The organism is Erwinia aphidicola (genome assembly GCF_014773485.1).
GTDB classification, from domain to species: Bacteria; Pseudomonadota; Gammaproteobacteria; order Enterobacterales; family Enterobacteriaceae; genus Erwinia; species Erwinia aphidicola.
Window position 1 is genome coordinate 570,496 of the sequence record NZ_JACXBP010000001.1, and the last position, 56,988, is coordinate 627,483.

Annotated in this window: 52 protein-coding genes, 2 tRNA genes, 2 other RNA genes, 3 pseudogenes and 1 other annotated feature (1 of these 60 only partly in view); of the genes and pseudogenes, 28 read left to right on the plus strand and 31 right to left on the minus strand. The window is 54.9% G+C overall.

Features of this window, described 5'->3' with window-relative positions; translation table 11 throughout:
- Both ID864_RS02700 and yeaG read right to left on the minus strand, forming a co-directional pair.
- On the minus strand, positions 1 to 362 hold the 5' end (the start) of the coding sequence (locus ID864_RS02700) for a YeaH/YhbH family protein (protein ID WP_048915902.1). The gene continues 919 nt to the left of window position 1, outside the view; the window shows 362 of its 1,281 coding nt (coding positions 1-362); the start codon lies at positions 360 to 362; its stop codon lies beyond the left edge, outside the window.
- A 69-nt stretch (positions 363 to 431) separates the two neighbouring features.
- Positions 432 to 2,366: a protein kinase YeaG gene (gene yeaG / locus ID864_RS02705; protein WP_048915903.1), complete on the minus strand. Its 1,935-nt coding sequence runs from the start codon at positions 2,364 to 2,366 to the stop codon at positions 432 to 434.
- A gap of 421 nt (positions 2,367 to 2,787) precedes the next feature.
- Between yeaG and ID864_RS02710 the strand changes: the two genes are divergently transcribed.
- Both ID864_RS02710 and ID864_RS02715 read left to right on the plus strand, forming a co-directional pair.
- A complete protein-coding gene (locus ID864_RS02710) occupies positions 2,788 to 3,537 on the plus strand; it encodes a MipA/OmpV family protein (RefSeq protein WP_048915904.1) in 750 nt (249 codons plus the stop codon).
- Positions 3,538 to 3,619: 82 nt separating this feature from the next.
- Positions 3,620 to 4,471 carry an aldo/keto reductase gene (locus tag ID864_RS02715; RefSeq protein WP_191149365.1) on the plus strand — a complete coding sequence of 284 codons (852 nt, stop codon included), beginning with the start codon at positions 3,620 to 3,622 and terminating at the stop codon, positions 4,469 to 4,471.
- Between the two features lie 27 nt (positions 4,472 to 4,498).
- On the opposite strand, the gene ID864_RS02720 is transcribed toward ID864_RS02715, so the two are convergent.
- Together ID864_RS02720 and gapA are read right to left on the minus strand one after the other, a co-directional pair.
- Positions 4,499 to 5,377, minus strand: coding sequence for a D-hexose-6-phosphate mutarotase (locus ID864_RS02720; RefSeq protein ID WP_048915906.1), 879 nt, complete (start codon positions 5,375 to 5,377; stop codon positions 4,499 to 4,501).
- A gap of 70 nt (positions 5,378 to 5,447) precedes the next feature.
- Positions 5,448 to 6,443 (minus strand): glyceraldehyde-3-phosphate dehydrogenase, encoded by a 996-nt coding sequence (gene gapA / locus ID864_RS02725; RefSeq protein ID WP_048915907.1) that lies wholly within the window; start codon positions 6,441 to 6,443, stop codon positions 5,448 to 5,450.
- A 341-nt stretch (positions 6,444 to 6,784) separates the two neighbouring features.
- Here gapA and msrB point away from each other — a divergent pair, with 341 nt between their 5' ends.
- Both msrB and ID864_RS02735 read left to right on the plus strand, forming a co-directional pair.
- A complete protein-coding gene (gene msrB / locus ID864_RS02730) occupies positions 6,785 to 7,195 on the plus strand; it encodes a peptide-methionine (R)-S-oxide reductase MsrB (protein ID WP_048915908.1) in 411 nt (136 codons plus the stop codon).
- Between the two features lie 6 nt (positions 7,196 to 7,201).
- A complete protein-coding gene (locus ID864_RS02735; protein ID WP_048915909.1) occupies positions 7,202 to 7,480 on the plus strand; it encodes a YeaC family protein in 279 nt (92 codons plus the stop codon).
- A 74-nt stretch (positions 7,481 to 7,554) separates the two neighbouring features.
- On the opposite strand, the gene pncA is transcribed toward ID864_RS02735, so the two are convergent.
- From pncA to sppA, 3 genes are all read right to left on the minus strand, one after another.
- Positions 7,555 to 8,169 carry a bifunctional nicotinamidase/pyrazinamidase gene (gene pncA / locus ID864_RS02740; RefSeq protein ID WP_048915910.1) on the minus strand — a complete coding sequence of 205 codons (615 nt, stop codon included), beginning with the start codon at positions 8,167 to 8,169 and terminating at the stop codon, positions 7,555 to 7,557.
- Between the two features lie 15 nt (positions 8,170 to 8,184).
- On the minus strand, positions 8,185 to 9,198 hold the full coding sequence (gene ansA / locus ID864_RS02745) for an asparaginase (RefSeq protein WP_048915911.1): 1,014 nt from the start codon (positions 9,196 to 9,198) through the stop codon (positions 8,185 to 8,187).
- A 99-nt stretch (positions 9,199 to 9,297) separates the two neighbouring features.
- On the minus strand, positions 9,298 to 11,154 hold the full coding sequence (sppA, locus tag ID864_RS02750; RefSeq protein ID WP_099753645.1) for a signal peptide peptidase SppA: 1,857 nt from the start codon (positions 11,152 to 11,154) through the stop codon (positions 9,298 to 9,300).
- Between the two features lie 170 nt (positions 11,155 to 11,324).
- On the opposite strand from sppA, the gene ID864_RS02755 reads away from it, so the two are divergent.
- The 5 genes and pseudogenes from ID864_RS02755 to ID864_RS23985 all read left to right on the plus strand — a co-directional run.
- Complete coding sequence (locus ID864_RS02755) at positions 11,325 to 11,876, plus strand: NAD(P)H nitroreductase (RefSeq protein WP_048915913.1); 552 nt, start codon at positions 11,325 to 11,327, stop codon at positions 11,874 to 11,876.
- A 155-nt stretch (positions 11,877 to 12,031) separates the two neighbouring features.
- On the plus strand, positions 12,032 to 13,078 hold the full coding sequence (gene selD, locus ID864_RS02760) for a selenide, water dikinase SelD (RefSeq protein WP_048915917.1): 1,047 nt from the start codon (positions 12,032 to 12,034) through the stop codon (positions 13,076 to 13,078).
- An 18-nt stretch (positions 13,079 to 13,096) separates the two neighbouring features.
- Entirely contained in the window at positions 13,097 to 15,019 is a 1,923-nt protein-coding gene (locus tag ID864_RS02765; RefSeq protein WP_048915914.1) for a DNA topoisomerase III, read from the plus strand.
- Complete coding sequence (locus ID864_RS02770) at positions 15,019 to 15,345, plus strand: YnjH family protein (RefSeq protein ID WP_099753646.1); 327 nt, start codon at positions 15,019 to 15,021, stop codon at positions 15,343 to 15,345. The genes ID864_RS02765 and ID864_RS02770 overlap by 1 nt, the downstream gene beginning before the upstream one ends.
- Positions 15,346 to 15,507: 162 nt before the next feature.
- Positions 15,508 to 15,576, plus strand: a pseudogene (locus ID864_RS23985) (hypothetical protein); the annotation flags it as partial.
- On the opposite strand, the pseudogene xthA reads toward ID864_RS23985, so the two are convergent.
- The 7 genes and pseudogenes from xthA to ID864_RS02805 form a co-directional block, all read right to left on the minus strand.
- Positions 15,544 to 16,296: pseudogene (xthA, locus tag ID864_RS02775) on the minus strand (exodeoxyribonuclease III); the annotation flags it as partial. The pseudogenes ID864_RS23985 and xthA sit on opposite strands and share 33 nt — an antisense overlap.
- A gap of 143 nt (positions 16,297 to 16,439) precedes the next feature.
- A non-coding RNA gene (locus ID864_RS02780) (RtT sRNA) lies at positions 16,440 to 16,569 on the minus strand.
- A 38-nt stretch (positions 16,570 to 16,607) separates the two neighbouring features.
- Positions 16,608 to 16,737: non-coding RNA, RtT sRNA (locus tag ID864_RS02785), on the minus strand.
- Between the two features lie 38 nt (positions 16,738 to 16,775).
- A tRNA-Tyr gene (locus ID864_RS02790) sits at positions 16,776 to 16,860 on the minus strand.
- A 77-nt stretch (positions 16,861 to 16,937) separates the two neighbouring features.
- Positions 16,938 to 17,022: transfer RNA gene (locus tag ID864_RS02795), tRNA-Tyr, on the minus strand.
- Positions 17,023 to 17,166: 144 nt separating this feature from the next.
- Entirely contained in the window at positions 17,167 to 18,015 is an 849-nt protein-coding gene (purU, locus tag ID864_RS02800; RefSeq protein WP_048915918.1) for a formyltetrahydrofolate deformylase, read from the minus strand.
- 40 nt (positions 18,016 to 18,055) lie between these two features.
- Positions 18,056 to 18,517, minus strand: coding sequence for a YchJ family protein (locus ID864_RS02805; protein ID WP_191149366.1), 462 nt, complete (start codon positions 18,515 to 18,517; stop codon positions 18,056 to 18,058).
- 105 nt (positions 18,518 to 18,622) lie between these two features.
- Between ID864_RS02805 and rssA the strand changes: the two genes are divergently transcribed.
- The 5 genes from rssA (at position 18,623) to ID864_RS02830 (ending at position 24,132) form a co-directional block, all read left to right on the plus strand.
- Positions 18,623 to 19,534, plus strand: a complete 912-nt coding sequence (gene rssA / locus ID864_RS02810; RefSeq protein WP_048915920.1) for a patatin-like phospholipase RssA — start codon at positions 18,623 to 18,625, stop codon at positions 19,532 to 19,534.
- A gap of 93 nt (positions 19,535 to 19,627) precedes the next feature.
- Positions 19,628 to 20,641: a two-component system response regulator RssB gene (rssB, locus tag ID864_RS02815; protein ID WP_048915921.1), complete on the plus strand. Its 1,014-nt coding sequence runs from the start codon at positions 19,628 to 19,630 to the stop codon at positions 20,639 to 20,641.
- A 193-nt stretch (positions 20,642 to 20,834) separates the two neighbouring features.
- Positions 20,835 to 21,743, plus strand: coding sequence for a UTP--glucose-1-phosphate uridylyltransferase GalU (gene galU, locus ID864_RS02820; protein ID WP_048915922.1), 909 nt, complete (start codon positions 20,835 to 20,837; stop codon positions 21,741 to 21,743).
- A 26-nt stretch (positions 21,744 to 21,769) separates the two neighbouring features.
- On the plus strand, positions 21,770 to 23,110 hold the full coding sequence (locus ID864_RS02825; protein WP_048915923.1) for a UDP-glucose dehydrogenase family protein: 1,341 nt from the start codon (positions 21,770 to 21,772) through the stop codon (positions 23,108 to 23,110).
- Positions 23,111 to 23,124: 14 nt separating this feature from the next.
- On the plus strand, positions 23,125 to 24,132 hold the full coding sequence (locus ID864_RS02830; protein WP_048915924.1) for an NAD-dependent epimerase: 1,008 nt from the start codon (positions 23,125 to 23,127) through the stop codon (positions 24,130 to 24,132).
- A 125-nt stretch (positions 24,133 to 24,257) separates the two neighbouring features.
- Here the strand turns inward: ID864_RS02830 and hns are convergent, their stop codons facing one another.
- Positions 24,258 to 24,665, minus strand: coding sequence for a histone-like nucleoid-structuring protein H-NS (hns, locus tag ID864_RS02835; RefSeq protein WP_099753648.1), 408 nt, complete (start codon positions 24,663 to 24,665; stop codon positions 24,258 to 24,260).
- A 358-nt stretch (positions 24,666 to 25,023) separates the two neighbouring features.
- On the opposite strand from hns, the gene tdk reads away from it, so the two are divergent.
- Positions 25,024 to 25,641, plus strand: a complete 618-nt coding sequence (gene tdk, locus ID864_RS02840) for a thymidine kinase (RefSeq protein WP_048915926.1) — start codon at positions 25,024 to 25,026, stop codon at positions 25,639 to 25,641.
- Between the two features lie 128 nt (positions 25,642 to 25,769).
- Here the strand turns inward: tdk and adhE are convergent, their stop codons facing one another.
- The gene (adhE, locus tag ID864_RS02845) at positions 25,770 to 28,454 is read right to left on the minus strand and encodes a bifunctional acetaldehyde-CoA/alcohol dehydrogenase (protein WP_048915927.1); all 2,685 of its coding nucleotides are present in this window, start codon (positions 28,452 to 28,454) and stop codon (positions 25,770 to 25,772) included.
- A 475-nt stretch (positions 28,455 to 28,929) separates the two neighbouring features.
- Between adhE and ID864_RS02850 the strand changes: the two genes are divergently transcribed.
- The 7 genes from ID864_RS02850 (at position 28,930) to oppF (ending at position 37,594) form a co-directional block, all read left to right on the plus strand.
- Positions 28,930 to 29,577, plus strand: coding sequence for a YchE family NAAT transporter (locus tag ID864_RS02850; protein WP_048915928.1), 648 nt, complete (start codon positions 28,930 to 28,932; stop codon positions 29,575 to 29,577).
- Between the two features lie 626 nt (positions 29,578 to 30,203).
- Positions 30,204 to 31,838: an ABC transporter substrate-binding protein gene (locus ID864_RS02855; RefSeq protein ID WP_191149367.1), complete on the plus strand. Its 1,635-nt coding sequence runs from the start codon at positions 30,204 to 30,206 to the stop codon at positions 31,836 to 31,838.
- A 172-nt stretch (positions 31,839 to 32,010) separates the two neighbouring features.
- Positions 32,011 to 33,642: an oligopeptide ABC transporter substrate-binding protein OppA gene (gene oppA, locus ID864_RS02860; RefSeq protein ID WP_048915930.1), complete on the plus strand. Its 1,632-nt coding sequence runs from the start codon at positions 32,011 to 32,013 to the stop codon at positions 33,640 to 33,642.
- 83 nt (positions 33,643 to 33,725) lie between these two features.
- Positions 33,726 to 34,646: an oligopeptide ABC transporter permease OppB gene (gene oppB / locus ID864_RS02865; protein WP_048915931.1), complete on the plus strand. Its 921-nt coding sequence runs from the start codon at positions 33,726 to 33,728 to the stop codon at positions 34,644 to 34,646.
- Positions 34,647 to 34,660: 14 nt separating this feature from the next.
- Positions 34,661 to 35,569, plus strand: coding sequence for an oligopeptide ABC transporter permease OppC (gene oppC, locus ID864_RS02870; protein ID WP_048915932.1), 909 nt, complete (start codon positions 34,661 to 34,663; stop codon positions 35,567 to 35,569).
- A 10-nt stretch (positions 35,570 to 35,579) separates the two neighbouring features.
- The gene (gene oppD / locus ID864_RS02875; RefSeq protein WP_048915933.1) at positions 35,580 to 36,596 is read left to right on the plus strand and encodes an ABC transporter ATP-binding protein; all 1,017 of its coding nucleotides are present in this window, start codon (positions 35,580 to 35,582) and stop codon (positions 36,594 to 36,596) included.
- Positions 36,593 to 37,594: a murein tripeptide/oligopeptide ABC transporter ATP binding protein OppF gene (oppF, locus tag ID864_RS02880; RefSeq protein WP_048915934.1), complete on the plus strand. Its 1,002-nt coding sequence runs from the start codon at positions 36,593 to 36,595 to the stop codon at positions 37,592 to 37,594. Before oppD ends, oppF begins: the two co-directional genes overlap by 4 nt.
- 262 nt (positions 37,595 to 37,856) lie before the next feature.
- Here the strand turns inward: oppF and ID864_RS02885 are convergent, their stop codons facing one another.
- A complete protein-coding gene (locus tag ID864_RS02885; protein WP_208864915.1) occupies positions 37,857 to 38,186 on the minus strand; it encodes an HI1450 family dsDNA-mimic protein in 330 nt (109 codons plus the stop codon).
- Positions 38,187 to 38,226: 40 nt separating this feature from the next.
- Positions 38,227 to 39,687 (minus strand): cardiolipin synthase, encoded by a 1,461-nt coding sequence (gene cls / locus ID864_RS02890; protein WP_048915936.1) that lies wholly within the window; start codon positions 39,685 to 39,687, stop codon positions 38,227 to 38,229.
- Between the two features lie 165 nt (positions 39,688 to 39,852).
- Between cls and ID864_RS02895 the strand changes: the two genes are divergently transcribed.
- The gene (locus ID864_RS02895) at positions 39,853 to 40,026 is read left to right on the plus strand and encodes a YciY family protein (RefSeq protein ID WP_099753651.1); all 174 of its coding nucleotides are present in this window, start codon (positions 39,853 to 39,855) and stop codon (positions 40,024 to 40,026) included.
- 45 nt (positions 40,027 to 40,071) lie between these two features.
- Here the strand turns inward: ID864_RS02895 and ID864_RS02900 are convergent, their stop codons facing one another.
- Complete coding sequence (locus tag ID864_RS02900; protein ID WP_191149368.1) at positions 40,072 to 40,368, minus strand: YciI family protein; 297 nt, start codon at positions 40,366 to 40,368, stop codon at positions 40,072 to 40,074.
- Positions 40,369 to 40,571: 203 nt separating this feature from the next.
- On the opposite strand from ID864_RS02900, the gene tonB reads away from it, so the two are divergent.
- A complete protein-coding gene (tonB, locus tag ID864_RS02905; protein WP_191149369.1) occupies positions 40,572 to 41,294 on the plus strand; it encodes a TonB system transport protein TonB in 723 nt (240 codons plus the stop codon).
- Positions 41,295 to 41,318: 24 nt separating this feature from the next.
- Here the strand turns inward: tonB and yciA are convergent, their stop codons facing one another.
- From yciA to ID864_RS02920, 3 genes are all read right to left on the minus strand, one after another.
- Complete coding sequence (gene yciA / locus ID864_RS02910) at positions 41,319 to 41,747, minus strand: acyl-CoA thioester hydrolase YciA (RefSeq protein ID WP_048915939.1); 429 nt, start codon at positions 41,745 to 41,747, stop codon at positions 41,319 to 41,321.
- A gap of 69 nt (positions 41,748 to 41,816) precedes the next feature.
- Positions 41,817 to 42,356 carry a septation protein A gene (locus tag ID864_RS02915; RefSeq protein ID WP_048915940.1) on the minus strand — a complete coding sequence of 180 codons (540 nt, stop codon included), beginning with the start codon at positions 42,354 to 42,356 and terminating at the stop codon, positions 41,817 to 41,819.
- 76 nt (positions 42,357 to 42,432) lie between these two features.
- Positions 42,433 to 43,170, minus strand: a complete 738-nt coding sequence (locus ID864_RS02920) for a YciC family protein (RefSeq protein WP_048915941.1) — start codon at positions 43,168 to 43,170, stop codon at positions 42,433 to 42,435.
- A 343-nt stretch (positions 43,171 to 43,513) separates the two neighbouring features.
- Between ID864_RS02920 and ompW the strand changes: the two genes are divergently transcribed.
- Positions 43,514 to 44,149 carry an outer membrane protein OmpW gene (ompW, locus tag ID864_RS02925; RefSeq protein ID WP_048915942.1) on the plus strand — a complete coding sequence of 212 codons (636 nt, stop codon included), beginning with the start codon at positions 43,514 to 43,516 and terminating at the stop codon, positions 44,147 to 44,149.
- A gap of 55 nt (positions 44,150 to 44,204) precedes the next feature.
- On the opposite strand, the gene ID864_RS02930 is transcribed toward ompW, so the two are convergent.
- From ID864_RS02930 to ID864_RS02960, 6 genes and pseudogenes are all read right to left on the minus strand, one after another.
- On the minus strand, positions 44,205 to 44,519 hold the full coding sequence (locus ID864_RS02930) for a BON domain-containing protein (RefSeq protein WP_048915943.1): 315 nt from the start codon (positions 44,517 to 44,519) through the stop codon (positions 44,205 to 44,207).
- A 154-nt stretch (positions 44,520 to 44,673) separates the two neighbouring features.
- Positions 44,674 to 45,477, minus strand: a complete 804-nt coding sequence (gene trpA, locus ID864_RS02935) for a tryptophan synthase subunit alpha (RefSeq protein ID WP_191149370.1) — start codon at positions 45,475 to 45,477, stop codon at positions 44,674 to 44,676.
- On the minus strand, positions 45,477 to 46,670 hold the full coding sequence (gene trpB, locus ID864_RS02940) for a tryptophan synthase subunit beta (protein WP_099754611.1): 1,194 nt from the start codon (positions 46,668 to 46,670) through the stop codon (positions 45,477 to 45,479). The genes trpA and trpB overlap by 1 nt, the downstream gene beginning before the upstream one ends.
- Positions 46,671 to 46,683: 13 nt before the next feature.
- Positions 46,684 to 48,045: a bifunctional indole-3-glycerol-phosphate synthase TrpC/phosphoribosylanthranilate isomerase TrpF gene (trpCF, locus tag ID864_RS02945; RefSeq protein ID WP_099754612.1), complete on the minus strand. Its 1,362-nt coding sequence runs from the start codon at positions 48,043 to 48,045 to the stop codon at positions 46,684 to 46,686.
- A 2-nt stretch (positions 48,046 to 48,047) separates the two neighbouring features.
- Positions 48,048 to 49,642 (minus strand): annotated as a pseudogene (gene trpD / locus ID864_RS23675) (bifunctional anthranilate synthase glutamate amidotransferase component TrpG/anthranilate phosphoribosyltransferase TrpD).
- Complete coding sequence (locus ID864_RS02960; protein ID WP_099754613.1) at positions 49,642 to 51,204, minus strand: anthranilate synthase component 1; 1,563 nt, start codon at positions 51,202 to 51,204, stop codon at positions 49,642 to 49,644. Before ID864_RS02960 ends, trpD begins: the two are co-directional and overlap by 1 nt.
- A 23-nt stretch (positions 51,205 to 51,227) precedes the next feature.
- Positions 51,228 to 51,326 (minus strand) — a sequence feature (Trp leader region).
- 157 nt (positions 51,327 to 51,483) lie between these two features.
- Here ID864_RS02960 and rnm point away from each other — a divergent pair.
- Together rnm and ID864_RS02970 are read left to right on the plus strand one after the other, a co-directional pair.
- Entirely contained in the window at positions 51,484 to 52,359 is an 876-nt protein-coding gene (gene rnm, locus ID864_RS02965) for an RNase RNM (protein WP_191149371.1), read from the plus strand.
- A 33-nt stretch (positions 52,360 to 52,392) separates the two neighbouring features.
- The gene (locus ID864_RS02970) at positions 52,393 to 53,013 is read left to right on the plus strand and encodes an L-threonylcarbamoyladenylate synthase (RefSeq protein WP_048915951.1); all 621 of its coding nucleotides are present in this window, start codon (positions 52,393 to 52,395) and stop codon (positions 53,011 to 53,013) included.
- A 55-nt stretch (positions 53,014 to 53,068) separates the two neighbouring features.
- Here the strand turns inward: ID864_RS02970 and ID864_RS02975 are convergent, their stop codons facing one another.
- A complete protein-coding gene (locus tag ID864_RS02975; protein ID WP_396018873.1) occupies positions 53,069 to 53,695 on the minus strand; it encodes a serine protease family protein in 627 nt (208 codons plus the stop codon).
- Between the two features lie 974 nt (positions 53,696 to 54,669).
- Between ID864_RS02975 and rluB the strand changes: the two genes are divergently transcribed.
- Positions 54,670 to 55,581: a 23S rRNA pseudouridine(2605) synthase RluB gene (gene rluB, locus ID864_RS02980; protein ID WP_048915952.1), complete on the plus strand. Its 912-nt coding sequence runs from the start codon at positions 54,670 to 54,672 to the stop codon at positions 55,579 to 55,581.
- A gap of 44 nt (positions 55,582 to 55,625) precedes the next feature.
- Here rluB and cobO read toward each other — a convergent pair whose 3' ends face one another.
- Complete coding sequence (gene cobO / locus ID864_RS02985) at positions 55,626 to 56,216, minus strand: cob(I)yrinic acid a,c-diamide adenosyltransferase (RefSeq protein ID WP_099754614.1); 591 nt, start codon at positions 56,214 to 56,216, stop codon at positions 55,626 to 55,628.
- Positions 56,216 to 56,977 carry a YciK family oxidoreductase gene (locus ID864_RS02990; protein WP_191149372.1) on the minus strand — a complete coding sequence of 254 codons (762 nt, stop codon included), beginning with the start codon at positions 56,975 to 56,977 and terminating at the stop codon, positions 56,216 to 56,218. The genes cobO and ID864_RS02990 overlap by 1 nt, the downstream gene beginning before the upstream one ends.
- Positions 56,978 to 56,988: the final 11 nt, after the last annotated feature.

Here is a 56,988-nt window from a genome sequence, read left to right on the forward strand (position 1 = left end):
TTCGAGATGTTGAAGACAAATTCATCCTGTCCCTCACCATCCTGTCCAGCATTTCCCTGACCGCTACCGCTGCCACCGCCGCCGCCCTGCGGGCGCTCAACGCGGTCGTTTTGTACAAAGTGGTCATTACCTGGATGAACGCGATGACGCTGGCCGCCGCGTCCCTGGTGGAAACTCGGTTCATTGATATCTTCAACAGGAATAGAGACGGATTCGCCGCTTTCAACGTCGGTAACCGAACGCTTATTAATGGCCTCGGAGATCGACTGTTTGATTTGCGACTTATAGCGGCGCAAGAAGCGCTGGCGGTTCACCGCGCTCTTGTTTTTGCCGTTAAGACGCCGATCGATAAAATAGGCCATAGCTCCCCCAAACAACGTTGCAATCCGGGACAGGGACCGGCCCTGACCCGATTGGATGCGACTTTCTGGTTACGACGATTTTCTCACGCGCAGATACCATTCGCACAGCAGACGTACCTGTTTGCGGGTGTACCCTTTTTCCATCATACGGTCGACGAAATCGTCGTGTTTCTTCTGTTCGTCGGTCGACGTTTTGGCGTTAAATGAAATGACCGGCAGCAGCTCCTCAGTATTCGAGAACATTTTCTTCTCGATTACGGTGCGCAGCTTCTCGTAGCTGGTCCAGTTCGGATTACGACCATTGTTATGCGCCCGGGCGCGCAGCACGAAGTTGACGATCTCATTACGGAAGTCTTTCGGGTTACTGATCCCGGCCGGCTTCTCAATTTTCTCCAGTTCGGCATTCAGGGATTCACGGTCAAACAGCTGGCCGGTGTCCGGATCGCGGTACTCCTGATCCTGAATCCAGAAGTCAGCGTAGGTGACATAGCGGTCAAAAATGTTCTGGCCATATTCGGAGTAGGACTCCAGATACGCAGTCTGGATCTCTTTGCCAATAAACTCGGCGTATTTCGGGATCAGATAGCCTTTCAGGTGCTCGAGATATTTCTCTGCCTGCTCCTGTGGGAACTGCTCACGGTCAATCTGCTGTTCCAGCACGTAAAACAGATGCACCGGGTTAGCTGCCACTTCGACATGGTCAAAGTTAAACACGCGCGACAAAATTTTGAAGGCAAAGCGGGTAGATAACCCGTTCATTCCCTCATCGACGCCAGCGTAATCACGATACTCCTGGTAAGACTTCGACTTAGGGTCGGTGTCTTTCAGGCTTTCACCGTCGTACACGCGCATTTTAGAGTAAGTGCTGGAGTTTTCCGGCTCTTTCAGGCGCGACAGGATAGAGAAGCGTGCCAGGGTTTCCAGCGTGCCGGGCGCGCAAGGTGCATGGGTCAGCTCACTGTTGACCAGCAGTTTCTCGTAGATTTTTATCTCTTCAGAAACGCGCAGGCAGTAAGGCACTTTGACGATGTAGACACGGTCTAAGAACGCTTCGTTGTTCTTGTTATTACGGAACGTTACCCACTCAGATTCGTTCGAGTGCGCAAGGATAATCCCGTTAAACGGCAGGGCGGAGATACCTTCCGTCCCGTTATAGTTACCTTCCTGGGTGGCGGTCAGCAGCGGATGCAGCACTTTAATCGGTGCTTTAAACATCTCGACGAATTCCATAATCCCCTGGTTAGCACGGCATAACGCGCCAGAATAACCGTAAGCATCCGGATCGTTCTGGGCGTGGTTCTCCAGTTTACGGATGTCGACTTTACCCACCAGTGCGGAGATATCCTGGTTGTTTTCATCGCCCGGTTCAGTTTTGGCAATCGCCACCTGTTCCAGAATTGACGGCCAGACTTTCACCACTTTGAAGCGGGTGATGTCACCGCCAAATTCATGCAGGCGTTTAGCCGCCCACGGCGACATGATGGTGCCAAGATAACGGCGCGGGACGCCATACTCTTTATCAAGAATATTGGCATCTTCCTGCGGGTTAAACAGGCACAGCGGATGGTCATTAACCGGGCTGCGCTCACCGTCGGCGGTCAGCACGTAAATGGGTACGCGCTGCATTAAAGATTTCAGCCGTTCAGCCAGTGAGGATTTACCGCCACCGACCGGGCCGAGCAGATAGAGAATTTGTTTCTTCTCTTCCAGCCCCTGCGCCGCGTGCTTCAGGTAGGAGACGATCTGTTCAATCGCATCCTCCATACCATAAAACTCTTCGAACGCCGGGTAGCGTGCGACCACACGGTTAGAGAACAGTCGGGAAAGGCGTGGCTCCAGGGCGGTGTCCACCATTACTGGCTCACCGATAGCCATTAACAGTCGTTCCGCCGCGTTGGCGTATGCACTGCGATCCTGCCGGCAAACCGCAAGGAACTCCTGCAGTGTGAACTCTTCGTCCTTGGCAGCTTCATAACGCTGACGATAGTGATCGAATATATTCATGGCGATGCCCGTCCTTTCGTTTTTAGCACAGGTACCAGGAGCCTAATTGGGGCAGCCCCTGAAGGAACTTGTTAATGAGTACAGCAACCCTTATGCCAACCTGACTGTTTTAGCGGAAAACACAATTTTTTTTGGTTACTCTGCTCGTCAAAATTTAGCGTCTTACAATTAAGCGTAGATCGCATTTAGGAAATTTCCTGAACCGCTCGACATTTTCAATGAAATTTCAATAACAAAGTCATTTTGTCACTAAGCGCTGGCCTTAACTGATGCGGGCTGAGGCGGTTTTTGTCAGAACAATGGTCAATTTTTAACAGTTCAATTGATTCTAAGTGCTACCAGTTGTGTAAATATCTGACTAACAATCCACTTACTGTTTAAACTATTACGCTGATTGTTATATTTATGGAACGGATAAATTGTGAACCATTTCAAAGTTACCGCGCTTGCTGCCTTTTTACCTCTCTGTTTTGCGGCACCCTTCGCACAGGCGAACCCACTGACGCTGGGTGCTTCACTGCTTTATAGCCAGAGCCCATATAAGAGCGGCCAGGACCGTTATTACCCTGTTCCCATCGTCAATTATGAGGGCGACAGTTTCTACATTCGCAGCCTGCAGGCGGGTTATTACCTGTGGAAAGACAGCCAGGATCAGCTGTCATTAACCGTGCTGGGTTCCCCGCAGAACTTCGACCCGGATGATGTGGATGATGGTGATATGAAGTCGCTGAATAAGCGTCATATGACTCTGATGGGCGGTGTGGCTTATCGTCATAGTGCCGACTGGGGTATCGTGCGTACCACGCTGGTTGGCGATATGCTCGATAACAGTAACGGAATAATCTGGGATCTGACCTATCTGTACCGCTTCGAATTTGGCCGTTTCAGCCTGACGCCGGGCATCGGTGCGCTGTGGAACAGCTCGAATCAGAACGACTACTATTACGGGATTTCCTCTGCTGAATCTCGCCGCAGCGGGCTGGATAGTTACGATCCTGACAGCAGCTGGAGCCCCTATCTGGAAGTGACCGCCGGCTGGAAAATTGCCGACAGCTGGAATGCCACGCTTTCAGGCCGCTACACCCGTCTGGGCAGTGATATCAAAGATAGCCCGATGGTGGACCAGGACTCTCAGGTTCTGCTCTGGACCGGGGTCAGCTATACCTTCTGACGCCGCAGGTATGCACTGATAAAGGGCGCTCTGCGCCCTTTTGCACATCTGTAGCGCACCAATAAAGTGCATGGAGATTGCGATGAGCCGAATTGTTACCTTTGCTGATGGAACCCCCTTGCCTGCCATTGGACAGGGGACCTGGTATATGGGGGAGAGCCCGGATTTGCAACGCCAGGAAGTGAGCGCATTACAGGCTGGACTGGATTGCGGGTTAACGCTGATTGATACTGCTGAAATGTATGCTGACGGCAGGGCGGAAGAAGTGGTCGGCGTGGCGCTAAAGCAGCGCCGTGACCAGGCGTTCGTCGTGTCAAAAGTTTACCCCTGGCACGCCGGGGAGTTGGAGGCTATTGAAGCCTGCGAGCGCAGCCTGCAACGTCTGCAAACGGATTATCTCGATCTCTACTTGCTGCACTGGCGCGGCAATATCCCGCTGGAGGAGACGCTACGGGCAATGGAACAGCTGCAGAGCCAGGGCAAAATTCGCCGCTGGGGCGTATCCAATTTTGACGTCGAGGATATGCAGGAGCTGCTGGCTGAAGAGGGCGGAGAGCATTGCGCGACCAATCAGGTGCTGTACCACCTGGCCTCACGCGGTATTGAGTATGATCTGCTGCCGGAATGTCAGCAGCTGGCAATGCCGGTGATGGCCTACTGCCCGCTGGCACAGGCCGGAAAATTGCGCAGCGAGCTGATGCAACACCCGACGCTACGCGATATTGCACAACAAAAGGGCATCAGCGTCGCTCAGCTGCTGCTGGCATGGGCAATCCGCAAGGAAGGGGTACTGGCCATTCCTAAAGCCAGCACTATTGCCCATGTGCAGGAGAATGCGGTTGCACTTGAGGTGACTTTATCCAGTGCAGAGCTGGCGCTGATTAACCAGGCTTACCCGCCCCCGGGCAGCAAAATGCCGCTGGATGTGGTGTAAGGAGCGGCGTTAGCCGCCCCTGAGCGATTAGACTTTGCTACGCACCCGGAAGGTGGTTGCCAGCCGCGCCGGGTTTTCCCCGGCACTTTTCATCGCGCTACTGACGTGGGCGGTTTCGACGCAGACCATGGTTTGATAGCCGTCATTCGCCATATCCCCCATGCTGCATGAGAGTTCAGCCCCCGGGTTCCACGTGACAACGTCACTATGATGATGGTGGTAGACCTCAATAACGCGTTGACCCGCCTTGTCGTTAATGACGCTGCAATCCGCTGGCGCGGTATAGATGCGGTCAATGCGCTGCGGATAGCTCTGCTTACCGTCGTCTGAATGCCCCTCTACGCCGTTATTAACCTTATCGATAAAGCGATTGCCAAGCCCGCTCACCTCTACGCCCTGAATATCCGCGATGGCAAAGTAGCTGTGCAGGGCCGCAGTCGCTTCAAAGTCACCGTGGGCTTCCAGCTCAATTTCGCAGCGGTCGCTGAAGCGGAAACGGGCAAACAGGGTGAAATCATGCGGCCACAGCTTCTTAGTCTGATCGTTGCTTTCCAGCACCAGCGTCAGCACCACGCTGTCGGCATTCTCATCGTGGGCGGAGAGTTTCCATGGCAGGTTACGGGCGAATCCATGCGCAGGTTCACCGGCAGGGCCGAACCATGGCCAGCAGATCGGGACGCCGCCGCGAATGGCTTTCCCGCTGTTCCACGCGGTTTTGTCGCTGAGCCAGATGACCGGCTTCTCGCCTGAAGGCTGCCAGGCAATCAGCTGGGCGCCCTGCAGGGTGACGGCAGCGCGGACTTTAGGATGGGTGACGACGATTGTCGGCAGTTCACCTATCTGGCGCTGGGTGATGTAGGGGCTAATTTGGTTAATGACCGGCAGTGAAAAAAGTTTCTCGTTCATGAGTCAGCCTTCTGAAATTTAACCATAAAAAAAGGGCGACTCACGTCGCCCTCAGATTCTCTCGCGTCGCTTATTTAGCGATGTGAGCAACCAGGTCCAGGACCTTGTTGGAGTAACCAGTTTCGTTATCGTACCAGGAAACCAGCTTAACGAAAGTGTCGCTCAGTGCGATACCGGCTTTCGCATCGAAGATAGAAGTCAGCGTTTCGCCGTTGAAATCGGTAGAAACAACTTCGTCTTCGGTGTAGCCCAGAACGCCTTTCATTTCGCCTTCGGCAGCAGCTTTGATTGCAGCACAAATTTCTTTGTAAGATGCAGGCTTAGCCAGACGTGCAGTCAGGTCAACAACGGAAACGTTAGGGGTAGGAACGCGGAACGCCATACCAGTCAGTTTGCCGTTCAGCTCAGGGATCACTTTACCTACGGCCTTAGCAGCACCGGTAGAAGAAGGGATGATGTTCTGGGATGCGCCGCGGCCGCCGCGCCAGTCTTTGTGAGAAGGGCCATCAACAGTTTTCTGAGTCGCGGTGGTTGCATGCACAGTGGTCATCAGGGCTTCAACGATACCGAACTTGTCGTTGATCACTTTAGCCAGTGGTGCCAGGCAGTTGGTGGTGCAAGATGCGTTAGAAACGATATCCTGGCCAGCGTATGACTTGTGGTTCACGCCCATAACGAACATTGGGGTGTCATCTTTAGATGGGCCAGTCAGAACAACTTTCTTAGCGCCAGCTTCGATGTGTTTACGGGCAGTTTCGTCGGTCAGGAAGATACCGGTCGCTTCTGCAACCACATCCACACCGACTTCATCCCACTTCAGGTTAGCCGGATCGCGCTCAGCGGTAACACGGATGGTTTTGCCGTTAACAACCAGGTGGCCGTCTTTGACTTCCACGGTGCCGTTGAAGCGGCCGTGAGTTGAGTCATATTTCAGCATGTAAGCCATGTACTCGGCGTCCAGCAGATCGTTGATGGCAACGATTTCTACATCAGAACGTTCCTGAGCAGCACGGAAAACAATGCGACCGATACGGCCAAAACCGTTGATACCTACTTTGATAGTCATATATTCCACCAGCTTGTTGATAGTGAATAAAAGGTTGGCTGTAAAATTACAAAAACCTTACCAGGCGTCAAGCGGAATCGTGTCAATTGTTGCGACAAATCAAACTGTCGAGCAGGAATTATTCGACACAAAACCTATTTCTTGACCCGCGAACTACAGTGATATTGGGATACTGTGCCCGAATATAAAGGGATGGTCGATCCGAATGGTGATCTGCATCACAGTTTGAGATATGACAGAATTCTCTCAGCGCCCGGACGCGAAAAATTCACCTGATCTTGTTAAGTATTTGTTAGAATACTCACCGATCTTTTCAGAACAACACTGCCAGAGAGTCTAGCATGGCTAATGAAAATACACCTTTCTCACCCGAAAATGAGTTGAATGAGATGCAGCGCTACGTTACTCAGCAGCGCGGCACCGAACCTCCGTACTCCGGTAAACTGTTGCATAACAAAGACGCAGGCATATACCACTGCCTGGTGTGCAAAGCTCCGCTGTTCCTGTCGGGCAGTAAATATGATTCCGGCTGCGGCTGGCCGAGCTTCTACGAACCCTACAGCGATGAGGCTATCCGCTATCTGGAAGACGATTCCCACGGTATGCAGCGCGTTGAAATCCGCTGTGGCAGCTGTGATGCCCACCTGGGGCATGTGTTCCCAGATGGCCCGCAGCCGACCGGTGAGCGATTCTGCGTGAACTCTGCCTCGCTGAGCTTCACCGACGAAGACGGCAACAGTACTCAGGGGTAAGGCGCAATGGAACTGGATGAAATGATTGCCAGCATGACGCCGGAAGTGTATCAGCGTCTGGCGACTGCGGTAGAAACCGGCAAGTGGGCTGACGGTGTGGCATTAACCGCAGAGCAGAAAGAGAACAGCCTGCAGCTGGTATTGCTGTGGCAGGCGCGTCACAACGATAACCCGCAGCACATGAGCGTGGCGAAGGGCGGGGAGATCGTGACCAAGAGTAAGAAACAGCTGAAAGAAGAGTTTGGCATTGGCGATGACGACGTCACGCAAATTACGCTGCAGTAAATTATTCCTGCAGGAATAATTCGTATAAAGAATCGCCGGTCCGCTCTGTTGACGTCCCGGCGTTTTTCATCCATTCAGAGGATCACCGCTCCGGCGTTGGCCATCTCTTGCAGCGCTTTCTGGCTGTCATCCGGCCTAAGGTTGACACCACGGCAGCCTGCCGACACCAGCGTGACCTGATAACCGAGTGCCAGCGCATCCAGCACGCTGTACTTCACGCAGTAGTCCGTTGCCAGCCCCATTACCGTCAGTGAGGTGACAGCGTGCTGCTGCAGCCACGCGTGCAGATGCGTCTGCTGACGCTGCCCGTTATCAAAAAACGCGCTGTAGCTGTCAATCTGCGGATTTTCGCCTTTACAGATCTGCGTGCTAATCAGCGAGCGGTCCAGTTCAGGGTGCAGCTGGGCGCCTGGGCTGTGCTGGATGGCGTGATCCGGCCACCACACCTGGGGTAAACCCTGCAGTTCACCCACGGTGCCGGGGATATTACCCGCCGTGGAGGCAAAACTGCCGTGTCCGGCAGGGTGCCAGTCGAGCGTGGCGATGACCGGCTCACCGCGTGCGCAGAACTCAGCCGCCAGACGGTTAGCCACCGCGATGGTCTGATCACCTTCGGCCACCGCCAGCGCGCCGCCCGGACAGAAATCATTCTGTAAGTCGATGAGTAACAGTGCCTGACGTGCGCTCATACCACTCTCCACAGGTTAATCCTGAGTTAATTCGCCGCGCAGGTTCTGCGTCATCAGCTGGCGGATCTCTTCACTGCTCAGATCCTGGCTCAGCAGGAAGTGCAGCTTGGTCAGCGTTGCTTCCACGGTCAGGTCAGCTCCGCTGATCACTCCGGCGTGCGCCAGGGCATTGCCGGTGGCGTAACCGCCCATATTCACCTTGCCTGACATGCACTGGGTCAGGTTAACCACCACGATCCCGCGGTCAGACGCTTCCTGAAGTTCGCGCAGGAACTCTTTATTCTGCGGCGCGTTACCGACGCCGTAGGAGCGCAGGATCAGCGCTTTCACCGGCTGCTGCAGGAAGTTACTCACCACTTCGGACGAAATCCCCGGGTAAATCGTTACCACGCCGATCGGCTGCGGCGTGATTGGATGCACGATCAGCTCGCCGTTGCCGGTTGGGGCCGCAGGCGTATTGAGGCGGCGAATATGAATACCGGCTTCCAGCAGCGGGGCAAGGTTGGGCGAAGCAAAAGCGTTAAAGCCATCGGCGTGCGCCTTAGTGGTGCGATTACCGCGGAACAGGGTATTGTTGAAGAACAGGGTGACTTCGTTGATCGGGTAGTTTGCCGCCACAAACAGCGAGTTGAGCAGGTTCTGCTGCCCGTCAGAGCGCAGCTGCTCCAGCGGGATCTGTGACCCGGTGACAATGACCGGCTTCGCCAGATTCTCCAGCATAAAGGAGAGCGCAGAGGCGGTGAACGCCATGGTGTCGGTGCCATGCAGGATCACGAAACCATCGTATTTGTCATAGTTCTGGCGAATATCATCCGCAATCGATTGCCAGTCCTGCGGCGTCATGTCCGAGGAGTCAATCAGCGGGGCGTATTCGTGGATGGTGAAATCCGGCATTTCCGGGCGATGGAATTCTGGCATATTTGCCAGCTGATTTTGCAGGTGGCCAGAAACAGGGATAAAGCCATGTTCGGAACGCTGCATGCCGATGGTACCGCCGGTGTAGGCGACATAAATCGATTTCTTTTGCATTGGTTAACTCAGGGCTTGCCGAAAAGGCGCAGTATAAGGGGAATTGTCAGGAAAACCAGCCCGACCAGAGGTAGCCGGGCTGTTTAGTGCGTCAGTTCACTATTTTACATCGCCGCAGGTCAGGCAGAATGCATAGCGATTTTGCGGATCGTTGAGATTATCCAGCAGGCCTGGCTGTTTCTTCATCGCGGCCATGACGTCGAACATGGGGGCAGGCAGGTAAGCACGCAGCGCCGCAGGCAGTGCTGCCTGTGCTGAAGCATCTACCTGGCTAAACAGCACGTCGACCATGCTCGGTTCATCCTGATACCAGTTCAGCTGTGGCTGTTTGATCTTCGCCAGCTCGGCAGCTTTCGCCACTGCATCGTCGAAATCGCCCAGCGCATCCACCAGACCGTTAGCTTTGGCATCGCTGCCGGTCCAGACGTGACCCTGTGCGATCTGATCGATCTGTTCGGGCGTTTTGTTGCGTGATTTTGCCACCAGACCGAGGAAGTTTTTATAGCCGTTTTCGATGGTCAGCTGCATCAGCTGCTGAACTTCCGGCGGCAGGGCTTTGGTACTGGCGACATCCGCCAGCGGAGAAGTTGCTACGCCGTCGGTATGCACGCCGATAGCATCCAGTGAGTTCTCCACGGTGTTGATCACGCCGAAGATGCCAATAGAGCCGGTCAACGTATTCGGGCTGGCAATAATATAGTTAGCCGGAGTTGAAACCCAGTAGCCGCCTGATGCCGCCATGCCGCCCATGGAAACCACCACCGGTTTACCTGCGGCTTTTGCCGCCGCCAGCTCTTCACGGATAGTTTCAGAAGCGGTCACGCTGCCGCCAGGGCTGTTGACGCGGAACAGAATGGCTTTGATCTTCGGATCGAGGCGCGCTTCACGAATTTCCAGCGCGGTGGTATCACCACCGACGCTGCCCGGGGTCTCTTCGCCGTCCATAATCGCACCGTTCGCCACGATCACCGCGATATTGCCGTCGGTAGTAGGGGTGTTTTTCAGCGGATAGTCATAGATGCTGGTGCCGTTGTAATCCTTCGCCTCTTTATCCCAGCCAAAGGTTTTCACCAGCTGCTGGTCGACCACTGAAGGTGAGGCCAGCTCATCCACCAGCTTATTGTCTTTGGCGTACTGCGCGCTGTCGCCGCCCACTTTGTTCAGACCATCGAGCACGCCCTGAGCGCCAGGGAACACCTGATTGGCAGTGATCTGACGGTTTGCCGCCAGCGTATTGACATAGTTCTGCCACAGCTCGCCAACCCAGCGGCTGTCGGCATCGCGCGCGGCAGGGGACATGTCATCACGCAGGAACGGCTCTACCGCCGATTTGTAGGTACCGACGCGGAACACGTGCGAGCTGACTTTCAGCTTGTCCAGCAGGGTTTTGTAATAGAGGCTGTTGGTGGCAAAACCGTGCAGATCGACAGTGCCCTGCGGCGAGAGGGTGATCTTGTTGGCGAAGCTGGCGAGGTAGTACTGTGCCTGGCTGTAGCTGTCGCCGCGGGCATAGATTGGCTTACCGCTGTCGCGGAACTCACGCAGCGCTTTACCAATATACTGCAGCGACGGCTGGTCAGCGCCCGCAAAGTTGTGCAGGTCGAGCACCATGCCGGTAATTTTATCGTCGTCTTTCGCCTGGCGAATGGCATCCACCACGTCGAACAGTGAGTTCTCTTTCAGACGATCGCTGCTGGCGCCCAACAGCTGGCGGCCAATCTTACTCAGCTTGTTGCTGACGGAAGGTTTATCTACCACCACGCCGCTGAGATCGAAGATCAGTGCGCCTTTCTGCACTTCAGCCGGTGCATTGGCGCTGCTGACGTGCAGCCAGATACCCACGCCAACCACGATCAGCAGAATAAGGAAGAGATTAAGGATAAATTCGCGAACAAAATTCAGGACTCGCCATGTCCACTTAAAAATGCCAGCGATCATTCGCCATAACACGCGCATAGATACTCCAGGGTCGCAATGAAATGCCAGAAGCAGAGGTCCGGGCAGGAATAGCACACATCCTAATTAGCAAGGGGGCAATTGTCAGCATGAAAAAGCGCAATGCTGTAACAAAACATCATCCTGTGCTAGTTTTTGCGGGATGAGAATCACTATCACAGGAGGACATCATGGACGCTCTGGATTTACTGGTTAATCGTCGTTCCGCATCACGGCTGGCAGAACCTGCGCCGACAGGTGAAGCGCTGGAGAACATTCTGCGCGCCGGTATGCGCGCGCCGGATCACGGCACTTTGCAGCCGTGGCACTTCACTATTGTCGAGAATGAAGGGCGCGATCGCCTGAGCGCGCTGCTGGAGAAGGTATCGCGAGATGCGCAGCTGGAAGAGAAAGCTATCGATAAGGCAAAAAATGCACCCTACCGTGCGCCGATGATTATTACGGTGGTCGCGCGTTGTGAAGAGCACCCGAAAGTGCCGCGCTGGGAGCAGGTGGTGTCGGCAGGGTGTGCCGTGATGGCGATGCAGATGGCCGCTGCCGCACAGGGCTTTAACGGTATCTGGCGCAGCGGGGCGTGGACCGAAGATGAAGCGGTGCGCAGCGCGTTTAACTGTCGCCCTCAGGACGCCATCGTCGGCTTCCTCTACCTGGGAACCCCGCAGCTGAAATCATCCACCACCGTGTTAGCGCCCGACAGCGCCCCGTTTGTCAGTTATTTCTGAATGACATTTTCGCTGTTAGCAGGCAGGGTTGTGAGCGGCCCTGCAATTCGCCGGGATAATGAGCAAACAACGGGCATAATCGTCGGTTAGTCTTATCACTCTCTGGCGAAAACGCTACCATGACTTCCGGTGAAGCTAACAGGGAACAGATCTTCATGAACTTAGATAATGTCCGTCTGACTCAGTACAGCCACGGCGCAGGCTGCGGTTGTAAAATCTCGCCTGCGGTGCTGGATACCATTCTGCACAGCGACCACCCGTTACGTAAGGACCCGCATCTGCTGGTGGGTAACGAAACCCGTGACGACGCGGCCGTATACGATCTCGGCAATGGCACCGCGGTGGTCAGCACCACCGACTTCTTTATGCCGATCGTGGATGACCCTTTTGACTTTGGGCGCATCGCCGCGACCAACGCCATTAGCGATATCTGGGCGATGGGGGGCAGACCGATTATGGCGATCGCCATCCTCGGCTGGCCGGTTAACCAGCTGCCGCCGGAGGTTGCCCGTAAGGTGATCGAAGGCGGGCGTAGCGTCTGCGAGCAGGCGGGGATTACCCTGGCGGGCGGGCACTCTATCGATGCCCCGGAGCCGATCTTCGGCCTGGCGGTCACCGGCGTCGTGGCCACCGATCAGGTGAAGCGCAACAGTGAAGCACGGGCAGGATGCCGCCTTTTCCTCACCAAGCCACTGGGCATTGGCGTTCTCACTACTGCCGAAAAGAGATCTCAGCTCAAGTCGGAGCATCAGGGGCTGGCGACGGCCACCATGTGCCAGCTCAATCAGATTGGGGCCGAGTTTGCCGGTGAAGCGGGCGTCAGCGCGATGACCGATGTCACCGGCTTTGGGCTGCTCGGCCACCTCAGTGAGATGTGCCAGGGTGCCGGCCTGCATGCCGACCTGTGGTACAGTGCCATCCCGCGTTTGCCGGGAGTGGATGAATATATCGCCGCAGGCTGCGTGCCGGGCGGTACCGAAAGAAATTTCGCCAGCTACGGGCAGCTTATCGGCGCCATGACGCCCGCGCAGCGCCAGCTTCTCTGCGACCCGCAGACATCGGGCGGGCTGCTGCTGGCAGTACTGCCGGAAGCAGAGGCTGCGATGCAGGCGATTGCCGCCGCGCAGCAAATTACACTCACCCCGATTGGTGAACTCCTGACGGCTCAGGCCGGAAGGGCCGTTATTGAAGTCAAACCCTGAGCAGGAACTCACCCCAGCATGCGTTTGTTTATTGCCGAAAAACCCAGCCTTGCCCGCGCGATAGCGGACGTTCTGCCTAAGCCGCACCGTCGTGGCGACGGCTTTATCGCCTGTGGGCAGGATCAAATGGTGACCTGGTGCGTAGGCCACCTGCTGGAACAGGCGCAGCCTGACAGCTACAACAGCCGCTTTGCCCGCTGGTCGCTGGCCGATTTACCGATTGTGCCGGAAAAGTGGCAGCTGCAGCCGCGTCCGTCGGTGGCAAAGCAGCTCAACGTGATTAAAGGTCTGCTGGAGCAGGCCAGTGAAGTGGTCCATGCCGGTGACCCGGATCGTGAAGGGCAGCTGCTGGTGGATGAGGTGCTCGACTACCTGACCCTGCCGGCAGAAAAGCGGGCGAAAGTGCAGCGCTGCCTGATTAACGATCTCAACCCGCAGGCGGTTGAACGCGCCATTGGCCGCCTGCGTGAAAACCGCGAGTTTATTCCCCTGTGCGTCTCCGCGCTGGCGCGCTCGCGTGCAGACTGGCTTTACGGTATCAACATGACCCGCGCCTACACCTTACTGGGGCGCAACGCGGGCTATGACGGTGTGCTCTCCGTTGGGCGCGTTCAGACCCCGGTGCTGGGGCTGGTGGTGCGGCGTGATGAAGAGATTGAGAACTTTGTCGCCAAAGACTTCTTCGAGGTCAAAGCGCATATCGTCACCCCGCAGGATGAACGTTTCGTGGCGCTGTGGCAGCCGAGTGACTCCTGCGAGCCTTATCAGGATGAGGAGGGGCGCCTGCTGCATCGCCCGCTGGCCGAGCATGTGGTGGCGCGTATCGACGGCCAGCCCGCGCTGGTGACCAGCTATAACGACAAGCGTGAAAATGACACTGCGCCGCTGCCGTTCTCGCTTTCGGCGCTGCAGATTGAGGCCGGCAAGCGCTTTGGCCTCAGCGCGCAGGCGGTGCTGGATACCTGCCAGCGCCTGTATGAGACCCACAAGCTGATTACCTATCCACGTTCCGACAGCCGCTATCTCCCTGACGAGCATTTCGCCGGGCGTCATGCGGTTTTGAATGCAATCAATGTTCATCAGCCGGACCTGACGCCTCCCGCTGATTTCAATAGCGATCAAAAAAATCGCTGCTGGGACGACAAAAAAGTCGACGCGCACCATGCGATTATCCCGACTGCGCGCAGCAGCAAGGTCAACCTGTCGGATAATGAGCAGCAAATCTACCGTTTGATTGCCACCCAATACCTGATGCAGTTCTGCCCGGATGCGGTGTACCGCAAATGCGTGATCGAGCTGGATATCGCCGGAGGCAAGTTTATCGCCAAAGCGCGTTTCCTGGCTGAGGCTGGCTGGCGTGCCTTACTCGGCAGCAAGGAGCGGGATGAGGAGAATGACGGTACGCCGCTGCCGGTGGTGGCCAGGGGGGATGAGCTGCTGTGCGAGCGTGGCGAAGTGGTCGAGAAGCAGACCCAGCCGCCGCGCCCGTTCACCGACGCTACGCTATTATCGGCGATGACCGGTATTGCCCGCTTCGTACAGGATAAAAATTTAAAGAAAGTGCTGCGTGCGACCGATGGTTTAGGTACGGAGGCAACGCGCGCCGGGATTATCGAGCTGCTGTTCAGACGCACCTTCCTGTTTAAGAAGGGGCGCTATATTCACTCCAGCCCGGCCGGACGCGCGCTGATCCATTCACTGCCGGAGATGGCCGCGCGGCCAGATATGACCGCGCAATGGGAGTCAACGTTGACTAAAATCAGTGAGAAGCAGTGTCGCTACCAGGACTTTATGCACCCTCTGGTGGAAACGCTGCACAGTTTGATCTCTCAGGCCCGTCAGCAGCCCGCCGCACATGCGTTTCGCGGCGTTACGGCTCCGGCAACGATCGCCAAGAAAAAACCGCGACGTAAAGCGGCGAAGGAAAAGGAAAGCGAGTAATGAAAATGCATCTGGCACTGACACTGCTGCTGGCCGTTAGCTCATCGGCAATGGCCGAGCGCTATATCAGCAGCGGGCAAGGGCATGGCAACAGCGGCGGCAATAACGGTAACGGCGGCGCTAATGCGGACGTGGTAGTCGATATGCCGCCAGAAGTCTGGACGCAGGGGCAAAACAACAGCCAGCCCTGTAACCGCTGCTGCATCTATGAAAACCGCAACTACACGGAAGGGGCGGTGCTGAAGAGTGAAGGGGTACTGTTGCAGTGCGCGCGCGACCCGCAGTCGCTGGGCACTAATAATCTTATCTGGCGCATCGTCAAATAAATTCCCTTCCTCTTTCACGCTGCAGGTGTGTTGGCTGCCTCTATTCCCCCGGTCACTGGCTCAGGTAAGCTCCCGGGGATTTATTCAGTTGCCGCCTTCCTGCAGCGCGAAATCTAATGGGAATTAGAACAATCAGTAGCTAAACTGGGCCCAGATCGGTGCGTGATCGGAGGGCTTTTCCATCGCGCGAATATCGTAATCAATCCCGGTTGCTATGCAGCGCTCCGCCAGTGGCTTGCTGGCCAGCACCAGGTCAATGCGCAGGCCGCGGTTATCGTCAAAGCCTTTTGAGCGGTAGTCGAACCATGAGAAGCGGTCGTTAACTTCGCTGTTCTGCGCGCGCCAGGTATCGACCAGGCCCCAGTTCATCAGGCGGTCCATCCATTCGCGCTCTTCCGGCAGGAATGAGCACTTACCGGTGCGCAGCCAGCGCTTGCGGTTATCCTCGCCAATGCCGATATCCAGGTCGGTGCTGCTGATATTCATGTCGCCCATAATCAGTACCTGATTTTCCACTTTCTGCTGCTGCTCAAGGTAGCTTTGCAGGTCGCGATAGAACTTCTCTTTCGCCGGGAATTTGGTCGGATGGTCGCGGCTTTCCCCTTGTGGAAAATAGCCGTTAATCACGGTGAGCGGGCCGGCTGGCGTTTGAATGTCCGCCATAATGATACGGCGCTGGGCGTCTTCGTCATCACCCTCGAAACCGCGACGCACGGCGATCGGCGGCTCTTTCGTCAGCAGTGCCACGCCGTAATGCCCTTTCTGACCGTGATAAAACACGTTATAGCCGAGTTTCGCCACGTCCTCGAGCGGGAACATGTCATCGTGAACTTTGGTTTCCTGCAGGCCAATCACATCTGGCTGATGCTGTTCGACAATAGCGGCAAGTTGATGAGGGCGAGCACGCAGCCCATTGATATTAAAAGAAACAAATTTCATAGCGCAGGCCATTTAGCGTCGGAAAAGATGGCGGAATGGTAGCAGAAGTCGGGGCGAGAAAGAAATATTGCTGCGATAGATGATTCAGCTTCTCATCCTTCCCATCGGGAAGATGATTGAGTCGTGCAGGTTTGAAATATCCGGGGACTTGAAGAGGGTGGTGGGGGAAGGATAACTGCGTCGCTGCGCTCCTTGCCCTGCGGGCGCCACAGGTGGCGTGGTCTCACTGCGTTCGGCTCAAACCTTCGGGTCGAAGCTTCTCATCCTTCCCATCGGGAAGATGAATGAGTTGTGCAAGTTTGAAATATCCGGGGACTTGAAGATGGTGGTGGGGGAAGGATAACTGCGTCGCTGCGCTCCTTGCCCTGCGGGCGCCACAGGTGGCGTGGTCTCACTGCGTTCGGCTCAAACCTTCGGGTCGAAGCTTCTCATCCTTCCCATCGGGAAGATGATTGAGTCGTGCAGGTTTGAGATATCCGGGGACTTGAAGATGGTGGTGGGGGAAGGATTCGAACCTTCGAAGTCGATGACGGCAGATTTACAGTCTGCTCCCTTTGGCCGCTCGGGAACCCCACCAGGGGAAGCGTGTTAACAAACTCAGCGTAGTGATATGAACGCGGTGTGACAGGCATTTCATATCGTGAAACAGGAAATGGTGGTGGGGGAAGGATTCGAACCTTCGAAGTCGATGACGGCAGATTTACAGTCTGCTCCCTTTGGCCGCTCGGGAACCCCACCACTGGCCTTACTGCTGTGCTTGTTAAGCGGGGCGCATCATATCAGATGAACTGACGCTGTAAAGCCCCGTTAAAGAGAAAGCGTTGCGATTGCCGTTTTTTTGCCCGCGCTGCTGTTTTGTCATACAAAACAGCAGCATCCGGCTTACAGGATGATGGTGCGGTTGCCGTAAACAAATACCCGCTGCGCCAGCACCTGGTAAAGTGCGCGGCTCAGCGCATTCTTCTCTACGTCACGCCCGGCACGCATCATATCTTCTGCGGTATAGGTATGATCGACGTGAATAACATCCTGCATGATGATTGGGCCTTCATCCAGATTGTCATTCACGTAGTGCGCTGTCGCACCGATGATCTTCACGCCGCGTTCATACGCCTGGTGGTAGGGACGAGCACCAATAAAGGCAGGCAGGAAGGAGTGGTGAATATTGATGATCTGGTTCGGATAACGCTGCACAAAGGCCGGGGTCAGCACGCGCATGTATTTTGCCAGTACCACATAGTCTGGCTGATAGCGGTCAATTTCCGCCGCCATATTATTGTCGTGCTCTTCCCGGGTTAAGCCTTCGTGACTGACCAGAACAAACGGCACATCGAAACGCTCAACCAGCGTACGCAGCGTTTCGTGATTACCGATCACCGCCGCAATTTCAACATCCAGACCACCGTAGGCGCTTTTCATCAGCAGATCGCCAAGGCAGTGCGCCTCTTTGGTCACCAGAATAACAATACGGCGGCGGCCCGCTGGCTGCAGCTCGCGCACTGAACCGGCCGGCAGCGCGCTGTCAAGGTCGGCCAGCAGCGTGGTGTCGTTGAAAATGCCTTCCAGCTCGGTGCGCATGAAGAAGCGCCCGGTGCGGTGATCAACAAACTCATTATTCTGTACAATGTTCAGTTCGTGCTTGTAGCAAATATTGGTGATTTTGGCGATCAGCCCTTTTGCATCCGGGCAGATGGTCCGTAAAACTTTTCGTTGCAGTGTTTGCGCTTGCATTGCGATGGTAATCCTGTCGATACAATTGGGAAATCAGGGGTCAAGAGTGACCGCAGCATTTCTTGTATTTCTTGCCGGAGCCACATGGGCACCGATCGTTGCGCCCGATTGGCGGGAAGGTTCCGTCGATATAGTACCAGCGTTGCTCCTCGCGAAGAAAGCGTGAACGTTCATGAATAGAGCGTTCGCGCTGATTTTCAGAGAACCTGGCAAAAAAAGTCACATAACCCTGTTGGCCATCCGCGATAACTTCGCTGCTTAATACCTTCAACCCGAGCCATTCGGTGTGGGCAAAACTCTCTTCTATACTGGCTGCAAAAGCAGAGGCTTGACATGACGGGTGCCAGGTTGCAACCAGATAATCCACATCCTGTTTGACATAAGCACAGTAGCGCGAGCGCATTAATGCTTCTGGATGAGAAGGTTGCGCCGCACCGCTTAGAAACGGCTGGCAACATAGGCTATACTGCGATCCGCTACCGCACGGACAAAGTTCAGACACGTAAACTCCGATTAGCTAATAACAGGGTTAAAATTTTAGGCATCATGATAACCGGGCAGCATCGGTGATGCCATTTTGTTAGTGAATTTCATGCCAGAGGGTGGAATGAGACAGGTTAAAATCGGGCTAGCGCTGGGGTCGGGTGCCGCAAAGGGATGGGCACATATCGGGGTGATAAACGCTCTTGAACGCGCTGGCATCCGTATCGACGTCGTGGCCGGATGCTCCGTAGGTGCCCTGGTCGGGGCCGCATATGCCACGCAGCGACTGACGCTGATGGAGCGCTGGGTGCGCTCATTCAGCTACTGGCAGGTGATACGCCTGATGGATTTTTCATGGCAACGTGGTGGGCTGCTGCGCGGTGAGCGCGTGTTCAGCCACGTGCGTGAGCTGATCGGCAAAAATAATATCGAACAATGCGGTTTACCTTTCGGCGCTGTGGCGACTAACCTTAGTACCGGCCGTGAGCTGTGGCTGACGGAAGGCGACCTGCATCAGGCCGTGCGCGCATCCTGCAGCATGCCCGGTTTACTGGCACCTGTGAGCTGGAACGGTTACTGGCTGGTGGATGGCGCGGTGGTCAACCCGGTGCCTATTTCCCTGACGCGTGCGCTCGGCGCTGATATTGTGATTGCCGTGGATTTGCAGCACGATGCGCACCTGATGCAGCAGGATTTGCTGTCAGTGACGCCAGAATCCGGCGATGAGCATCCTCAACCGCAGCCTGACAGCTGGAGCGGCCGCCTGCGTCAGCGCATTAGCAACCTTAAGCTACGTAGAGTGAATCACACACCCGGCGCCATGGAGATTATGTCTACCTCTATCCAGGTGCTGGAAAATCGGTTGAAGCGCAATCGTATGGCGGGTGACCCACCAGATGTGTTGTTACAACCCTTCTGCCCACAAATTTCTACCCTGGACTTCCACCGGGCTGAAGAGGCCATTGAAGCGGGGAGACTGTCCGTTGAGAAAAAAATGGATGAATTGTTACCTCTGGTTCGCGACAGGCAACAATAGCGTGGTCAAAAAGCGACGACTTCAGCCAATTCTGAGAGGCGCAAAGAGCGTTTATAGACCACTATTGAGGTATCTGTTATGCAGGGGGAAGCAATGGAAAAACCATTAAGTGGAAAACATATTCTCATCGTTGAGGACGAAGTCGTTTTCCGTTCCCTGCTGGATAATTTCCTCACTGCGCTCGGTGCGGTGGTCACTTTGGCTGATGACGGCATACACGCACTTGAATCCCTGAGCCGTACTCTGCCGGATTTGATGATCTGCGACCTTGCCATGCCACGCATGGACGGTATCAAACTGGTGGAGCATCTGCGCAGCAAGGGAAACACATTGCCCATCCTGGTTATCTCTGCCACGGAAAATATGTCGGATATCGCCCACGTGCTGCGTCTGGGCGTGCAGGATGTGCTGCTCAAGCCGGTTAAAGATCTCGCTCGCCTGCGTGAAGCGGTGTTCGAGTGCCTCTATCCCTCAATGTTTACGTCTAAAGTGGAAGAGGACGAACAGCTGTTTCAGGACTGGGACGCGCTGGTCAGTGACCCGCAGGCTGCCGCCAAGCTTCTCAAGCAGCTGCAACCGCCGGTGCAGCAGACAATCGCTAACTGTCGCATCAACTATCGCCAGCTGACGATGGCAGAGCAGCCGGGACTGGTGCTTGACGTGGCGGCATTATCGGAACGCGATCTCGCTTTCTATTGTCTCGATGTCACCCGTGCCGGTGATAACGGCGTGCTGGCCGCACTACTGCTACGCGCTCTGTTCAATGGACTGCTGCAGGAGCAGCTTTCCGGTCAGGGCCAGCGCCTGCCCGAGCTGGGCGGCCTGTTAAAGCAGGTCAATTTACTGCTGCGCCAGGCCAACCTGAAAGGTCAATTTCCACTGTTGGTGGGCTACTACCATCAGGGTTTAAAGAATCTGATCCTCGTTTCTGCTGGTTTAAACGCCACTCTCAACATTCATACCCACCAGATCCAGCTGAGCAATGGTGTCCCTCTTGGCACCATGGGCAGCACACATCTTAATCAAATCAGCCAGCGGTGTGATGCCTGGCAGTGTCAGGTTTGGGGCGCCGGAGGCCGACTGCGCCTGATGTTGTCTACGGATTAACCGCTGCTTCACTATTTTCATCTGGCCCTGGAAGACAGGGCCAGAGATAAGCTTTACACTTGGGTAATAGTCTTAATTTGCACTGAAAAGGTTTATCCAGGATAAATCCGCGTGGGTTCAACTGGTATACTCAACTCGTTTTTAACTCGACATATCAAGTAATAACTTGAACGGCCTAAAGAGAGGTACTTAGATGTCTGCCTATAAGTCCAAAGTAAAAAAAGCGGTTATCCCTGTTGCTGGTTTGGGAACGCGTATGCTGCCAGCCACCAAAGCTATTCCAAAAGAAATGCTGCCGCTGGTTGATAAGCCGTTAATTCAGTATGTCGTTAACGAGTGTATCGCTGCTGGGATCAACGAGATTGTGCTGGTTACGCACTCTTCTAAAAACTCGATTGAAAACCACTTCGATACCAGTTTCGAGCTGGAAGCGATGCTGGAAAAACGCGTTAAGCGCCAGCTGCTGGAAGAGATTCAGTCTATCTGCCCACCGCACGTCACCATCATGCAGGTTCGTCAGGGTCTGGCGAAAGGCCTGGGTCACGCGGTAATGTGCGCATGGCCAGTGATTGGCAATGAGCCAGTTGCGGTGATCCTGCCGGACGTTATTCTCGACGAATATGAGTCAGACCTGTCGAAAGATAACCTGGCTGAAATGATGAAGCGCTTCGACGAAACCGGTCACAGCCAGATCATGGTTGAGCCAGTCGCTGACGTGACCGCTTACGGCGTGGTTGACTGCCAGGGTGCAGAGCTGAAGCCTGGCGACAGCGCACCAATGGTGGGTGTGGTTGAGAAGCCAAAAGCGGACAAAGCGCCGTCCAACCTTGCGGTTGTTGGTCGCTACATTCTCTCTGCGGACATCTGGCCACTGCTGGCGAAAACCCCTCCGGGCGCCGGTGATGAGATCCAGCTGACTGACTCCATCGCCATGCTGATGGAAAAAGAGACCGTAGAAGCTTATCACCTGAAAGGTGTGAGCCATGACTGCGGCAACAAGCTGGGCTATATGCAGGCCTTCGTTGAATACGGTGTGCGTCACAACACGCTGGGCAGCGATTTCAAAGCGTGGCTGGAAAGCACCGTAGGCAATAAAAAGTAAGTTTAATTTCTAACCGGGACAATTCAATGAAAGTCACCGTATTTGGTATCGGCTATGTTGGTCTGGTTCAGGCTGCGGTTTTGGCCGAAGTCGGACATGACGTTCTTTGCATCGATGTCGACGAAAATAAAGTCGAGAATCTGAAGAAAGGGATCATTCCTATTTTTGAACCGGGCTTGACGCCGCTGGTTATGCAGAACTATGAGGCCGGACGCCTGAAGTTCTCCACTGACGCAGCAGCTGGCGTTAACCACGGGGTTATGCAGTTTATCGCGGTGGGTACACCGCCTGATGAAGACGGTTCAGCGGATCTGAAATATGTTACCGCCGTGGCGCGTACCATTGCTCAGCATATGCAAGAGCATAAAGTGGTGCTCGACAAGTCAACTGTGCCAGTGGGTACGGCTGACCGCGTGCGTCAGGTAATGGAAGAGACGTTGAAAGGGCGAGGCGTAGAGCTGACCTTTGACGTGGTCTCCAACCCTGAGTTCCTGAAAGAAGGGGCAGCAGTCAGCGACTGTATGCGTCCTGAGCGTATTGTTATCGGTACGGATAACGACGAAGTGGTTGAACTGCTGCGCGAGCTGTATGAGCCGTTTAACCGCAATCACGATCGCATGATCCTGATGGATATTCGTAGTGCTGAATTAACCAAGTATGCGGCCAACTGCATGCTGGCGACCAAAATCAGCTTTATGAATGAAATCTCTAACCTGGCTGAACGCCTGGGTGCAGATGTCGAAAAAGTGCGTCAGGGCATTGGCTCCGATTCACGCATCGGCTACTCATTCATTTATCCTGGCTGTGGCTACGGCGGCTCCTGCTTCCCGAAAGATGTGCAGGCGCTCATCCGCACCGCAGAGCAGATCGGCTACAAGCCACGTCTGCTGCAGGCGGTTGAAGACGTCAACGATTCGCAGAAGACCAAGCTGCCAACGTTTATCAAGCGTCATTTCGGTGAGAATTTGCAGGGCAAAACCTTTGCGCTGTGGGGGCTGTCATTTAAGCCAAACACCGACGACATGCGTGAAGCTTCCAGCCGCGTGCTGATGGAGTCACTGTGGCAGGCGGGCGCAACCGTGCAGGCTTTCGACCCGGAAGCGATGGACGAAGCGCAGCGTATCTACGGTCACCGCAGCGATCTCAAGCTGATGGGAACCAAAGAAGCTGCCCTGCAGGGCGCAGATGGCCTGGTGATCTGTACCGAATGGCAGAACTTCCGCGCACCTGATTTTGACGTGATTAAAAATGCTCTAAAAGAACCCGTGATTTTTGATGGTCGTAACCTGTATGATCCAGAAAGAATCAGCAAGCGCGGTTTTGTTTATTATGCAATCGGCCGCGGAGCATCTCTTCAAACTGCATAATAAATGAGGGTAGTATGAAATATCTGGTTACCGGCGCAGCAGGCTTTATTGGCTTTCATGTCACCCAACGTCTGTTGGCTGCCGGTCACCAGGTTGTCGGTCTCGACAACCTGAATGACTATTACGATGTTAATCTTAAGACAGCCCGTCTTGACCTGATTAAAAACCACCCCGAATTCACCTTTGTGAAAGGCGATCTCGCCGATCGTGAAGGCATTGCCGAACTGTTCCGCGCTCAGCGCTTCCAGCGTGTCATTCACCTCGCCGCGCAGGCGGGCGTACGTTATTCATTAGAGAACCCACTGGCTTATGCCGACGCCAATTTAATTGGCCATCTCAATATTCTGGAAGGGTGCCGCCATAACCAGGTTGAGCATCTGTTATATGCATCATCCAGCTCGGTGTATGGATTAAATCGCAAGATGCCGTTCTCAACCGACGACTCGGTTGACCACCCGGTATCGCTGTATGCCGCGACCAAAAAAGCCAATGAGCTGATGTCCCATACCTATTCACATTTATATGGTATTCCTACCACTGGCCTGCGCTTCTTCACCGTTTATGGTCCGTGGGGGCGTCCGGATATGGCGCTGTTTAAATTTACCCGTGCGATGATTGCCGGTGAAAAAATCGACGTCTATAACCACGGCCAGATGCGTCGTGATTTCACCTATATTGACGATATTGCCGAAGCTATTCTGCGTTTACAGGATGTTATCCCACAGGCGGATATTAGCTGGACGGTTGAAAGCGGCAGCCCGGCAACCAGCTCTGCGCCTTACCGCGTATACAATATCGGCAACAGCCAGCCCGTTACGCTGATGTCGTATATCGAAGCGCTGGAGAGTGCGCTGGGGCAGACTGCGCAGAAAAATATGCTGCCTATGCAGCCGGGTGACGTGATGGAAACCAGCGCCGATACCAGCGCATTATATAAGGTGATCGGCTTCAAGCCGCAGACGTCAGTCGAAGAGGGCGTGGCGCGCTTTGTGGCGTGGTATAAAGATTTCTACCGCGTATAAGCCCACCAGCCGAAAGAAAAAGGAAGCCGTGATGGCTTCCTTTTTTTCTTTGCCTGGTGGCTGTAACAAAATGGGACGAAACGCCCCATTAAATTTAGGTCTAAAGAACCGGAGTTTGAGCGAAATTACAGCAGAAAGTCTTCCAGCTTCTTGCCTTGCTCTTCAATGGCTTTTTTGATTACGGCAGGTGTACGACCCTGGCCGGTCCAGGTTTTGTTTTCGCCATTCTCATCGACATAAGAATATTTTGCCGGGCGCGCTGCACGCTTAGCTTTACCAGGGGCTTTAGCCGCAGCCAGAGTAGACAGTAATTCATTCGGGTCGATACCGTCTGCAATCAGCATATCGCGATACTGCTGCAGTTTACGGCTGCGTTCTTCAACTTCAGCCTGTGCCTGGCTCTCTTCTTCGCGGCGTTCATTAACCACCACTTCCAGTTTTTCCAGCATTTCTTCCAGCGTTTCCAGGCTACATTCTCTCGCCTGAGCACGCAGCGTGCGGATATTGTTCAGGATTTTAAGTGCTTCGCTCATTGTCCAATTCTCTAAATTATATTGATGGGTTACTAATGCTCGATAATAATAGTGTCCGGCTATAAGAACTGCAATAGTTAATTTTGTAAGAAAAGTAGAAGTGCTAATAGTCAGGAATCTCTGACATGATAAAAGGCGATAAAATATGATTCGCTGGCTAAATATCCTGCTGTGAAAAGAAGGGTGATGGTATGGAAACAGTGAATTCCATATCATCAGAAAATTGAAAAATCCTGTTAAGTTGTGCTGAAGCCACATGTTCAACCACTATTTCTTCGGGTTATTGCAGGCGTGAAGGCTCTCGCTGCGGCGGTTTATGGTACACTGCCGCCATCTTGGTGATTCGGAGTAGGGGCTGATGGCTCAGCTATATTTCTATTATTCCGCGATGAATGCTGGAAAATCGACGGCTTTGTTGCAATCTTCTTATAATTATCGTGAGCGCGGCATGCGCACTCTGGTGTATACCGCAGAGATCGATAATCGCTTCGGCGCCGGTAAAGTGAGTTCGCGTATCGGCCTCTCTTCCCCAGCAAAATTGTATAATAAAGACACGTCGTTGTTTGCTGAGATAAGTGCTGAGCACCAGCGGGAAACCGTTCACTGCGTGCTGGTGGATGAAAGCCAGTTTCTGACGCGTGAACAGGTTAAAACATTATCCGAAGTGGTGGATGTTTTAGATATACCTGTACTTTGTTATGGCTTACGTACAGATTTTCGCGGCGAGTTATTTATCGGTAGCCAATACCTTTTAGCCTGGTCAGATAAACTGGTTGAATTAAAAACCATCTGCCACTGCGGCAGAAAAGCCAGCATGGTATTAAGGCTCGATCAGGACGGTAAGCCCTTTAAAGAAGGGGAGCAGGTGCAAATTGGCGGTAATGAGCGCTATGTATCCGTCTGCCGTAAGCATTACTACGAAGCGCTGGAGAGTGGTTCACTGCACGCCATTTATGGCAGCAAGGGGCCGGAGTAATATTGAACTGTCGCGGTGGTTAACGCAAAGAAATGTGCCGTCGATATTTCACAACTCTATAAGCGTTTCTTAATATTTCCTGATAAAAAAACCCGCCAGTTGGCGGGTTTTTATTCTTACGCTAGGGCTTAACGTTTCACTTTCTTTTCAACTTTCCTGGCTTCGACGGGCGCAGCGGCCACGGCTTCGGCAATGTTAGCGAAAGGTTCAACATAATCGCGGCCGTAGAAGCTATCCAGCATGATCTGTTTCAGTTCAGCAATCAGCGGGTAGCGTGGGTTAGCGCCGGTACACTGGTCATCGAAAGCATCATCAGCCAGCTTATCGACTTTGGCGAGGAAGTCCGCCTCCTGCACCCCTGCTTCGCGGATGGACTTAGGAATACCCAGCTCCGCTTTCATCCCGTCCAGCCAGCTCAGCAGCTTCTCAATTTTCTGTGCGGTGCGGTCGCCCGGTGCACTGAGGCGCAGGTGATCGGCGATTTCAGCGTAGCGGCGGCGCGCCTGCGGACGGTCATACTGGCTGAAGGCCGTCTGCTTGGTTGGGTTATCGTTAGCGTTGTAGCGAATCACGTTACAGATAAGCAGCGAGTTCGCCAGACCGTGTGGAATGTGGAACTCTGAACCCAGCTTATGCGCCATCGAGTGACAGACCCCAAGGAAGGCGTTAGCAAACGCGATACCGGCGATAGTCGCGGCATTGTGTACACGCTCACGCGCCACCGGGTTTTTCGCCCCTTCACGGTAGCTGGCCGGCAGGTTTTCCTGCAGCAGTTTCAGCGCCTGCAGGGCCTGACCGTCGGAGTATTCGTTAGCCAGCACCGAGACGTACGCTTCCAGCGCGTGGGTTACGGCATCCAGACCACCAAAGGCGCACAGTGACTTCGGCATATCCATCACCAGGTTGGCATCCACAATCGCCATATCCGGGGTGAGGGCATAGTCAGCCAGTGGATATTTCTGACCGGTGGCGTCGTCGGTTACGACCGCAAATGGCGTTACTTCTGAACCTGTACCTGAAGTGGTGGTGACGGCAATCATCTTCGCCTTCACGCCCATTTTCGGGAACTTATAGATACGTTTACGGATATCCATGAAGCGCAGTGCCAGCTCTTCGAAATGCGTTTCCGGATGTTCGTACATCACCCACATAATTTTCGCCGCATCCATCGGCGAACCCCCGCCCAGGGCGATAATCACGTCCGGCTTGAAGGAGTGCATCTGTTCAGCACCTTTACGCACGATGCTCAGCGTTGGGTCAGCTTCCACCTCGAAGAAGACTTCAGTTTCCACCCCGCGCGCTTTCAGCACGTTGATGATCTGGTCAGCGTAGCCGTTGTTAAACAGGAAGCGGTCGGTGACGATAAAGGCACGTTTGGCTCCGTCGGTGGCCACTTCATCAAGGGCAATGGGCAGTGAACCACGGCGGAAGTAGATAGACTTTGGAAGTTTATGCCACAACATATTCTCAGCTCGCTTGGCCACGGTTTTCTTGTTAATCAGATGTTTTGGTCCGACGTTTTCAGAAATCGAGTTGCCACCCCACGAGCCGCAGCCCAGCGTTAGTGACGGTGCGAGTTTAAAGTTGTACAGGTCGCCGATACCCCCCTGAGAGGCCGGAGTGTTGATCAGGATGCGCGCTGTCTTCATTTTGTCGCCGAAGAAGTTAACGCGTTCACGCTGATTATCCTGGTCAGTGTACAGGCAAGAGGTATGACCGATACCGCCCATCGCCACCAGCTTCTCAGCTTTACCTACCGCATCAGCAAAATCTTTGGCGCGATACATCGCCAGAGTCGGTGACAGTTTTTCATGAGCAAAGGGTTCCGACTCATCGACCAGTTTCACTTCACCAATCAGGATTTTAGTGTTGCCCGGGACGCTGAGGCCGGCCATTTCAGCAATTTTCACCGCAGGCTGACCGACGATAGCGGCATTCAGCGCGCCATTCTTCAGAATGATATCCTGAACCGCTTTCAGCTCGCTGCCCTGCAGCATGTAGCCACCGTGGCTGGCAAAGCGCTCACGCACCGCCTCATAAGCGCTGTCGACCACAATAACTGACTGCTCAGAAGCACAGATTACGCCGTTATCGAAGGTTTTCGACATCAGGATAGAAGCCACGGCACGTTTGATGTCCGCCGTTTCGTCAATCACTACCGGAGTATTACCTGCGCCCACGCCGATAGCCGGTTTGCCGGAGCTATAGGCGGCTTTCACCATACCCGGGCCGCCCGTGGCGAGGATAAGGTTAATATCAGGGTGGTGCATCAGCTGGTTAGACAGCTCAACGGAGGGGACATCGATCCAGCCGATAATGTCTTTTGGTGCCCCGGCCGCAATGGCGGCCTGCAGTACGATATCGGCCGCTTTGTTGGTGGCATCTTTCGCACGAGGATGCGGCGAGAAGATAATCCCGTTACGGGTTTTCAGGCTGATCAGCGCTTTAAAGATAGCGGTAGATGTTGGGTTGGTTGTCGGGACAATCCCGCAGATGATGCCGGTGGGTTCCGCGATAGTGATGGTGCCGAAAGTGTCATCGGTTTCAAGAATACCGCAGGTTTTTTCGTCTTTGTAGGCGTTGTAGATGTATTCAGAAGCAAAGTGGTTTTTGATCACTTTATCTTCGACGATACCCATGCCAGATTCGGCAACGGCCATTTTAGCCAGTGGGATACGGGCATCAGCAGCTGCTAATGCCGCAGCCCGGAAGATTTTGTCTACTTGTTCTTGAGTAAAGTTGGCGTATTCACGCTGGGCTGTTTTAACACGTTCAACAAGTGCGTTAAGTTCAGCGACATTAGTAACGGCCATAATGCTCTCCTGGAAAGTTAAACTCTATTAGTAAACAAGTGAGAACTAGCAAGTATAGTCATGGCTGGCTACCGGGCCGTGTTAGGGCGGGCCAACCTGCTAAACAGGTTCTTCCGGGTTTACTGAAAGAGTCTGCGCTCTGCACGCGCTGTGGGTCACTTTCGGTAAGTTACTAACTCCTTTTGGTAACACTGAGCATAGCGCTTGTACTGGGGGTAAATAATGATTTGGATCATGTTTACTGGCGGCTGACACCTTTCAGCCTGTGATTAAAATATGACCAGCTTCAAACTATCGCAAACCTGGCGTCGAAAGTTGAGAATAAGTTTCATCTGCTAATCTTCAGCGTCGTAATGGCGATATCCACTGCCTGCGGCGCAGCACAATGGCGTGATATTCCAGGAGGCGGGGGATAGTCATTATCACGGATTTGAATTACATTAGCGCCCATCAATCAGCCCAACAGGAGCATGGTGTGAATCCTGCACTTTTAGACCTCTCTGGATATATTAAATTTTTCGTTGGCCTGTTCGCGCTGGTCAACCCGGTGGGGATCATTCCTGTTTTTATCAGCATGACCAGCTATCAGGTTCCGGCAGCGCGCAATAAAACCAACCTGACCGCCAACCTGTCCGTGGCGATTATCCTCTGGACGGCGCTATTCCTCGGCGACGGCATCCTGCACATCTTCGGGATCTCTATCGACTCATTTCGTATTGCGGGCGGCATTCTGGTCGTCACCATTGCGATGTCGATGATCAGCGGCAAACTGGGCGAAGATAAGCAGAATAAACAGGAGAAGTCAGAAACGGCTAACCGGGAGAGCATCGGGGTCGTACCGCTGGCGCTGCCGTTGATGGCGGGACCGGGGGCAATCAGTTCGACGATTGTCTGGAGTACGCGCTACCACAGCTGGCAAAACCTGCTGGGCTTTAGCGTGGCGATCGCGCTGTTTGCCTTCTGCTGCTGGCTCTGCTTTCGCGCTGCACCGTTAATGGTCAGAGTGTTGGGGCAGACTGGAATTAACGTGGTGACCCGTATTATGGGATTGCTATTGATGGCGTTAGGAATAGAGTTTGTGGTGACCGGGATAAAAGCGTTGTTCCCGGGGCTGGTCAACTAGCCTGTTTTAATTCTGAAATAATCATATTAAAGCGCATATTCTGCGCTTTTTTTATCTCTGCATTCTTGCGGTGCACTATATCAGGTCAACTTACCGTGCAGCTGCATCATTATGGTGCAATTATTCATGGCGCTTAATTGAGGGCGCTGATTATTAATGTAATTACTGCAACTGCCGGTTCAATCGCTTAGTTACCACCGTTTGTGAGATTTATTACATTTCAATCTGGCGGTGAGAGACGGATTTATCAAAATTTAATGCTAGTCGCCCGGCAAAACCCGGAATTTTTGTGACGAATTTAGTGTTTTCGGCAAAATTTGCTTATTTTTTGCTTTGAAATCGCTTTATTTATGTTCGAAAGTCAGGTTTTAGTCATTAAATTCATTTTCTTTCATAAGCTTAGCTGTTATTTCACAATGCTAAATAACACTTTGCCCCTGCTTTTTCTCATGATAAAAGAGAATTGGTTAACATTTTTGTTATTTTGCTTTAGCGCAAATGTCCCCCTTCTGATAATTTTTCTGCCAGTTGATAAAAACTGGCACCAGATGTGCAAAACGTTAACCTCATCCGTCCCGGCTGTTCTGACGGTAGTCGTTGGTATCACCACACAGGGTTTTAGCTGAATGAAATGTTTTACATCATTACGCCACATCGCGAGCGGAACAGGGTTACTGCTGGGCCTTATCACTCTCAACGCCGTGGCAGCTGACGTTCCGGACGGGGTCAGCCTGAGCAAGCAGCAAAATCTGGTGATCAACAATGGCACTGAAGTTTCATCTCTCGACCCGCAAAAAACAGAAGGGGTGCCCGAGACCGATGTGATCCTCAATCTGCTGGAAGGATTGGTCAGCACCGACAACAACGGCCACCTGGTGCCCGGCGTGGCGCAAAGCTGGAGCAGCGAGCAGGGTAAGGTCTGGACCTTTACCCTGCGGCCAGATGCGAAGTGGAGCAAAGGCGAACCCGTCACGGCCAGCGATTTCGTCTACAGCTGGCAGCGGCTGGTGGACGCTAAAACTGCATCGCCTTATGCCAGCTATCTGCAGGCCGCTCACGTGGCTAACGTTGATGAGATCCTGGCGGGTAAACGCCCGGCCAGCGATCTCGGGGTGAAAGCGCTCGACGATAGCCACTTCCAGGTCACGCTCAGTCAGCCGGTCCCTTATTTCCTTGCTATGGCGGCACACACCGCGTTGAAACCGGTCAACCGGGCTGCGATTGAACGCTGGGGGGAGAAGTGGACTTTGCCTGCGCATTACGTGGGTAATGGGGCTTATACCCTGAGCGACTGGGTGATCAATGAAAAAATTGTGCTCAAGCGCAATCCGCACTACTGGAACAACGGTAAGACGGTGATTGAGCAGGTGACATTCTTACCGATCGTCTCCGAAACCAGCGATGTTAACCGCTATCGCAGCGGGGAAATTGATATCACTAACAGCGCCTTGCCGCCCGAGCGTTTTCAGCAGCTGAAAAAAGAGCTTGGCCCGCAGGTCAGAGTCAGTCCTTATCTCTGCACCTTCTACTATGAACTGAATAACCGCCGTCCGCCGTTTGACGATGCGCGCGTGCGCACCGCGGTGAAGCTGACCCTCGACCGCGACATCATTACCGGGAAAGTGATGGGCCAGGGGCAGATCCCGGCATGGAGCCTGACGCCGCCGTTTACTGACGGCGCGCAGTTCAGCGCACCGCAGTGGTTCCACCTGACGCAGGATGAACGGAACCAGCAGGCCAAAGCGTTGCTCGCGCAGGCGGGCTACAGCGCGTCAAAACCGCTGCGTTTCTCACTGCTGTATAACACCTCTGACGTCAATAAAAAGCAGGCCATTGCGGCCGCATCGATGTGGAAAAAGAATCTCGGTGCCGACGTGACGTTACAGAATCAGGAGTGGAAAACCATGCTTGATACTCGTCATCAGGGGAATTATGACGTGGCCCGCGCCACCTGGTGTTCCGACTATAATGAACCCTCTACCTTCCTCACTATGTTGCTGAGCGACTCCTCAACCAATACGGCTTTTTACCGCAGCCCGGCGTTTGACCAACTGATGGCGCAGTCGCTCAACATGAGTGATGACGCCGAGCGGGCAACCGTCTATCAGCAAGCGGAGCAGCAGCTGGATAAGGATTCTGCCATTGTGCCGGTCTACTACCGGGTGAGTGCGCGGCTGGTGAAGCCGTGGGTAGGGGGCTTTACCGGTAAAGATCCGCAGGACCTTACCGATGTTAAATACTTTTATATAACCAGTCACTAAACCGTGCGGCCCTGCCGGGCGGTAAAGGGTGATAGCAAAGCAGTACCGATGAAATAAAAAAAGACAAGCCGGGTGGAATCGTTCCTCTACCCGGTGAAGTTTTCCCGCAAACGGGGGTAGCCACGGTGCCCGGCACACGTTGGCATTAATAAAAACTGGAGTAGGTAATAAGATGATCAACATCACGAAGAAAACTTTGATCGCCGCAGGCGTTATGGCCGCGCTGACTGGCAATATGGCCTATGCCGCCAATGTACCGGCGGGCGTTCAGCTGGCAGATAAGCAGGAGCTGGTCAGAGGTAACGGTGCTGAGCTGCAGTCGCTTGACCCGCACAAAATTGAAGGCGTCCCGGAATCTAACGTTAACCGTGATGTGCTTGAAGGCCTGGTGATTAACGATGCGGACGGGAAAATCATCCCTGGCGTTGCGGAATCATGGGAAAACAAAGACGGCGGTAAAGTCTGGATATTCCACCTGCGTAACACCGCCAAGTGGTCAAACGGCGAGCCGGTGACCGCGCAGGATTTCGTATACAGCTGGCAGCGCCTGGCCGACCCGAAAACAGCGTCCCCATACGCCAGCTATCTGCAGTACGGCCATCTGCTGAATGTGGATGACATCATTGCCGGTAAAAAAACGCCTGATACCCTCGGCGTTAAAGCACTGGACGCTCACACCCTGGAAGTGACGCTGAGCGATGCAGTTCCCTATTTCTATAAGCTGCTGATCCATCCATCTATGTCGCCGGTGTACAAGCCAGCGGTAGAGAAATTTGGCGAGAAGTGGACCCAGCCTGCAAACTTCGTTGGCAACGGTGCCTTCAAACTGAAAGAGTGGGTGGTGAACGAGCGCATCGTGGTTGAGCGTAACCCTGAGTACTGGGATAACGCGCACACCATCCTGAATCAGGTCACTTTCCTGCCGATCCCGTCTGAAGTCACCGACACCAACCGCTACCGCAGCGGCGGCAGCGATATTACCTATAACTACCTGCCAATCGAGCTTTACCAGAAGCTGAAAAAAGAGATCCCGAAAGAGATCCACGCCGATCCGTATCTCTGTACTTACTACTATGAGATCAACAACCAGAAGGCGCCATTTAACGATGCGCGCGTGCGTACCGCGCTCAAGCTGGGCCTGGACCGCGATATCATCGTCAACAAAGTGAAAGCGCAGGATGAAGATCCCGCCTACAGCTTCACACCGCCATTCACCGACGGCATCAAGCTGGATAAGCCAGAGTGGATGAGCTGGACCCAGGAAAAACGTAACGAAGAGGCGAAAAAACTGCTGGCGGAAGCCGGTTACACCGCCGACAAACCGCTGACGTTTGACCTGCTGTATAACACCTCCGATCTGCATAAAAAACTGGCGATTGCCGCAGCCTCCATCTGGAAGAAAAACCTCGGTGTAAACGTTAAGCTGCAGAACCAGGAGTGGAAAACCTTCCTCGATACTCGCCATCAGGGTAACTTCGATGTGGCGCGTGCGGCCTGGTGTGCTGACTACAACGAACCGACCAGCTTCCTGAACATCATGCTGTCAGACAGCAGCAACAACACCTCGCACTATAAGAGCCCGGCATTTGACAAAATTATGTCAACGGCACTGAGCGCGAGTGATGAAGCGAAACGCGCGGAAGTTTACGCCGAAGCGGAGAAGCAGCTCGATAAAGATTCCGCCATCGTGCCGGTCTACTACTACAAAAACCTGCGTTTAGTGAAGCCTTACGTTGGTGGTTATACCGGTAAAGATCCACTGGATAACAGTCACGATAAAGATCTGTACATTATCAAGCACTAACAATTCGGGCGGCGATGCTGCTCTTTTAAGCAATGTCACCGCAGGGGTTCGCCCCTGCGGTGTAAAGCCAGCAGGTACGGGCAATGTTAAAATTTATACTGCGTCGTTTTCTCGAAGCGATTCCGACGCTCTTTATTCTGATCACCATCTCCTTTTTCATGATGCGTATGGCACCCGGCAGCCCGTTTACCGGTGAACGTACGTTGACCCCGGAAGTGATGGCTAATATCGAAGCCAAATATCATTTAAACGATCCGATGTGGAAACAGTATCTCAACTATCTCCAGCAGTTGGCGCACGGGGACTTTGGACCGTCGTTTAAATACAAAGACTATTCGGTCAATGACCTGGTGGCGGGTTCATTCCCCGTATCCGCCAAGCTGGGCGCTGCGGCCTTTCTGTTTGCTCTGGTGTTTGGCGTGACGGCTGGCGTTATCGCCGCCCTCAAGCAGAACAGCAAATGGGACTATGCGGTGATGGGGGTCGCCATGACCGGCATCGTTATTCCGAGCTTTGTGGTGGCGCCACTGCTGGTGCTGCTGTTCTCGATCACCTTGAAATGGCTGCCGGGCGGCGGCTGGAACGGCGGGGCGCTGAAATATATGATCCTGCCGATGGTGGCGCTCTCCCTGGCCTATATTGCCAGCATTGCGCGCATCACCCGAGGTTCGATGATCGAAGTCTTGCACTCCAACTTTATCCGCACCGCGCGCGCGAAAGGGCTGCCGATGCACCGCATCGTACTGCGCCACGCGCTGAAGCCCGCGCTGCTGCCGGTTCTCTCTTATCTCGGCCCGGCCTTTGTCGGCATTATTACCGGTTCAATGGTTATCGAGACGATTTATGGTCTGCCGGGTATCGGTCAGCTATTTGTCAATGGCGCGCTGAACCGTGACTATTCGCTGGTGTTAAGCCTGACTATTCTGGTTGGGGCGTTAACCATTCTGTTTAACGCGATTGTTGACGTGCTGTATGCCGTTATCGATCCAAAGATTCGTTATTAATCCGGGAGCTGGCAATGATTTTAAGTAAAAAAAACAGCGAAGCTCTGGATAACTTCACTGAAAAACTCGAAGTGGAAGGGCGTAGCCTTTGGCAGGATGCGCGCCGCCGCTTTATCCATAACCGTGCGGCGGTTGCCAGCCTGTTTGTGCTGCTGCTGGTGGCTCTGTTTGTCACCTTTGCACCGATGCTGTCGCAGTTTACCTACGATGACACCGACTGGGCGATGATGTCGGCCGCGCCGGACCTGACCTCCGGTCACTATATGGGCACCGACTCCTCCGGGCGCGACCTGCTGGTGCGTGTGGCGATTGGCGGACGTATCTCACTGATGGTGGGGATTGCCGCGGCGCTGGTTGCTGTGGTGCTCGGCACGCTGTACGGCACGCTGGCGGGTTATCTGGGCGGCAAAACCGACTCGGTGATGATGCGCCTGCTGGAGATCCTCAACTCCTTCCCGTTTATGTTCTTCGTTATCCTGCTGGTGACGCTGTTTGGTCAGAATATCCTGCTGATTTTCGTCGCCATTGGCATGGTGTCATGGCTGGATATGGCGCGTATCGTGCGCGGCCAGACCCTGAGCCTGAAGCGCAAAGAGTTTATTGAAGCGGCAGAAGTGGGCGGGGTATCGACGATGAATATCGTACTGCGCCATATCGTCCCGAACGTGCTCGGCGTGGTGGTGGTGTATGCCTCACTGCTGGTGCCCAGCATGATCCTGTTCGAGTCCTTCTTAAGCTTCCTGGGGCTCGGTACTCAGGAGCCGCTCAGCAGCTGGGGCGCTTTGCTGAGCGACGGCGCTAACTCGATGGAAGTGTCGCCGTGGCTGCTGCTTTACCCGGCCGGCTTCCTGGTCGTCACCCTGTTCTGTTTCAACTTTATTGGCGATGGCCTGCGTGATGCCCTCGACCCGAAAGATCGTTAAGGAGTTCCCGATGAGCACGATTGAATTACAGCCAGCGATGGCCAAAACCAGGGAAAGCCAACGTCTGCTGGATGTTAAAGACCTGCGCGTGACCTTTAGCACCCCGGATGGGGATGTCACGGCGGTTAACGACCTTAACTTCAGCCTCAGCGCCGGGGAAACTTTAGGGATCGTCGGCGAATCCGGGTCCGGAAAATCGCAGACCGCCTTTGCCCTGATGGGCCTGTTGGCCAGCAACGGGCGCATTGGCGGCTCGGCCCGCTTTAACGGCAGCGAGATCCTCAACCTGCCGGAGAACAAGCTGAATAAGCTGCGCGCCGAGCAGATCGCGATGATCTTCCAGGACCCGATGACCTCGCTGAACCCGTACATGCGCGTCGGTGAGCAGCTGATGGAAGTGCTGCAGCTGCACAAGGGGATGAACAGCGCGCAGGCGTTTGAAGAGTCTGTGCGCATGCTCGACGCGGTGAAAATGCCGGAAGCGCGTAAGCGCATGAAAATGTTCCCCCATGAATTTTCCGGCGGGATGCGTCAGCGCGTGATGATCGCCATGGCACTACTGTGCCGTCCTAAGCTGCTGATTGCCGATGAGCCGACCACCGCGCTCGACGTGACGGTGCAGGCGCAAATTATGACGCTGCTGAACGAGCTGAAGCGCGAGTTCAATACCGCGATTATTATGATCACCCACGACCTCGGCGTGGTGGCCGGGATCTGCGATCAGGTGCTGGTGATGTATGCCGGGCGCACCATGGAATATGGTAAAGCGCGCGATGTCTTCTATCGGCCTTCACATCCGTACTCCATCGGCCTGCTCAATGCCGTGCCGCGTCTGGATGCCGACGAGGGCGACTCGCTGCTGACGATCCCGGGCAACCCGCCGAACCTGTCGCGTCTGCCAAAGGGCTGTCCGTTCCAGCCGCGCTGCCCGCACGCGATGGATATCTGCGCCAGCGCACCGCCGCTGGAAGCGTTCGGCGAAGGCCGACTGCGCGCCTGCTTTAAGCCCGTGGAGGAGTTGGTATGACAACGGTTGCTGAGAAGAAAGTTCTGCTGGAAATTGCCGATCTCAAAGTGCATTTCGACATCAAAGATGGTCGGCAGTGGTTCTGGCAGCCGCCAAAAACGCTGAAGGCGGTCGACGGCGTCAGCCTGCGTCTGTATGAGGGGGAAACCCTCGGCGTGGTCGGTGAGTCCGGCTGCGGGAAATCCACGCTGGCGCGGGCGATTATCGGCCTGGTGAAAGCGACAGAAGGGCGCGTTGCCTGGCTGGGGCGCGACCTGCTGGGGCAGAGCGCAGACGAATGGCGCGCTGCACGCAGCGATATTCAGATGATTTTCCAGGATCCGCTGGCCTCACTGAACCCGCGTATGAACATCGGCGAGATTATCGCCGAACCGCTGCGCACCTATCATCCGAAGATGCCGCGCCAGGAAGTGAAAGAGCGCGTGAAGGCGATGATGATGAAGGTGGGGTTACTGCCCAACCTGATCAACCGCTATCCGCACGAGTTCTCCGGCGGCCAGTGCCAGCGTATTGGCATTGCGCGCGCGCTAATCCTGGAGCCGAAGCTGATTATCTGCGATGAGCCGGTGTCCGCACTCGATGTGTCGATTCAGGCGCAGGTGGTAAACCTGCTGCAACAGCTGCAGCGTGAAATGGGGCTATCGCTGATCTTCATCGCCCACGATCTGGCGGTGGTGAAGCATATTTCTGACCGCGTGCTGGTGATGTATCTGGGGCATGCTGTGGAGCTGGGAACTTACGATGAGGTGTATCAGAACCCGCAGCACCCTTACACGCGTGCATTAATGTCAGCGGTGCCGATCCCGGACCCGGACCTTGAGCGCAACAAGACGATACAGCTGCTGGAAGGTGAACTGCCGTCGCCGATCAATCCGCCTTCAGGCTGCGTGTTCCGCACCCGCTGCCCGATTGCCGGGCCGGAATGCGCCAAAACGCGTCCGCTGCTGGAGGGCAGTTTCCGCCATGCGGTCTCCTGCCTGAAAGTGGACCCGCTTTAATGACATACCCAATCCTCTAAATATTTTGCGCTGAGACAAGGCGGCAACAAGGTGAATCCCCGGGAGCTTACTGAAGTCAGTGACCGGGGTGAACCGAGGCAGCCAACGCAGGATCGGGGGAAAATATGACATACCCAATCCTCTAAATATTTTGCGCTGAGACAAGGCGGCAACAAGGTGAATCCCCGGGAGCTTACTGAAGTCAGTGACCGGGGTGAACCGAGGCAGCCAACGCAGGATCAGGGGAAAATATGACGAGGATTTATTCCTTCCAAAGGATGTGGCACAGCTTGTGGTCCTTCTCGCGGCACAGCAGTACGCGGGCAAAGACATCGGTAATCGGTTCGCCATCCTCTTCGCCCAGGCCAATCACCACTTCAGCGAAAAAGTCCGGGTTAAGGTCGAAATCGACGTGTTCAGCCCAGTCCTCTGCCGGGTCATACAGCTCTGCACCACCGCGCTCCTCAAACTGCAGATTAAACAGAATCACGTCCGCCGGGTCGAGGTTATCGACGGCCAGCTCAAGAAAGATGTCGTAGGCCTGTTCCAGGGTTTCATCTTCGGTAAGGCGGTTATTTAGGTCCATAAAAATTCCTGTGTTGCCCCTTGGGCGCTGTGCATTTTCGCTCGTTTTACAGCAATGGGCTGAAGAAGTAAAACAGTCGTTCTACGATACGCTGCCAGTATGCGCGGCGCGACCAGCGTTGACCATCAACCAGTCTGGATCGTGCGATATAATCCTCCTGCACCCGGGCCAGATCGCTGCCAAAACCATCGTCATCAATCACCAGCGTAATTTCAAAGTTGAGCCACAGGCTGCGCATATCGAGGTTCACGGTGCCCACCAGGCTGAGCTGACCATCTACCAGAATACTCTTGGTGTGCAGCAGACCGCCTTCAAACTGATAGATCTTCACCCCGGCGTCCAGCAGCTCGCCAAAGAAGGCGCGGCTGGCCCAGCCCACCAGCAGGGAGTCGTTGCGGCGCGGCACGATAATACTGACATCAACGCCACGATAAGCCGCGGTGCAGATAGCGTGCAGCAGGTCGTCGCTCGGAACAAAGTAGGGGGTGGTCATAATCAGCTGTTCGCGCGCTGAATAGACGGCGGTTAACAGTGCCTGATGGATCATATCCTCCGGGAAGCCAGGGCCGGAAGCGATCGCCTGAATGGTATGGCCGCTCTCCTGCTCAAACGGCATCACATTGTCATCTGGCGGAGGCGGCAAAATGCGCTTGCCGGTCTCAATTTCCCAGTCGCAGGAGTAAATAATGCCCAGTGTGGTGGCGACCGGGCCTTCCATACGTGCCATCAGGTCAACCCACTGGCCGACGCCAGCGTTCTGCTTGAAGTAGCGTGGGTCAACAAGGTTCATGCTGCCGGTATAGGCGATATAGTTGTCGATCAGCACCACTTTGCGGTGCTGGCGCAGATCCATACGGCGCAGGAAAACGCGCAGCAGGCTCACTTTTAGCGCCTCGACTAAATCGATACCCGCGCTGCGCATCATCGCTGCCCACGGGCTGCGGAAGAATTCGACGCTGCCCGCCGAGTCCAGCATCAGGCGGCAGTGAACGCCGCGCCGCGCCGCCGCCATTAGCGCTTCAGCCACTTCATCCGCCTGCCCACCGGGCTGCCAGATATAGAACACCATCTCGATATTATGACGTGCCAGCTGAATATCACGCACCAGCGCGCGCAGGGTGTCATCGGTGCTGGTGAGCAGCTGGAGCTGATTACCTTTCACTCCGGCAATGCCCTGACGGTTTTCACACAGCTGAAACAGTGAACGGGCCACATCGCTGTTATCTTCGGCAAAAATATGGTGACTGGCTTTGAGATCGGTTAGCCAGCGGGCGGTAGAAGGCCACATGGTGCGCGCGCGCTCGGCACGCCGTTTGCCAAGGTGCAGCTCACCGAATGAGAGATAAGCAATGATGCCAACCAGCGGAATAATATAGATAATTAACAGCCAGGCCATGGCGGAGGGCACTGCGCGCCGCTTCATCAGGATACGCAGGGTGACACTGGCAATTAGCAACCAATAACCAAACACCAGCAGCCAGCTCATTACGGTATAAAAGGTGGTCATTAAGTGAAAATCCTGTTCACGCGGCAATTAAATGGAGTTTACGTGCAGATGACAGTACAGGAAACCTTTAACCACACTTTAAGGAATAAAGAGATCGGACCTGGTGAGGATTGATAAAGGTCTATACTGCGTCGCGAGTTTTTCCTGGGTCAATCAGAGGGTGTAATGAGACGAAGTAGAAATGAGGTGGCGCGCTGGCGCATGTTGCGGCAGGTTCAGCGGCGTCGGTCGCGTTGGTTGGAGGGGCAGTCTCGTCGCTACGGACGTATGCACTCTTTCCGCCATCAGGTGAGCCAGCAGCAACGCCGTTCTATTTTGTTTATTACACAGATTCCCTGAAGCGGGGAACAGGCCCGGCGGTGGCGAGATCGCCGGGCTGTTTAATCAGAAAGCGCGTTTAAACGGCTTGATAGCAACCTGCTTATATACCCCGGCAGCAATATAGGGATCATCCTGCGCCCATGACTGCGCGGCTTCCAGCGATGGGAACTCGGCAATAATGGTTGAACCGCTGAAACCGGCAACGCCAGGCTCGTTACTGTCTACCGCGAGCATCGGGCCGGCAATAATCAGGCGACCTTCATCACGCAGCAGCTGCAGGCGGGCAAGGTGAGCAGGGCGCACGGCCGTGCGTTTTTCCAGTGAGTCACTATTATCTTCAGCGTAAATTACGTAGAGCACCTTCAGAACTCCTGTCTGGGGATGAGATTCGGCATCACGTTAAGTGATCGTTAACATTTGTGCAAACTAAAGCGTATCTGGCCTTGATAAAGGTCAGCCTGCGGCGTTTTAAAGGTGAAATCGACGAATCAGCGTGCGTGCTTATTGAAATTGATTGCTATTTGCATTTAAAATCAACGCTTCACATTTTGACCAGAAAGATTATGACGACGCTGACAACTGAACTACCTCGCCGCTCACCTTTACCACTGCTGATTTCGGTCGTACTGCATGGTTTAGCGATCGGGGCACTGCTGTATGCCTCATTTCATCAGGTGGTCGAAATGCCGAAAGCGTCTCAGCCTATCAGCGTGTCGTTAGTGGCACCTGAAGTGCAGCCGGAACCGCAGCCAGCCCCGCCTGAAGTGGTACCAGAACCTGAGCCAGAACCGGAACCGGAACCGATGCCTGAACCGCCTAAGCCAGAGCCGGTACCGATCCCTAAACCGGAGCCAAAGCCGAAGCCAAAACCGAAGCCGGTGAAGAAAGAGGTGGTCAAGCCGAAGAAAGAGGTGAAACCACGCCCGGCAGCAGCGCCACAGGAGACTAAACCCGTTGAGCAGAGTAAGCCGTCCACCGCGCCGAAGACCTCCCAGGCGCCGTCTACCGCCGTCTCAACCGGGCCACGGGCATTAACCGTTGGTAAGCCAGCCTATCCGGCGCGTGCTTTTGCCCTGCGGGTGGAAGGGCGTGTGCGGGTGCAGTTTGACGTCGACAGCGCCGGCCAGGTAGATAATGTGCGCATTCTGTCGGCCGAACCGCGCAACATGTTTGAGCGTGAAGTGAAACAGGCGATGCGCAAATGGCGCTATGAAGCCGGTAAGCCTGGCAAAGACCTGACGATGAATATCGTGTTTAAGATCAACGGTGGGACATCCATCGAATAAAAAAAGGGCGAAAGCCCTTTTTTTTTATACCTGCGGGTCGAGCTTAAAGTGGCTCTTATCGGCGGGTAGCGGCCGCGGTTTGCCTTCCGGGTCGACGGCAACATAGATAAACACCGCTTCGGTGGTGCAGTAGCGCTGGCCAATGGGTTCAGATGACACCTTTTTGATCCACACCTCGATATTGATGGTGATGGAGCTGGTACCGGTTTTGATACAGCGCGCATGGCAGGTGACGACATCACCCACCGCGACCGGTTTCAGAAAGGTCATGCCGTCGGCGCGCACGGTGACCACGCGACCTTCCGCTATCTCTTTCGCCAGAATAGCGCCACCCATATCCATCTGTGACATCAGCCAGCCGCCGAAGATATCGCCGTTGGCGTTGGTGTCTGCAGGCATCGCCAGCGTACGCAGCACCATTTCGCCCTGCGGTAATCGTTGTTGTTCGCTCATTGTGTGCTCTCGAATTGCTTGCTTCCGGTCATTCAATTCGCCCGGGGTAAATGTCCGGGCAATGATGAGTTATTTTTCTTCTTGTTGTGGCATCAGACGATAAATGTAGACGCCGCTCAGTAGCGTAAACAGGAGCGTCAGGGCGCTCAGGCCAAAGACTTTAAAGTTAATCCAGATATCCTGCGACAGCCAGAAGGCGACATAGATATTCGCGAGGCCGCAGGCGAGGAAGAACAGTGCCCAGGCGATATTCAGGCGGCGCCAGGCGAATTCAGGCAGCTGAAGTTCTTTCCCCAGCATCTTCTGGATCAGCGGCTGTTTCATAAACCACTGGCTGAACAGCAGCGCAGCGGTAAACAGGCCATAGATGATAGTGACTTTCCACTTAATAAAGTCCGGGTTGTGCAGCGCAATAGTCAGCGTGCCAAACACCGCGACCAGCGCGAAGGTCACCAGCGACATCTTTTCAACTTTACGATAAAGCAGCCAGCCCGCCGCCAGTGCCAGCGCGGAGGCGGCAATCAGTGCGCCGGAGGCAACATAGATGTCGTAAAGCTTGTAGAAAACAAAAAACACCACGAGGGGAAGAAAGTCGAGTAACTGCTTCATAGCGGCTTCCAAATAACAGACGAATGCGAAATATCATTATCCAGCAGAATGCCTCTGTCGAGGCATTCCAGGTTAATTAACGTAACAGCATATACAGGCGTGACAAATAGATAATCAGTATGGCTGAAACCAGGTTGCTGAGCGCGTTGAGCACCACAGAAGCGACGTCCGGCGGCAGCACCAGCAGCGAGGAGGCCAGCAGCAGCACCACCAGTTTCGCCACAATCCATAAAATCACCGCCGGGGCGATCAGTTTCATCTGGCTCCAGCCGAGACGCATGCTGGCACGCATAGAGGCGATCACTCCCACTTTTTCGGTCATCAGGATGATCGGGGAGAGTGCCAGGGTAACGGCCAGCAGCACGCCGGGAACCACCAGCACCATAAAGCCGAGCTGGATAAGCACGGTCATCAGGATGGTGAGCAGCAGCAGTGCCGGTAAGCGCGGAGCGGATGCGCCAATAGCACGCAGCGCGCTGATGCGCTGGCCGGATGACGCCAGCGGGATCAGGCTTAACATGCCGCCCAGCAGCAGGACATTACCTACCAGTGAAGCAAAAGTACCGGCAGCGGAAGCGTGCAGCAGCACCTGCTGCTGTTCGGGGGACATATTACGGATCATCTCCATCAGGCTGCTGGCGGAACCCGCAGCGCCTTCACCGAGGATCTGCATCTCATCGGCGCCTGGTGTGAATGCCTTGCCGATAAGCATAGTAATAAACGAAGTTAACAGCGCCATCAGTACAATAGTGACGGACTGATGGCGGAAGAAATTCCCCGTGTCACGGTATAGCGAACCCGCCGTGATAGACATGTACTCTCCTTGAAAGGCCGGTGTTATAGACCCGGCGATTGTACATGGTCTGGCAGGGTGCTGGCACCCAGATTGACATAACTTTCGATTTAAGAAGGTATTACCGCCATTCCGCGCTTGTTGACTTCAGCCATGCTGGTTGCGCTGTTTTTATCTGGCTCACTTCACCGCCAAAACCCGTGAAAATTGATCCAAATCAACTCTATGTTTTATATAAACTTTTTGTTAATTGATTTGCATGATCTCGCCGGTAAATCAGGGTAAATATAGGTCGGCTAAAAACGCATCAAGGCCTCAAAGCAGGTCGCATGCTTACAATAATTTGCAGAAAAAAGGAGTGGTTATGAAATTGAAAGCGCTGGTACTCGCCGTAATTAGCTTATTGCCCGTCGCCGCATCAGCCCACCAGGCTGGGGATTTCTTTATGCGTGTCGGTTCCGCGACCGTGCGCCCGACCGGAGGGTCGGATGACGTAATGGGCCTGGGTGAGTTCAACATTGATAACAACACCCAGATGGGCCTGACCTTCACCTATATGGCCACCGATTACATTGGCGTGGAACTGCTGGGTGCGACGCCGTTTAAACACCATGTTGGCCTGCAGGCGACCGGCACGCTGGCAACGGTTCACCAGTTGCCGCCAACGCTGATGGCACAGTGGTACCCAATGGGTAACAGCAGTAAGTGGCAGCCTTATGCGGGCGTCGGGGTCAACTACACTATGTTTTATGACACCGACTTTAACCAGACCGGGCGTGATGCGGGATTAAGCAATCTCAGCGTGAAAAACTCCTGGGGTTTAGCGGGGCAGGTAGGTCTTGACTATCAGTTAACGCCTGACTGGCTGATTAACGCCTCGCTGTGGTACATGGATATCAACACCAAAGTGCGCTTCGACTCTGCGGCGGCAGGCCGCCAGAGTATTGATACGCATATTAATCCGTGGGTGTTCTTCTTCGGCGCGGGCTACACTTTCTGAAGCGCTAAAATGCAAAAAGGCGCGAAATTCGCGCCTTTTAAGCCATTCAGAACGGTTATTTAATCTGCATATTATTCACAACAGATTTTACACCCGCCACGCCGCGCGTAATGCCGACGGCACGGTTAGCCATCTGCGGTGAGCTGACAAATCCACTCAGCTGAACGCGTCCTTTGAAGGTCTCAACATTGATCTCCGTCGACTTCAGCGAGTCATCGGCCAGCAGGGTTGATTTTACCTTGGTCGTAATGACGGTGTCGTCAATATAACCTCCGGTTCCCTCTTTAGTTGCCGTAGGCGCACAGGCACTCACTGACAGAGCCACTACGGCTGCAATAACCACACCTGATAAGACTTTGAACCATTTCACTATGTAATCTCCCTGTCATCATCATAAGGCTTTAACCGACACATTCATCGGTATCTATAGATTTTTAGCGAGGTTTGCCAGAAATGCAAATGGTTATGCGGGGAAAATTGAAAGAATATAATGCCTTATCCAGGAGATAAGGCATGGGTTCTGCTTAGCGCGTTGCGGCTTTCAGTTTGCTAACGAAAGCGGTCAGCTCAGCGAGCATCACTTCCGGCTGTGCCAGGTTTTTCTCGATGATTTTCACAATGGCAGAGCCAGAGATAGCGCCGGCTGCGCCGCAACCCACCGCTTCCTGCACCTGCGACGCTTCAGAAATACCAAAGCCCTGCAGCGCCGGAGCAGCATGGTACTCGCGCAGTTTATCGACCAGATGCTTAAGCGGCAGATTGGCGCGCGTTTCCGATCCGGTCACCCCGGCACGCGACAGCAGATAGGTGTAACCCCGGCCGTGGGAGGCAATTTCACGCAGCAGATCGTCACTGGCGTTCGGCGGGCATATAAAGATTGGCGCGACGTTGTGGCGCAGCGCCGCCTGACGGAACGGGGCAGACTCTTCAATTGGCACGTCGGCAACCAGCACTGAGTCGACGCCAACCTGCTGGCAGCGGGCATAGAAGTTGTCGATGCCGTTGGAAAATACCAGGTTCGCGTACATCAGCAGGCCGATTGGCAGCTCCGGGTATTTCTGGCGGATGGCGGCCAGCATTTCGAAGCATTGTGACGGCGTCACGCCAGCCGCAAAGGCACGCAGGTTAGCATTCTGGATAGTCGGACCATCCGCCAGCGGATCGGAGAAGGGAATGCCCAGCTCCAGCGCATCGGCACCACCGGCCACCAGCGCATCGATAATCTGCAGCGAGAGTTCCGGCGTTGGGTCGCCCAGGGTGACGAAGGGCACAAAAGCGCCTTCTTTACGCTCTGCCAGACGTTTGAAACAGCTATCGTAACGTTCCATCAGATTTCTCCCTTCGCGGTCAGAATGTCATGCACGGTGAAAATATCTTTATCGCCACGGCCGGAGAGGTTGACCACCAGCAGCTGCTCTTTCTCAGGGTCGGCTTTCATCATCTTCAGGGCATGAGCCAGCGCGTGGGAAGATTCCAGCGCCGGGATAATCCCTTCGCTGCGGCACAGCGTTTTGAACGCATCCATGGCTTCGTCGTCGGTGATCGAGACGTATTCAGCGCGGCCAATGCTGTTCAGGTAAGCGTGCTGCGGTCCGACGGAGGGGAAATCCAGGCCGGCGGAGATGGAATACGACTCTTCAATCTGACCGTCTGCGGTCTGCATCATTGGCGACTTCATACCGAAGTAGATGCCGACGCGGCCATGCTTGAGTGGCGCACCGTGTTCACCGCTTTCAATACCGTGGCCAGCAGGCTCGACGCCGATCAGGCCGACGCTGCTCTCATCAATAAAGTCGGCAAACATGCCGATGGCGTTCGACCCGCCGCCAACGCAGGCGATGACGGCATCCGGCAGGCGGCCTTCTTTCTCCAGAATCTGCGCTTTCGTCTCTTCGCCGATCATACGCTGGAACTCACGCACAATGGTCGGGAACGGGTGTGGACCGGCGGCAGTGCCGAGCATATAGTGCGCGGTTTCATAGCTGCCGGACCAGTCGCGCAGCGCTTCGTTACAGGCATCTTTCAGCGTGGCAGAGCCGCTGTGCACCGGGATCACTTCCGCGCCCATCAGCTTCATACGGAACACGTTTGGCGACTGGCGCTCAATATCTTTCGCACCCATGTAAATGCGGCATTTCAGGCCCAGCAGGGCGCTGGCGAGGGCCGAGGCAACCCCGTGCTGACCGGCTCCGGTTTCAGCAATGATTTCGTTTTTACCCATGCGTTTTGCCAGCAGCGCCTGACCGAGTACCTGGTTAGTTTTGTGCGCGCCGCCGTGCAGCAGATCTTCTCGCTTCAGATACAGGCGAGTTTGGGTGCCTTTGGTGAGATTCTTACACAGCGTCAGCGCCGTTGGGCGCCCTGCATAGTTCTTCAGCAGGTCGGTAAATTCAGCCTGGAATTCCGGGTCGCTTTGGGCGCTGATAAAGGCGTCTTCCAGCTGTTCCAGAGCCGGCATCAGGATCTGCGGCACGTACATGCCACCAAACTCACCAAAATAGGGATTTAACTTAGTCATGATCGCTTCTCTTATATCAGTAGGCTTTCAGCGTCTGAAACACTGAAGCAATTTTACCGGCATCCTTAATTCCGGGGGCACTCTCCACGCCGGAATTAAAGTCGAGGCCTGCACAGCCGAGCTGAGCGGCCTGAACGCAGTTATCCGCCCCGAGACCACCGGCCAGCAGCACGTTATCGAGTTTCTCACCCTGCAACAGCTGCCAGTTAAACTGCTGGCCGCTGCCGCCACTGCCGTTATCAAACACATAGCGGTCAACGTGCGGCCAGTCGCGGGCGGGCAGGCTGGAACCTATGCTGAAGGCTTTCCAGATCTTCACGCTGGCCGGAAGTTCTGCGCGCAGCTGGCTGACAAATTGGCGATCTTCCTCACCGTGCAGCTGTACGGCAAACAGCTTCAACTGCTGCGCTTTAGTGACAATGTCACTGATGCTGTTATTGCGGAAAACGCCAACATATTTTAGCGCGCCGCCCGCCATCACGGCCGCAGCCTGAGCGCTATCGATTTTACGCGGTGAACCTTCGGCAAAGATCAGCCCACCATAATTCGCCCCGGCCTCCAGTGCGCAGCGGGCATCTTCGGCCCGCGTCAGTCCGCACACCTTATTGTCACCAAGGATCACCCGGCGCACGGCGGCGGTAAGATCCTCTTCTGACATCAGGGCAGAGCCAATCAGGAAGCCGTTGGCGAAGTGGCTAAGCTCACGTACCTGCGCGTAACTGTTAATGCCGGACTCGCTGATCACCGTGACCCCGTGCGCCACTTTCGGCGCCAGGCGGCGGGTGCGGTCCAGATCGATAGAGAGATCGCGCAGGTCGCGGTTATTAATGCCGACCACCTTCGCGCCCAGCGCAGTGGCGCGCTCCAGCTCTTCATCACTGATCACTTCGGTCAGCACGCCCATCTGCAGGCTATGCGCCACGGCAGAGAGCTGGCGATACTGCTCGTCGTCGAGCACCGACAGCATCAGCAAAATGGCATCGGCCTGGTGATAGCGCGCCAGATAGATCTGATAAGGGTCGATAATAAAGTCTTTACACAGCACCGGCTGGGTCACGGCTTTGCTGACAATCGGCAGAAAATCAAAGCTTCCCTGGAAGTACTTCTCGTCAGTCAGCACTGAAATCGCCGAGGCATAATGCTGGTAGACGCCAGCGATAACCGCCGGGTCAAAGTCTTCACGGATCAGACCCTTCGACGGGGAGGCTTTTTTGCACTCCAGAATAAACACGGTGCGGGCGCCCTGTAGCGCATGATAAAAGCCGCGCGTTGAGGGGACGATCTCATTCTGGAAGGTGGCCAGGGGCTGCTGCTGCTGGCGCTCTGCCAGCCAGATAGCTTTATCCTGGACGATTTTATTCAGTACGGTTTCCTGCATGATTATCTCCTTGCTGCCAGGGCGACAACCTGCTCGTAAGCACGGCCGCTGCGGATGGTTTCCAGCGCCTGCTGAGCATTTTGTCGCAAATCTTCATGGCCAAAAATTTTCAGCAACAGGGCGACGTTGGCCGCCACGGCTTCTTCATGAGCCAGCTCGCCATTACCCTGGAGTAAACGCGCCAGAATGTCACGATTTTCTTCCGGCGTGCCCCCGGCCAGCGCCTCCTGCGGATGGCTGCTCAGACCGAAGTCCTCCGCCGTCAGCTGGTAGCTGGTGATGTCACCGTCGCGCAGCTCCGCCACGTGGGTTGCGCTGTGCAGCGCCACTTCATCCATGCCGCCACCGTGCACTACGGCAGCGCGCTGATAGCCCAGCACTTTTAGCGTTTGCGCTACCGGCAACACCAGCTCCGGGCTGTAAACGCCAATCACCGCCAGCGGCGGACGCGCCGGGTTGATCAGCGGGCCGAGCACGTTAAAGATAGTGCGGGTTTTCAGCTCTTTACGTACCGGCATTGCATGGCGGAATCCGCTGTGATACTGCGGCGCAAACAGGAAGCAGACATTAAGATCGTCCAGCGCCTGGCGTGCTTTCTCCGCCGGAAGATCCAGGCTGATGCCAAAGGCTGCCAGCAAATCTGAAGAACCGGATTTACTCGAAACGCTGCGGTTGCCGTGCTTGGCAACCTTCAGGCCGCAGGCCGAGGCGACAAACGCGCTGGCGGTCGAGATGTTAATGCTGTTGCTGCCGTCACCGCCGGTACCGACGATATCGGCAAACGCGTAGTCGGGGCGCGGAAAGGGTTTGGCATCTTCCAGCAGGGCGGTCGCGGCCCCGGCAATCTCCTGCGGCTGCTCACCGCGTACTTTCATCGCAATCAGTGCACCTGCCAGCTGGGTAGGTTCCAGCTGCCCGGTGATAATCGCCGAAAACAGCTGGTGGCTCTCAGCCTGCGTCAGGATCTCAGCCTGAAAGAGTTTTTCCAGAATAGTGTGCATCTCTTGTAACTCCTTGATTACGCCAGCGCCCAGGCGAGGGTTTGTTCCAGCAGGCGTGCCCCCTGGGTGGTAAGAATCGATTCCGGATGGAACTGGTAACCGCAGACGCGGTTGGCGTCGTCGCGCACGGCCATCACCATGCCGTTGAAGGTGGCGTTCACCGTCAGCCCGGCAGGAATGTTGCTGCCTACCAGCGAGTGGTAGCGGGCTACCGGCAGCGGGTTGCTCAGACCGGCGAACATGCCCTGATCGTCATGGGTTATCGCAGACGCTTTGCCGTGCAGGATTTCGCCGGCCTGACCGACGTGACCACCGTAGGCTTCCACGATGGCCTGGTGGCCCAGGCAGATGCCGATAATCGGCAGGCGGCCGCGTAAGGCGAGCAGCAGCTCCGGCATACAGCCGGCTTCTGACGGCGCGCCCGGGCCTGGCGACAGCATCAGTACCGGATTTTCCATCTGTTGCAGGCGCTCAATCAGCGTCTGCGCCGGAACATTGTTACGGTAGACCATCACGTTATGGCCGAAGGTGCGTAACTGGTCGACGAGGTTATAGGTAAAAGAGTCGAAGTTATCGAGCAGCAGAATATCGGCCATCAGAAAATCTCCTTGCAGTGATGAGCAGTGGCAATGGCGCGCAGAACCGCACGCGCTTTGTTGCGGCTTTCATCCGCTTCCGCCTGCGGATTGGAATCAAGAACCACGCCGGCACCGGCCTGCACGGTTGCCACGCCATCTTCAACATAGGCGGAGCGGATTACGATGCAGGTATCCAGATCCCCGCTGGCGGTAAAGTAGCCCACGGCGCCGCCGTAACTGCCGCGTCGCGTCCCCTCGGCTTTGGCAATCAGCTGCATGGCGCGTACTTTCGGCGCGCCGCTCAGGGTGCCCATATTCATACAGGCGCGGTAGGCGTGCAGCACGTCGATATCGTTACGCAGCTGGCCGACCACGCGTGAGACAAGGTGCATCACGAAGGTGTAGCGGTCCACTTTGGTTAAATCCGCGACATAGCGGGTGCCCGGCTGGCAGATACGCGCCAGGTCGTTGCGCGCCAGGTCAACCAGCATCAGGTGTTCAGCCATCTCTTTATGATCGGTACGCATCTCAAGCTCGATACGGCTGTCGAGGTCACGGTCCAGCGAACCATCCGCATGACGTCCGCGCGGGCGGGTTCCGGCAATCGGATAGATTTCAATCTGGTTGCTGCGCGCGTCATATTTCAGCGAGCTTTCCGGAGAGGCACCGAACAGGCTGAAGTGGCGATCCTGCATAAAGAACATATACGGGCTGGGATTGCTGTTCTTCAGGGTGTCATAGGCGGCCAGCGGCGACGGGCACGGCAGGGAGAAGCGGCGCGACGGCACCACCTGGAAGATCTCGCCGACGCGGATCGCTTCCTGCATTTCGCGCACCACCGCGCAGTAGTCTTCATCACTCTGGCTGATGCTCAGGCTCATGCTTTCCACTTTCTGCACTGGCAGCGGCGTGGCAGCCTGCTGCATCTGGCTGTGCAGCTGTTCGATGCGGCTTTGCAGGCGCATAAACTCGGACGGCTGGTGCGTGAACAGGCTGGCCTGCAGGCGTGCGCTCTGCGTCTGATGGTCGATTACCAGCAGGGTTTCAGCGAGGTAAAAACAGTAATCCGGGCAGCGCTGTTCGTTTTTCAGCGCCGGCAGCGCTTCGAAACCGGCAACCAGGTCGTAAGCGAACAGGCCGCCCAGCAGCACCGCTTCGCGCTCTTCTGCCGGGGCATTCACCAACTGTGGGATCAGGCGCAGCGCGTCAAATACCGACAAAGCGCGCAGGTTGGAATCTTCATCCTGGATTTCAGCATTAACGGGAAATACCAGCTCACGCCCGTCCGGACGCACGTGGTTCTCAACGCTGGCGGGCAGGGCAGCATCCAGCAGCGGTAGCAGAGCACGGCCATTTTCCGACAGCGCCTGCACCTGCACGCGATTATCCAGCGCGCTGAGACGCAGGGCGCTGTCAACAATCAGCAGGCTTTTCAGGTTGCATTTGCTGTCGACGTCGGCTGATTCCAGCAGCAGTGTTTCAGTGCGCGCCGCGCAAAGCTGATGAAAGACCGCGGCGGGATCTTCACGATAAGGTGCGTTGCCGGTAATCAACTTCACTGTAGGTTTGGCATTTTGCATGTGATGTTCTCTGTTTTTTGCTCAAAAAAAAGCCCGCGGTAGGCGGGCTTAAGTATCTGCACTGCGTATTAACCGTGCATGACAGCTTCGCCCGTTCAGGGTGAAGTGTGCCACCAACCAGTCATCAGAGAGAATGAATACGTCATGATACAGACACCTTTGCTTGTGAACTTGCGTACTAGTTAACTGGTTCGCGGCAAAAAAGTCAATACTCTTTTTCCCTCAGTGGCAAATGTCGGTATCATGCAGCGATACTTCCCCGCGTTTTCCGGAGCCGTTTTGACAGCAGTCGCCACCTCAGTCAGTTCTTTCCCTATTTACGATCTCCACAGCCACACTCGCGCTTCCGATGGTCTTTTGACCCCGGAGCAGCTGGTATTGCGGGCAGTAGAGCACCGTGTGGGCGTGCTGGCCATTACCGACCATGACACTACCGCAGGTATTTCAGCCGCGCGTGAGGCGATTGCTCAGCATCAATTGCCACTCCTGCTGATTAACGGTGTGGAAATCTCCACCCTGTGGGAAAACCACGAAATCCATATTGTTGGCTTGGGAATTGATATCGAACACCCGGTGATGGTGGCGTTTCTGGCGCAGCAGGCCGAGCGGCGCATGGCGCGGGCGCAGCTGATTGCTGAGCGGCTGGAGAAAGCGCATATTCCCGGCGCGCTTGAGGGGGCGCTGGCGCTGGCCGAGGGCGGGGCGATTACCCGTGGTCACTTCGCCCGTTTTCTTATCGCGCAGGGCAAAGCAGACAACATGCAGCAGGTATTCAAAAACTACCTGGCACGTGGCAAAACCGGCTATGCGCCGCCACAGTGGTGTACAATTAAACAAGCTATTGATGCTATTCATCATTCTGGCGGCCGTAGCGTGCTTGCCCATCCGGCGCGTTACGGGCTGTCGGCTAAGTGGCTGAAGCGCCTGCTGGCGCATTTCAGCGAGCAGGGTGGCGAAGCGATGGAAGTGGCGCAGTGCCAGCAGGCTCCGAACGAGCGCAGCCAGCTGGCGCGCTATGCACAGGATTATCAGCTGGCGGCGTCGCAGGGGTCTGACTTCCATCAGCCCTGTCCCTGGATTGAGCTGGGGAAAAAATTATGGCTACCTGGCGGTGTTGAAGCCGTGTGGCTAAGATTTCCTGAAATCGCACAATGAACCCGCGCAGAAAGCGCAGGTGAGAGGTTAGTTATGAGTCAATTTTTCTATATTCACCCGGATAATCCCCAGCCGCGCCTGATCAAGCAGGCGGTGGAGATGTTGAACAAAGGCAGCGTGATCGTTTATCCCACCGATTCCGGTTATGCGCTGGGCTGCAAGCTGGAAGATAAGAACGCGATGGAGCGTATCTGCCGCATCCGTCAGCTGGATGGTAACCACAACTTTACCCTGATGTGCCGCGATCTGTCTGAGCTGTCTACCTATGCTCACGTAGACAACACGGCATTTCGCCTGATCAAAAACAACACGCCGGGCAACTACACTTTTATACTCAAGGCGACCAAAGAAGTGCCGCGTCGTCTGATGAGCGAAAAGCGTAAAACCATCGGCCTGCGCGTGCCGTCTAACCCCATTGCGCTGGCGCTGCTGGAAGCGCTGAATGAGCCGATGATGTCGACGTCGCTGATGCTGCCCGGCAATGACTTCACCGAGTCGGATCCGGAAGCTATTCAGGATGAGATCGGCAAAATTGTCGACCTGATTATTCACGGCGGTTATCTTGGGCAGCAGCCGACCACCGTTATCGATTTAACGGAAAATACGCCGGAAGTGATCCGTGAAGGCGTGGGCGATATTCAACCCTTCCTTTAAGTGCAATTAACAGGCTCTGAAGCGTGAGCCTGTTATTATTTATCGCTTAGTGTTATCACGATGTTGATTTTTCCAGCCACTCTTTAAAATCCTGATACGGAATATACAGCGAGACATCCTTAAGCGGAACTGGAGATTTCTTCGGTCGTTTTAACTCATTCGTAAAGCCAATAATGACGCCGCCGATGGTATCATCGCTGTTATAAACGGCGCCGCCGGACATCCCTTTCACTACGCCGGCATTCGATGCCATTGCCACGCACGGGCGCTTATTCCACTCATTACGTATCCCGGTCAGCGTGAGATTAACGCCGGATGATTCAACCGGCATGGCGGAAATAAAGCTGTAACCGTACATTTTAACCGACTCGCCGATTGCGCCATCGCGGAATTTCGGCAGGGTTTTAATGTCGTTCTTGTGGTAGATAATCGCGAGGTCGCAGTAAGGGTGGTAGGCCTTTACCTTCTGCACGGAGAGCTTGGCCACGTGCGCCGCAGTCAGGCTGTACTCAGGAGTGATAGGAATGCTGGTGCCGAGCGAACCGATACCGAGGACGGTCGGAATGCCGGTAAAATTCATATCTACACGTTTCATAGCTTCGCTGCTGTAGTCATATTTGCCTACAGAGCAGCCGCTCAGTATTAGCATAGCCAATACCGGCAGGGTCATTTTAATTTTCATAATTGTCACATTCTTGTCGGACACGTCAGTAAGATCCCTGGTGAGGAGTAATGACGTGTAATGCCGATGCTGACTATTTATCAGCGTATTTTAATGGGAACTTACGCTCCCGATTCGTGCCAACGAAGAAAATAAATCAAGGAATTTGTGTTACACGATGAACGTGTATTTATAATATATATTTAACAATCTATTTATATGGCGCTCTTCTGCCTGAGTGAATTCTACACAAACTTATTAGCCAGGCAAATTAATTAAAGGTCAAAAAAGGTAAAAGTCTTAATCATCCAGCGTTAACTCAATCCACGATATTTATAAACTGACTATTTGATGTTGAAGCTAATGTATCGTTTACACTAACCCTGCTTTTCAGCATAAAAAACTACGCTGTAAAAATAAAATGGTGCTTAAGACCATGAAACTGCATAAATGCAGGTTAGCAATCTGGATTCGTTCAGCGATGCTGGAGTATTTGCTGGCAGCCTAACGCTGGGGCGGCCTGTAGCGCTGTTAGCCATACAGAAATATGCCCGGGCAAGTCGCTGTATTTACGTTAATTTCAGCAGAATGAGAATGAAGTATCATGCCTGAACTGATTAGCATTTAACATCTTAAAACGATAAGCCACTGTTAAATCTTATCAATGCAAAATGAAATGATTTCAACCGTAAACGTGCGCAAACCGGTCTGAGCTCCGCCTGAGCACGCCGCAACGGCAAAAGATGCTGCCTGCGCACCTCGCGACAGGGATGTATTGATGCCGGTGCCAGACTGCGCTACACCAAATCAGCAAACTCCGGCTATAGCGTTATGATTGGCAAGGCAGATAGTGTAGAATGCGCTTCCCTGAAAAAGCGGGTCGCGAAACAGCATGGCTGCCTGGGGTAGCAGGCTGATATTCGTGCGAATCTCCACTTTGATGGCACCATCTTACCAATTAATGACGCCTGGGAAGGCGACACAGAGGTAGCTCCATGAGCGACAAGAGCGAAAAGTTACAGAAAGTATTAGCACGCGCCGGGCACGGTTCCCGTCGTGAAATCGAAACCATGATCTCCGCCGGGCGCGTCAGCGTTGACGGCAAGCTGGCCACGCTGGGTGACCGCGTTGAGCCAAGCGCATCTATGAAAATCCGCATCGACGGTCACGTTGTGCCGGTCAGCGAATCCATCACTGAAGTCTGCCGCGTACTGGCTTATTACAAGCCGGAAGGCGAACTCTGCACGCGCAATGACCCGGAAGGGCGCCCGACGGTATTTGACCGTCTGCCAAAACTGCGCGGCGCGCGCTGGATTGCCGTTGGTCGTCTGGACGTTAACACCTGCGGTCTGCTGCTGTTCACCACCGACGGTGAGCTGGCTAACCGCCTGATGCACCCGAGCCGCGAAGTTGAGCGCGAATACGCCGTGCGCGTATTCGGCGCTGTCGACGACGATAAGATCAAACAGCTGAGCCGTGGTGTGCAGCTGGAAGATGGCCCGGCCGCGTTTAAAACGCTGAAGTTTACCGGTGGTGAAGGGATCAACCAGTGGTACAACGTTACGCTGACCGAAGGGCGTAACCGCGAAGTGCGCCGCCTGTGGGAAGCGGTTGGCGTGCAGGTCAGCCGTCTGATCCGCGTGCGTTACGGCGATATCGATCTGCCAAAAGGCCTGCCGCGCGGTGGCTGGACCGAGCTTGAGCTGGGTCCGACAAACTACCTGCGTGAGCTGGTGGGTCTGGATGCAGAAACCGTCAGCAAGGTCGCGGTGGAGAAAGATCGTCGTCGCACCAAGGCGAATCAGATCCGTCGCGCCGTTAAGCGCCATACTACGACGGCGAAAGCCAGCAAGCCAGGCAGCAATCGCCGCCCGACGAAGTCGTCTAAGCGCCAGCAGCAGGGCTAAACGACTGACAGGGGCCGGGCATCATGCCCGGCCCTTTTTTTTTCCTACCAGTCAATTCCCTGCTGTGCCTGGATCCCGGCATCAAACGCATGTTTAACCGGGCGCATTTCACTGACCGTGTCCGCCAGCGCCAAAATCTCCCGATGACATCCGCGACCGGTAATGATGACGCTTTGATGAGCAGGGCGCTGCTGCAGGGCGGCAATCACTTCTTCCAGCGGCAGGTAGTCAAAACTCACCATGTAGGTCAGCTCATCCAGCACCACCAGGTCGAGAGTCGGATCCTGCAACATGCGTTTGCCGTGCTGCCAGACGGCCAGGCAGGCGGCGGTGTCCGTTGCACGATTCTGCGTATCCCAGGTAAAGCCGGTCGCCATCACCTGAAACTCTACGCCGTGCGGTTCCAGCAGATTGCGCTCGCCGTTTGGCCATTCGCCCTTGATAAACTGAATCACCCCGACGCGCTTCTGGTGGCCAACCGCCCGGCTTGCGGTGCCGAATGCCGCCGTGGTTTTCCCTTTGCCGTTGCCGGTAAATACCATCAGAATGCCGCGTACTTCGGTAGCCGCAGCGATGCGCGCATCAACCTGATCCTTCAGTTTTTGCTGCCGCTGCTGGTGGCGATCTTCGGCCATTATTCTGCCGCCCCGGGCTTGCGCCCCGGCTGGGCATCAAAGCTGGTGCCGGTTTTACGTTTGCTGTCATCACCCATCAGCCACAGATAGAGTGGCATAATGTCGGCGGGAGTTTTCAGCTTATTGGCATCTTCCTGCGGGAAGGCACTGGCACGCATTTTGGTGCGCGTGCCGCCGGGATTAATGCAGTTAACGCGAAGCTGGCGTGGGTCATACTCTTCTGCCAGCACCTGCATCATGCCTTCGGTGGCGAATTTGGACACCGAGTACGCCCCCCAGCCGGCGCGGCCCTGGCGGCCCACGCTGGAAGTGGTGAACACCAGTGAAGCCCCCTCAGCTTTTAATAGCAGGGGCAGCAGCGCCTGCGTCAGGAAGAAGGTGCCGTCAATGTTGACGCGCATCACCTGCTGCCAGACAGCGGGATCCTGCTTATCCATCGGCACCACCTCACCGAGCACTCCGGCGTTGTGCAGCACGCCATCAAGTCGCGGCAGCTTTTCGGCAATAGCTTCTGCCAGCTGCTGGCAGCTTTGCGCCGTGGCGGTTTCCAGATCGAGGGTAAACCACAGTGCCGGAGCCTGACTGCGCTGGTTAACCTCGTCACAAACCTGTTGCAGTTTGTCCGCATTGCGCCCCAGCAGAACCAGCTGAGCGCCATAGCGAGCATACGTCAGCGCGGCTTCGCGGCCAATGCCGTCGCTGGCCCCGGTGACAAGAATAATACGGTTATTGAGCAGATCGCTTTTCGGTTGATAGTGCACAAAGAATTCCT

Bases quoted from the DNA above. Each gene is read 5' to 3' on its own strand.
- yeaG (WP_048915903.1), bottom strand. From the start codon at position 2,366: ATGAATATATTCGATCACTATCGTCAGCGTTATGAAGCTGCCAAGGAC.
- ID864_RS02715 (WP_191149365.1), top strand. From the start codon at position 3,620: ATGAGCCGAATTGTTACCTTTGCTGATGGAACCCCCTTGCCTGCCATT.
- ID864_RS02720 (WP_048915906.1), bottom strand. From the start codon at position 5,377: ATGAACGAGAAACTTTTTTCACTGCCGGTCATTAACCAAATTAGCCCC.
- gapA (WP_048915907.1), bottom strand. From the start codon at position 6,443: ATGACTATCAAAGTAGGTATCAACGGTTTTGGCCGTATCGGTCGCATT.
- msrB (WP_048915908.1), top strand. From the start codon at position 6,785: ATGGCTAATGAAAATACACCTTTCTCACCCGAAAATGAGTTGAATGAG.
- ID864_RS02735 (WP_048915909.1), top strand. From the start codon at position 7,202: ATGGAACTGGATGAAATGATTGCCAGCATGACGCCGGAAGTGTATCAG.
- pncA (WP_048915910.1), bottom strand. From the start codon at position 8,169: ATGAGCGCACGTCAGGCACTGTTACTCATCGACTTACAGAATGATTTC.
- ansA (WP_048915911.1), bottom strand. From the start codon at position 9,198: ATGCAAAAGAAATCGATTTATGTCGCCTACACCGGCGGTACCATCGGC.
- sppA (WP_099753645.1), bottom strand. From the start codon at position 11,154: ATGCGCGTGTTATGGCGAATGATCGCTGGCATTTTTAAGTGGACATGG.
- ID864_RS02755 (WP_048915913.1), top strand. From the start codon at position 11,325: ATGGACGCTCTGGATTTACTGGTTAATCGTCGTTCCGCATCACGGCTG.
- selD (WP_048915917.1), top strand. From the start codon at position 12,032: ATGAACTTAGATAATGTCCGTCTGACTCAGTACAGCCACGGCGCAGGC.
- ID864_RS02765 (WP_048915914.1), top strand. From the start codon at position 13,097: ATGCGTTTGTTTATTGCCGAAAAACCCAGCCTTGCCCGCGCGATAGCG.
- ID864_RS02770 (WP_099753646.1), top strand. From the start codon at position 15,019: ATGAAAATGCATCTGGCACTGACACTGCTGCTGGCCGTTAGCTCATCG.
- purU (WP_048915918.1), bottom strand. From the start codon at position 18,015: ATGCAAGCGCAAACACTGCAACGAAAAGTTTTACGGACCATCTGCCCG.
- rssA (WP_048915920.1), top strand. From the start codon at position 18,623: ATGAGACAGGTTAAAATCGGGCTAGCGCTGGGGTCGGGTGCCGCAAAG.
- rssB (WP_048915921.1), top strand. From the start codon at position 19,628: ATGGAAAAACCATTAAGTGGAAAACATATTCTCATCGTTGAGGACGAA.
- galU (WP_048915922.1), top strand. From the start codon at position 20,835: ATGTCTGCCTATAAGTCCAAAGTAAAAAAAGCGGTTATCCCTGTTGCT.
- ID864_RS02825 (WP_048915923.1), top strand. From the start codon at position 21,770: ATGAAAGTCACCGTATTTGGTATCGGCTATGTTGGTCTGGTTCAGGCT.
- ID864_RS02830 (WP_048915924.1), top strand. From the start codon at position 23,125: ATGAAATATCTGGTTACCGGCGCAGCAGGCTTTATTGGCTTTCATGTC.
- hns (WP_099753648.1), bottom strand. From the start codon at position 24,665: ATGAGCGAAGCACTTAAAATCCTGAACAATATCCGCACGCTGCGTGCT.
- tdk (WP_048915926.1), top strand. From the start codon at position 25,024: ATGGCTCAGCTATATTTCTATTATTCCGCGATGAATGCTGGAAAATCG.
- adhE (WP_048915927.1), bottom strand. From the start codon at position 28,454: ATGGCCGTTACTAATGTCGCTGAACTTAACGCACTTGTTGAACGTGTT.
- ID864_RS02855 (WP_191149367.1), top strand. From the start codon at position 30,204: ATGAAATGTTTTACATCATTACGCCACATCGCGAGCGGAACAGGGTTA.
- oppA (WP_048915930.1), top strand. From the start codon at position 32,011: ATGATCAACATCACGAAGAAAACTTTGATCGCCGCAGGCGTTATGGCC.
- oppB (WP_048915931.1), top strand. From the start codon at position 33,726: ATGTTAAAATTTATACTGCGTCGTTTTCTCGAAGCGATTCCGACGCTC.
- oppC (WP_048915932.1), top strand. From the start codon at position 34,661: ATGATTTTAAGTAAAAAAAACAGCGAAGCTCTGGATAACTTCACTGAA.
- oppD (WP_048915933.1), top strand. From the start codon at position 35,580: ATGAGCACGATTGAATTACAGCCAGCGATGGCCAAAACCAGGGAAAGC.
- oppF (WP_048915934.1), top strand. From the start codon at position 36,593: ATGACAACGGTTGCTGAGAAGAAAGTTCTGCTGGAAATTGCCGATCTC.
- cls (WP_048915936.1), bottom strand. From the start codon at position 39,687: ATGACCACCTTTTATACCGTAATGAGCTGGCTGCTGGTGTTTGGTTAT.
- ID864_RS02895 (WP_099753651.1), top strand. From the start codon at position 39,853: ATGAGACGAAGTAGAAATGAGGTGGCGCGCTGGCGCATGTTGCGGCAG.
- tonB (WP_191149369.1), top strand. From the start codon at position 40,572: ATGACGACGCTGACAACTGAACTACCTCGCCGCTCACCTTTACCACTG.
- yciA (WP_048915939.1), bottom strand. From the start codon at position 41,747: ATGAGCGAACAACAACGATTACCGCAGGGCGAAATGGTGCTGCGTACG.
- ID864_RS02915 (WP_048915940.1), bottom strand. From the start codon at position 42,356: ATGAAGCAGTTACTCGACTTTCTTCCCCTCGTGGTGTTTTTTGTTTTC.
- ID864_RS02920 (WP_048915941.1), bottom strand. From the start codon at position 43,170: ATGTCTATCACGGCGGGTTCGCTATACCGTGACACGGGGAATTTCTTC.
- ompW (WP_048915942.1), top strand. From the start codon at position 43,514: ATGAAATTGAAAGCGCTGGTACTCGCCGTAATTAGCTTATTGCCCGTC.
- trpA (WP_191149370.1), bottom strand. From the start codon at position 45,477: ATGGAACGTTACGATAGCTGTTTCAAACGTCTGGCAGAGCGTAAAGAA.
- trpCF (WP_099754612.1), bottom strand. From the start codon at position 48,045: ATGCAGGAAACCGTACTGAATAAAATCGTCCAGGATAAAGCTATCTGG.
- ID864_RS02960 (WP_099754613.1), bottom strand. From the start codon at position 51,204: ATGCAAAATGCCAAACCTACAGTGAAGTTGATTACCGGCAACGCACCT.
- ID864_RS02970 (WP_048915951.1), top strand. From the start codon at position 52,393: ATGAGTCAATTTTTCTATATTCACCCGGATAATCCCCAGCCGCGCCTG.
- ID864_RS02975 (WP_396018873.1), bottom strand. From the start codon at position 53,695: ATGAAAATTAAAATGACCCTGCCGGTATTGGCTATGCTAATACTGAGC.
- rluB (WP_048915952.1), top strand. From the start codon at position 54,670: ATGAGCGACAAGAGCGAAAAGTTACAGAAAGTATTAGCACGCGCCGGG.
- cobO (WP_099754614.1), bottom strand. From the start codon at position 56,216: ATGGCCGAAGATCGCCACCAGCAGCGGCAGCAAAAACTGAAGGATCAG.